Source organism: Streptomyces sp. PKA51 (assembly GCF_057552455.1).
This window is the reverse complement of record NZ_BAAJPZ010000017.1, coordinates 57,672-114,593: the sequence shown is the minus strand read 5'-3', so window position 1 is coordinate 114,593 and position 56,922 is coordinate 57,672. Positions and strand designations below refer to the sequence as shown.

Below are 56,922 nucleotides of genomic sequence, written 5' to 3'. Positions count from 1 at the left end.
GGCCACCGGCGGGGAGATCACGGGCTCGCCCGTGGCCGCCGGGGGAGTGGTGTACGCGTGCAGCAAGGACCGCTGCGTCTACGCGCTGGACGCGGCCAAGGGCACCGGCCAGACCAGACGCTGACGCCGCAGGCCCGCCCCGTAGGGGGCGGGGCTGTGCCGATCTGCGCCGCTATGGGGCGCCCTAGCGGAGCCGGTGGGTGCCGGTGCGGGATGCGAACCTGCGGGCCTGGGCGGCCGGGGGCAGGTTGCCCGGGCCGATCAGGTGGGGCGCCAAGGACAGGGCGTGCGCCCGGGTGGCCTCCTGGGCCGCCCACAGCGCCCGTACGGTGCCCTGCACCGGTTCGGTCGGGTACGAGGCGATGACCGCCGCCGCGCGCAGGGCCGCTGCCGTGGCCCCGCCCGGCGCGGTGACCTCCGTGACCAGCCCGGTCTCGTACGCCCGCCGGGCGGACAGGCGCTCGGCCGTGCCCATCAGTGCCATGCGCGCGGCCTCGCCGAAGGGCATGCGCTGCGCCATGTACACCGACTCGTAGGCGCTGACCATGCCGTAGGTGGTGTGCGGGTCGAAGAAGGAGGCGTTCTGCGAGGCGATGACGAATTCGGACTCGCCCAGCAAATAGAACGCTCCCCCGCAGGCCATCCCGCCGACCGCGGCCACCACCGGTTTCCACAGGTCGCAGGACTTCGGGCCGATCGAGCGCAGGGGATCGTCCACCGAGTAGGGCGAGGCCGGTTGCGGGACGTCGGCCGAGCGGTCGAAGCCGGTGCAGAAGGCCCGGTCGCCGGCGCCGGTGAGGACCACCGCCCGTACGGAGTCGTCGTACCGGAAGCCGTGCCAGGTGGCGGTCAGCTCCTCGGCCGTGGCCGGGTCGATGGCGTTGTGCCGCTCGGGGCGGTCCAGGGTGACGAGGGCGACGCCGTCCTCGCGCCGCTCGATGCGCAGGGTCATGAGTGCTCCAGCTGCCAGCGCGGCAGGTGCACCCCCGGGGCGATCTCCGCGAAGACCACCTTCACCGGTGCGCCGATGCGCAGCCGGGAGCGGTCGACGGAGCCGAGCGGGGCGGTGGGGGAGGCGACGAGGTTGCCGGCCAGCCGGATGCCGGGGGCGTCGCCGAGTTCGACGAGGACGACGTCGTACGGTGCGTGCTCGGCGTAGCCGGGCAGCAGGGGAGGGTGCGGCAGGACGTAGGACCAGATGCGCCCGCGCCCCGACATCCGGCGCCATTCGGCGGCGAAGGAGTGGCAGTGCGGGCAGCAGGGCCGGGGCGGGAAGCGCAGCCGGTGGCAGGCGGCGCAGGACTGGACGCGCAGTTCACCGCGCGCCGCGAACTCCCAGAACGGGCGCCCGTCGTCATCCGGCACGGGCAGCAGCAGGCCGTTGTCAGTGGTGCCCCTCATCATGGAGGACATGAGCTCAACTCCTGAGCAGCAGAGCCGATGTGGGGACGCCCTCGCCCGCCGTGACCAGGCAGGTCGCGGCGCCGGGCACCTGCGCGGTGGAGGTGCCGCGGAGTTGTCTGACGCCTTCGTTGATGAGGTTGAAGCCGTGGACGTACGCCTCGCTCAGGCCGCCCCCGCTGGTGTTCAGGGGCAGCCGGCCGCCGAGTTCGAGCGCACCGCCTTCGCCGAAGGCCGCGCCCTCGCCGCGTCCGCAGAAGCCATAGCCCTCCAGGGAGAGCGGGATCAGCACGGTGAACGCGTCGTAGATCTGGGCGACATGGACGTCCGCCGGGCCGAAGTCGGCGTTCTTCCACAACTGCCGGGCGGCAGTCCAGGACGGGCCGGCCAGGGGGTCGTCGGTCCAGTAGTTGACCATGCCGTGGTGCTGGGCGGGCAGTCCCTGGGCGGCGGCGTGCACGAGGACGGGGCGCCGGCGGCAGTCGCGGGCGCGTTCGGCGGAGACGACGACGCAGGCCAGGGCGCCGTCGGTCTCCAGGCAGTTGTCGAACAGGCAGAGGGGTTCACTGATCCAGCGCGAGGTCATGTACATCTCGCGGGTCAGCGGCCGGTCGTACATCACCGCGGCCGGGTTCTGGTTGGCGCGGTTGCGGCAGGCCAGGGCGACGTTGAAGAGGTGGTCGCGGGTGGCGCCGTACTCGTGGAGATACCGGCGGGCCAGCATGGCGATCTCGTCGACGGGCCGCAGTAGGCCGTAGGGCCGGGTCCACTGGGCCGGGGTCGGCAGCTGGTTGACGGTGTCGCGCCAGGGGCGCGGTCCCGAGCCGCGCTTGCGCGAGCGCCAGGCGACGCCGACGGTCGCCTGCCCGGTGGCGATGGCGGCGGCGAGGTGGGCGACGGTCGCGCACGAGCCGCCCCCTCCGTAGCCGACGCGGGAGAAGAAAGTGACGTCGCCGGCGCCGATGGCCTTGGCGATTTCGACCTCGTCGGTGTTCTCCATGGTGTAGGAGGCGAAGGCGTCGACCTGGGAAGGGGGAATGCCCGCGTCGTCCAGCGCGGCGAGGATGGCGCGGCAGGCCAGTGTTTTCTCGGATTCGGGGAGTTGTCGGGCGAAGGGGGTCTGACCAATGCCGACGATCGCGGTGGTGTCCTTGAGCGTTGCCGTCATCGCCACCTCCGTGCTGTCGATGCTGACAGCGCGGAAGGCTATCGCTAATCTGACGGACAGTCAGCTAGCGGTGAGCGGGGCGTACGGCCCCCGGCCGGCCGGGGAGGGCGTGCGATGCACGATGACCTGGGGACCGACGCGACACCGGACGCGATACCCGACGCGACACCTGAGACGATTCCCCGACTCGTCCGACGTGCAGCCGCGCGGTACGCCGCGCACGAGGCCGTCGTCGACGGCCGCACCCGGATCACCTACCGCGAGCTCGGCGAGCGGGTGCAGGAGGCGGCCGCCGCCTGCGTCGCCGCCGGGATCGGGCCGGGCGACCGGGTCGCCGTGTGGGCGCCGAACAGCCTGCGCTGGATCGTCTGCGCCCTCGGCGCGGTCTCGGCCGGCGCCGTGCTCGTCCCCGTCAACACCCGCTTCAAGGGCGCCGAAGCCGCCCGGGTGCTGGCGCGGACCCGGGCCCGGCTGCTCTTCGTCACCGGCACCTTCCTGGGCACCTCCTATGTGGCCGCCCTGCGCAGCGCGGCCGGCGAGCCGCCCGGCCCGGCCACCGCCGCCGGGCCACAGCGCCGCCATATCACCGAGGGCGGGCACGCGCCGGCGGACGCGCCGCTGCCCGGGCTGCCGCACCTGCGCGACGTGGTCGTCCTGGCCGGCACCGCACCGGCGGACCTGCGCACCTGGCGGGAGTTCCTCGCCGCCGGGCACACTGTGCCCGCCGCCGTCGTACGGGCCCGGGCCGACGCCGTCGGGGCCGGCGCGCCCTCGGACATCCTGTTCACCTCGGGCACCACGGGCGAGCCCAAGGGCGCCGTCATCACGCACGGGCAGACGCTGCGCACGTTCGCCGCCTGGAGCGAGCTGGCCGGGCTGCGGGAAGGAGACCGCTACCTCATCGTCAACCCGTTCTTCCACACCTTCGGCTACAAGGCGGGGGTCATCGCCTGCCTGATGCGCGGCGCGACCATGGTGCCGCATCCGGTCTTCTCCCCGGAGGCGGTGCTGGCCGCCGTCGCGGCCGAGCGCGTCACCGTGCTGCCCGGTCCGCCGACGGTCCTGCAGACGCTGCTGGACCACCCGGCGCGCGGCGCCTACGACCTGTCGTCCCTGCGGGTGGTGGTGACGGGCGCCGCCGTGGTGCCCCGGCGCCTGGTCGAGCGGCTCCACGACGAGCTGGGCGTGGACACCGTGCTCACCGCCTACGGCATGAGCGAGGCCACGGGCGTGGTCACCATGTGCCGGCGCGGCGATCCGGTGGAGGTCGTCGCCGGGACGTCCGGCCGGCCCCTGCCGGGCACCGAGGTCAAGGTGACCGGTGCCGACGGGCGGAGCCTGCCGCACGGCCGGGCGGGGGAGATCCTCGTGCGCGGGCCCCAGGTGATGTCCGGCTACTTCGAGGACCCCGCGGCCACCGCCCGCGCGGTCGACGGCGACGGCTGGCTGCACACCGGTGACGTGGGCGTCCTGGATGCCGGCGGCAACCTCCGGGTCACCGACCGGGTGACGGACATGTTCATCGTCGGCGGCTTCAACGCCTATCCCGCCGAGATCGAGCAGGTGCTGGCCCGGCACCCGGGCATCGCCGACGTCGCCGTCGTCGGCGTGCCGGACGCGCGGCTGGGCGAGGTCGGCAAGGCCTTCGCCGTGCGCCGCCCGGGCGTGCCCGAGCCGGTCACCGCGGAGGCGCTGATCGCCTGGGCGCGGCGGGAGATGGCGAACTACAAGGTGCCGCGCGATGTGGAGTTCGTGCCGGAGCTGCCGCGCAACGCCTCCGGCAAGGTGCTCAAGAGCGCCCTGCGCGAGCGGGCACGATGACGCCCGCCGCCCGTGGCGGGCGGCGGGCTCGTCGTACAGCGGCGGTCGGCTGCCGCGGCGGTTACTGCGGCGGCAGGTTGGCGTGGTCGTCCGCGCCGCCCATCGCGTGGTCGTCGGCGCCACCCATGGCGTGGTCGTCGGGGGCGACGGGCGCTGCGGAGGTGCTCGTCCGCGCCTGCCCTGCGCTGTGGTCGACGGCGGCGGCCGGCACCGTGGCGAGGACCGCCGCGGCAGCGGCGAGGCCGAGCACGGCCAGGCCCTTCCTGCCGTGCGTCAGGGTGCGGATGGTCTTGGGGGTGCGGTGCATCGGCCTCTCCTCTGTCCGGGGGTCGCGCTGTGGTGCGTACACGTGTGGGTCGGTTGTCGGTGCGTCGGTCTGTCTCACGCCACTGTGCGCGGCGCCGCTGTGCCGGGCGCCCGCTGTGCGTGAAGCGGCCGCAGGGGCCGGCGCCGACGGCTCCCCCTCCCTGCCGCCGACGCAGGCCCCTGCGGTGTTCCCCTTACCGTTCACCGGTTGCCGGTTCTTCCTGCCGGCCGGCCCGCGGGTCCCCCGTGTTCCCCCGTGGATCCCCCCGTCGATCCCACCGGCCGGCCTGCAGGAATCCCCTGCTCCCGGGTCGTACAGGCTGCTTCCGGCCCCCCGACCGGAAGCAGCCCCGCTCTGTGCCGCTCTCAGGTCAGAAGGGCTTCTCCGACCCCGCGTGGTCGTCCATGAGCTTGAAGGCCGGCGGGCTGCCCGCGTGGTCGTCCATGAGCTTCAGGGCGGGCGGGCTGCCCGCGTGGTCGTCCGCCATGGTGAACGCGCGGGTGCCGCCCGCGTGGTCGTCCTGCGGCGTCTCCCCCGTGGACGCCGCGGACGCCGTGGCGGCCTGCGCGGCGGTGCTGATCGGTGCGCCCGTTGCCTGGTCGTCCAGCGGCGTTGCCGCTACGGGCGCCTTGCGTACGTTGTCGTCGCTCATCTTCATCTACTCCGTGCAGTGCGAGTCGTTACGGGCTCTGGGGAGGTTGTGCGGACCCGCCCGGCGACTCCCCCGAGAACCGCCGGACGGGCATCTTCAGGGTTGTGACGCCCTGAGGTGAGGCCTCACCCACGACCCGCCTGCCCCCCGACGCGACGGATCGACATCCCTTAGATTGACGCGTCACGATAAACGATCGATGAACGGGCACGTCCAGGGCTTTTCGCAGCCGTCCGCCGGCCCTCGGGCGGTCGTCCGGCAGCCCTCCGCCGGCCCTCCCGCAGCCTTCCCCGCGGGTCTATGCCGCCGCCACGACCGCCAGCAGCCCGCGCACCTCGGCCGCCTCCGGGGCGTCCAGGCGCTCGAAGGCGGCCAGCGCCTCCGTCCAGCACGCGTGGGCGCGGCCGGGCTGTCCCAGCCGGTCCAGGCAGCGTCCCAGCACCGTCAGCACGTTGCCGCGCCGCCAGTCGCCGCCTATGCCGCGCAGCTGGGCCAGGGCCTGTTCGGCCTGGGCCGCCCCCTGGGCGGGCTTGCCGGCGGCCAGGTAGATCTCGGCCGTGCGGAACAGCGTGAGGCCCACCCACAGCCGCTGCCGGTTGTCGCGGAAGACGGTCAGCGCCTCGTTGAGGCGGTCCAGCGCCTCCTGGTGCCGTCCGACGTGGGTGAGGGCCAGCCCGTACGCGTACAGGCCGTTGGCCAGCCGCCAGGAGACGTTGACCTCGCGGTAGATGGCGAGCGCCTGTTCGGCCAGGCGCACCGCGGACTGCACGCGCCCGGTGTCCTGGTGGACGCGGGAGAGGTTGCTCAGGGCGCTGGCCTCGCCGGGCCGGTTGCCGTCGGCGCGGAAGGCGGCGAGCGCCTCGCTGATGTGCGCCTCGGCGTCCTCGTGACGGTGCTGGTAGATGGCGGTGATGCCGCGGTTGTTGGAGGCGTAGCAGCAGGGGATGGGGTCGTTGTTCGAGCGGCCCAGCAGGACGGCGCGCCGGGCCTCCTCCTCGGCCGGGTCGAACTGGCCGGACCAGTTGAGCACGTGGGTGAGGACGGTGCGGGCCCGTCCCTCGGCGCGGCTGTCGCCTGCGGCGCGGGTGGCGGCCAGCAGGGCCCTGGCGGCCTGTTCGTACTGCCGGGAGTCGGCGCCGGACTCGGCCAGGTCCTTGGCGGCCAGCAGCAGGTCGACGGCGCGGCGCAGGGTCTCGCCGCCGCTGTGCGCGTGCTGGCGCGCGCAGGCCAGCAGGCAGCCGGCCTCCGAGAAGAGCCAGTCGGTGGCGGCGCTGCGGTCGCTGAAGGACAGCCCCGGGTGGGTGGTCGGCGTCAGGTGGCTCAGCAGGCGGTCGCCGGGGCGTTCGAGGACGTACACGCCGGCGGCGGTGGCCAGGTAGAAGTCGAGCAGGCGGGAGAGGGCGGCGGCCCGCTCGGCCGGCGGCTGCTCGTCGCGCTCGGCGCAGGAGCGCGCGTAGAGGCGGACGAGGTCGTGGAAGCGGTAGCGGCCGGGGGCGGCGGACTCCAGCAGGGAGGTGTCGACGAGGGACTCCAGGAGCTCCTCGGTCTCCTCGTGGCCGAGGTCGAGCACGGCGGCCGCGGCGGCCAGCGAGATGTCGGGCCCGTCGGCGAGGCCGAGCAGGCGGAAGGCGCGGGCCTGGGCGGGTTCGAGCTGGCCGTAGCCGAGCTCGAAGGTGGCCTTGACGGCGAGGTCGCCGGCGCGCAGCTCGTCCAGGCGGCGGCGTTCGTCGGCGAGCTTGCGGGCGAGGACGGAGACGGTCCAGGTGCGCCGGGCGGCGAGCCGGGAGGCGGCGATGCGGATGGCCAGGGGCAGGAAGCCGCAGGCGGCCACGACGTCCATGGCGGCGTCGCGCTCGGACTCCACGCGCTCGGCGCCGACGATGCGGGTGAAGAGCACGAGCGCCTCGTCGGGGCTCATCACGTCGAGGTCGACCAGGTGGGCGCCGGCGAGGTCGACCATGCGGCTGCGGCTGGTGACGAGGGCGGCGCAGCCCTCGTTGCCGGGCAGCAGCGGGCGTACCTGGGCGGCGTCGCGGGCGTTGTCGAGCAGGGTGAGCACGCGGCGGCCGTCGAGGGTGGAGCGGAAGAGGGCGGCGCGCTCGTCGACGCCCTCCGGGATCGCGGAGTCGGGGATGCCGAGGGCGCGCAGGAAGGAGCCCAGCACCGCCTCGGGCTCGGCCGGCACGGGGCCGGTGCCCTGCAGGTCGACGTACAGCTGGCCGTCGGGGAAGTGGTTGCGGGCCGCGTGGGCGACGTGCACGGCCAGCGTCGTCTTGCCCACGCCGCCGATGCCGGCGACGGCGGAGACGGCCATGATGCTGCCGTCGGCCGTGGCCAGCTGGTCGCTGAGCTCGTCGACGAACGAGGTGCGGCCGGTGAAGTCGGGCACGGTCGCGGGCAGCTGTGCGGGCCGGACGAAGGCGGGCCCGGCGCCGGTGCGGTCGCCGGTCAGTTGCACGTTCAGGGCGCTGTCGGCGGTGAGGATGCGCTGCTGGAGCTCGGAGAGCTCCTGGCAGGGGTCCACGCCCAGCTCGTCGGCCAGCAGGCGGCGGGTGTCGGCGTAGACGGCGAGGGCCTCGGCCTGGCGGCCGCTGCGGTACAGGGCGAGCATCAGCAGCTCGCGCAGCCGCTCGCGCAGCGGGTGGGCGGCGGTCAGGGCGGTGAGCTCGGAGACGGCGTCGGCGTGCCCGCCGACTTCGAGGTCGAGGTCGAGGCGGGTCTCCAGCAGCGTCAGCCGCCACTCCTCCAGGCGGGCGCGCTGGGTCTCGGCGTACGGGCCGGCCAGGCCGGCCAGCGGTTCGCCGTCCCACAGGGCGAGGGCCTGGTTGATCAGGTCGCGGGCGCGGGAGCGCTCGCCGTTGCCGCGGGCCTTGTCGGCCTCGGCGGCCAGCCGTTCGGCCCGGTCGATGTCCAGCCCGCCGGGCCGGACCCGTATCGCGTAGCCGCCGGCCTCGCTGACCAGGGCGTCCGCGTCGGGGCCGAAGGCCTTGCGCAGCCGGGAGGCGTAGGTGCGCAGCGCGGCGAGGGCGGCGTGCGGGGGCTCCTCGCCCCACAGGGCGTCGACGAGCTCGGGCGCGGTGGCGGTGCGGCCGCCGCGCAGCAGCAGCGCGGCCAGCAGCGCGCGCTGCTGGGGTGACCCGGTGTGGAGCGGCTCCTCGCCGCGCCAGGCGCGGACGGGGCCGAGCACGGTGAAGCGCAGCTGCTGCCCGTGCCCTGTGTCGCCGGCCATCGTGACCCCCTGCCTGTCCTGCTCGGTCGCACCGGACAGTCTGCCTTGTTCCGCGGCTCGGCGTCAGAAGGCGTCCGGCCCTCTGCACACGGCCCGCCGTGGACCGGAGCACCGGGTTACTGACGGTTCGTCAGATCAGCGCTAACGTGACGGCCATGGCGAGCTTCCCCAAGATAATCTCGGTGGACGACCATGTGGTCGAGCCCCCCGACGTCTGGCGGGACCGGCTACCGGCGAAATTCCGTGACGCCGGGCCGCGCGTCGTCAGGGCGCCGGTCGAGGGGATGACCTTCCGCGGCGGCCGGTTCACGCCCGTGATGGGCGCGCCGGGCGGCCAGGGGCCGCCGGCGGACTGGTGGGTCTATGAGGATTTGTGCCGTCCTTTGACGCGGCTGGATTCCGCCGTCGGATGCTCCAGGGACGAGGTGAAGCTGGAGGGGATCACCTACGAGGACATGCGGCCGGGCTCGTACGCCGTCGCCGACCGGCTGGCCGACATGGACGCGAATCATGTCCAGTCCTCGCTGTGCTTCCCCACCTTCCCGCGCTTTTGCGGCCAGACCTTCGCCGAGGCCGCCGACCGCGAGCTGGCGCTCGCGTGCGTGCGCGCCTACAACGACTGGATGGTCGAGGAGTGGTGCGGCCCCGCGGCCGCCGGCCGGCTGATCCCGCTGACGCTCGTCCCCCTGTGGGACGCGGAGCTCGCCGCCGAGGAGGTGCGGCGCAACGCCGCCCGCGGCGTGCGGGCCGTGTGCTTCTCCGAGATACCGCCGCACCTGGGCCTGCCGTCCGTCCACGGCGACGGCTGGGACCCCTTCCTGCGCGCCTGCGACGAGACCGGCACGGTCGTCGCCATGCACATCGGCTCCTCCTCGCGCATGCCCTCCACCTCCGCCGACGCCCCGCCGGCCGTCGGCTCGGCGCTCACCTTCGCCAACTGCTGCTTCTCGCTGGTCGACTGGCTGATGTCCGGGAAGTTCGACCGCTTCCCGGCCTTGCGCGTCATGTACGCCGAGGGGCAGATCGGGTGGATCCCCTACATCCTGGAGCGGGCGGACACCGTCTGGGAGGAGAACCGGGGCTGGGGCGGGGTCGCGGGGAAGGTGCTCACCCCGCCGTCCGAGCAGTTCGCCCGGCACGTGTACGGCTGCTTCTTCGACGACGCCTTCGGGCTGCGCAACCTCGCCGCGATCGGCGAGGCCAACGTCCTGTACGAGACCGACTACCCGCACTCCGACTCCACCTGGCCGCGCTCCCGCGCGGTGGCCGAGGAGCAGATGGCGCACCTGCCGCGGGAGACGGCCGAGCGCCTGGTGCGGGGCAACGCGATCGAGCTGCTGGGGCTGACCCCCGAGGGGCTGTGGGCCGGGGGCTGAGGGGCGGCCCCGGTCACCCTTGACGGTCGATGTGACCGGTGCCACAGTCGGGGCGCATCTGACGGCATGTCAGGCGTGTCACATCGGGTGCGTCCGGCACGTCACATACGTAGACAGGGAAACCTGAAGACAGGCGGTGACCTCCGTGGAATTCGGGATCTTCGTGCAGGGCTACGTACCCGCGAGCCGCTCGCGCACCGACCCGCAGGCCGAGCACCACGCGCTGATGGAAGAGACCGAATACGTCGTCCAGGCGGACAGGTCGGGCTTCAAGTACGCCTGGGCGTCCGAGCACCACTTCCTCGACGAGTACTCCCACCTCTCCGCCAACGACGTCTTCCTCGGCTACCTCGCCCACGCCACCGAGCGCATCCACCTCGGCTCCGGCATCTTCAACCCCCTCCCGCAGGTCAACCACCCCGCCAAGGTCGCCGAGAAGGCCGCCATGCTCGACCACCTCTCCGGCGGCCGCTTCGAGTTCGGCACCGGCCGCGGCGCGGGCAGCCACGAGATCCTCGGCTTCCTGCCGGGCGTCACCGACATGGACGTCACCAAGGAGATCTGGGAGGAGACCGTCGCCGAGTTCCCCCGGATGTGGCGCGATGGGGAGTACGAGGGCTTCACGGGCCGGCACTGGTCCCTGCCGCCCCGCAAGGTGCTGCCCAAGCCGTACGGGCCCGCCCACCCGGCCATGTGGTACGCCGCCGGCTCCCCCTCCTCGTACGCCATGGCCGCCCGCAAGGGCCTGGGCGTGCTCGGCTTCAGCGTGCAGAAGGTCGCCGACATGGAGTGGGTCGTCGACTCCTACAAGAACGCCATAGCCGAGGCCCGCCCGGTCGGCGACTTCGTCAACGACAACGTCATGGTCACCACCACGGCCATCTGCGCCGAGACACACGCCAAAGCCGTCGAGATCGCGGTCGGCGGCGGGCTGAACTACCTGCAGTCGCTGCTCTTCCGCTACCACGACACCTTCCCCCGCCCCGAGGGCATCCCCCGCTGGCCCGAGCTGCTGCCCGAGTACAGCGCCGAGATCATCGAACTGCTCATCGCCGAGGAACTGATGATCTGCGGCGACCCCGACGAGGTCTTCCGCCAGTGCAAGCGCTGGGAACAGGCCGGCGCCGACCAGCTCGCCTTCGGGCTGCCCATCGGCATCCCGTACGAGGACACGATGACCACGATCCGGCTCATCGGCGAGCACGTGATCCCAAAGATCGACACCGACCCGGTCCACCGCACCACCCGCTACCGCCGGGCCGCCGCCGGCGCCTGACGCCCGGCGCCGCACACGCCGGGGCGGCGCCTCCCGGGCCGCCGCCCCGGTCCCCACCGGAAGTGCCCTTCACCGCTCGACGCCGAGTGAGAGGACCCGACCGTGCTGGACCACCTCATCCGCCGCGCCACCGTCGTCGACGGCACCGGAACCGGCGCCTACACCGCGGACGTCGGCCTGAAGGACGGGCGCATAGCCCTGGTCCGGCGCGGCCCGGCCGCCGTGATGGCCGGCGGACGGGTGGGCGAACGCGCGCGCACCGAGGAGGACGCGGACGGGCTCGTCCTCGCACCCGGCTTCGTCGACCCGCACACCCACTACGACGCCCAGCTCTTCTGGGACCCCTGCGCGACCCCCTCCATGAGCCACGGCGTCACCACCGTCGTCGGCGGCAACTGCGGCTTCACCCTCGCGCCGCTGCACCCCGGCCGCCCCGCCGACGCCGACTACACGCGGCGGATGATGAGCAAGGTCGAAGGCATGTCGCTGGCCGCCCTGGAGGAAGGCGCGCCCTGGAACTGGTCCTCCTTCGCCGACTACCTCGACGCCCTCGAAGGCCGCATCGCCGTCAACGCCGGCTTCATGGTGGGCCACTGCGCCCTGCGGCGGTACGCCATGGGCCCCGACGCCGTCGGCGGCACACCCGACGACGGCCAGCTGCAGCGGATGCTCACCCTCCTGCACGAGGCGATGGACGCCGGAGCCTGGGGGCTGTCCACCACGCGCTCGCCCACCCACTCCGACGGCGACGGCCGCCCCGTCCCCTCCCGGCACGCCGGCCCCGGCGAACTGCTCGCCCTCGCCCGCGCCGTCGGTGCGCACGAGGGCACCCAGCTGGAGGCCATCGTCGCCGGCTGCCTCGACCGCTTCAGCGAGGAGGAGAGCCGGCTCCTGGTGGCGCTGACGGCCGCCGCCGGCCGCCCCCTGAACTGGAACGTGCTCACCATCGACTCCGCCGAACCCGGACGCGTGCCCCACCAGCTCGCCACCGCCGCCCGCGCCCGCGCCGCCGGCGGCCGCATCGTCGCCCTCACCATGCCCGTCCTCGCCCCCATGAACATGTCGCTGGGCAGCTACTGCGCCCTGAACCTGCTGCCCGGCTGGGGCGACATCCTCGCCCTGCCGGTGCCCGAGCGCATCGACCGGCTGCGCGACCCCGTCGTACGCGCCGCCATGCTGCGCGGCGCCGCAAGCCCGCAGGCCGGCTCCCTGCGCCGGCTCACCGACTTCGCCCGCTACGTCATCGGCGACACCTACACCAAGGAGAACGACGGGCTCACCGGCCGCACGGTCGCCGACATCGCCGCCGAACGCGGCAGCGACCCGTTCGCCACCCTCGTCGAGATCTGCGCCGCCGACGACCTGCGCACCGTCCTGTGGCCGATGCCCACCGACAACGACCCCGCCAGCTGGGAACTGCGCCGCGAGGCGTGGGAGCACGAGGACGTCCTCCTCGGCGGCTCGGACGCCGGCGCCCACCTGGACCGCATGTGCGGCGCCCCCTACCCCACCCGCTTCCTCGGCGACTGCCTGCGCGGGCGGCGGCTCGTGCCGCTGGAGCGGGCGGTACGGATGCTGAGCGAGGAGCCGGCGCGGCTGTTCGGGCTGCGCGAGCGCGGCCGCATCGCCGAGGGCTGGTGGGCCGACCTGGTGCTCTTCGACCCCGAGCGCATCGACGCCGCCCCGGCGGCGCTCGTACGGGACCTGCCCGGCGACGGGGCGCGCCTGGACTCCCGGGCCGTGGGCGTGGTGAGCGTGCGCGTGAACGGCGTCGAGACGGTACGCCACGACGTGGTCACCGGCGCGGTGCCGGGCCGGCTGCTGCGCTCGGGCCGGGACACGGAGACGGTGGGGACGGCGGGCACGGCAGGGTCGACGGGATCGACGGGATCGGCGGGGGCGGCGACGGGAAAATTTTGAACCGGGGCAAAAGGGATGCCGCTGCGATTCCCGTACCGCCCGGGCGGGCCGCTGACCTCCGGCGTTACCGGCCGTAAGGCGGGAATCGGCCCATCCGGTTGCGGAAACAGCAGCACCTAACGTCCTCGCCATGGTTCAGGTGGCTCCGCGGCCGAGGGCCGCCGACGCAGGACACGTGCGCGCCAAAGGGCTCGGCGGCAATTCCGTCGGTCTGCTGGGCAGCGCCGTCATCGGGATCTCCACCGTCGCACCCGTCTACTGCCTGACCTCCACCCTCGGCCCCACCGCCGGGCAGGTCGGGGTGCGCATGCCCGCCGTCTTCCTCGCAGGCTTCCTGCCGATGCTGCTCGTCGCCTTCGCCTACCGGGAGCTCAACCGCTCCCTGCCCGACTGCGGCACCTCCTTCACCTGGACCGTACGGGCCTTCGGGCCGCGCACCGGCTGGCTGTGCGGCTGGGGCCTGGTCGTCGCCACCATCATCGTGCTGTCCAACCTCGCCGGCGTGGCGACCTCCTTCCTCTATCTGCTCCTCGGCGAACTCACCGGCAGCGACGCCGTCGCCGCCCTCGACGACGACCGCCCCGTGCACGTCGCCACCTGCCTCGCCCTCATCGCCGCCGCCACCGCCGTCAGCTACCGCGGCATGACCGCCACAAAGGGCGTGCAGTACGCCCTGGTCGCCCTGCAACTCGCCGTCCTGGCCCTCTTCGTGGTCATGGCCGTCTCCAAGGCCCGCACCGGCGCCCTGCCCGGTGCCATCGGTTTCTCCTGGACCTGGCTGAACCCCTTCGGCGTCGGATCCTTCGGCGCCTTCACGGCCGGACTGTCCCTGTCGATCTTCATGTACTGGGGCTGGGACGCCTGCCTGACCGTGAACGAGGAGACCGAGGGCAGCGCCGCCACCCCCGGCCGGGCCGCCCTGCTCGCCATGGCCACCCTCGTCGGCTCGTACCTGCTCACCGCCGTCGCCACGCAGATGTTCGCCGGCGTGGGCGAACAGGGCACCGGCCTGGGCAACCCCGAGACCGCCGGCAACGTCTTCGCCGCCCTCGCCGGCCCCGTCATGGGCAACGCCACGGGCAGCCTGCTCTACGTCGCCGTCCTGGCCTCGGCCGCAGCGAGCCTGCAGACCACCTTCCTGCCCGTGGCCCGCACCGTCCTGGCGATGAGCACCTACCGCGCCCTGCCGCCGTCCTTCGCCCGCGTCCACCCGCGCTTCAAGTCCCCCGGCCGCGCCACGATCGCGGCCGGCGCGGCCACCGGCGTCTTCTGCGCCGTCATGAGCTGGCTCAGCCGCAACGTACTGATCGACACGGTCTACGCCCTGGGCCTCATGATCTGCTTCTACTACTCGCTCACGGCGTTCGCGTGCGCGTGGTACTTCCGCGCGGAGCTGAGGAATTCGGTGCGGGATGCGTGTTTCAAGGGCGTCTTGCCGCTAATAGGTGGCGCGTTGCTCGTAGCCGTCTTCTGTAAGACCCTTCACGACATGTGGGACCCCGCCTACGGCAGTGGCAGTTCGGTGCTCGGGGTCGGGTCGGTCTTCGTCATCGGTGTCGGGCTGTTGCTGCTGGGCGTGGTGCTGATGCTGGTGATGCAGCGCCGCAGCCCGGAGTTCTTCCGCGGGGAGGTCATCGCGGTCGATCGGAGTCGTCCAGGAGCCACCGGGCCAGTCCGGACAAGAAGCGGCGACGGCGAGGACGGGTCGGGAGCTCGCTCAACGCCTTCTTGACCTTTTGGGTGAAGAAGGCGTCGGGGGAGAGGTCCCGGGTGGCGACGGCCAGGAGGGTGGTCAGCACGGCATGGGTCTGGGGGCGGTCACCTGTCGCTGCAAGGATCTCGGCGTACGTCTTGCGGATTTGGAGACTGATGGGCGCATCGGTGCCGAAGACAGCCGAGGAATCGGCAACAACCTCCGTCAACTGCTGCAAACCCTTGGCCTGATCAACGGTGGCTGTGGCGACGACTGCCTCCAGCGCACGTGAAACCAGCGTAAAGGGAGCATCCTGACCCATCACGCGCAGGAAGTCGGGGGTCAGAAGCCTGAGCCGGTCCAAGGATCCGGAGAGATCACGCTCCACGAGGCAGTAGGCACCCGCGAGTCGGCAGATGAGCGTGGTCGGTGCATCGGGGCCCAGAGCGTCACTGCAGTCGCGAGTCGCTGCATCGGTCAGGGCGACGGCGCGCTCGTGCTCACCGGCTTCGAAGGTCGACATGGCGTGCATGGCCCGGACCTCGAAGGTCAGGACGTGGTGGTCGCCGAGGGCCCGTGCGCAATGGGTCATCAAACCAGCACGCGCGTCGCGGGCCTCCGCCTCGTCACCGCGTGAGGAGATGGCGTTGCTCTGGATGAGCTTCGCATCGAGAGTCTCCAGAGCGTCGGGTCCCAGCACGGACGTGCAGTCGGCGATGAGGGGCGGGCACAGGACCAGGGCCTCGTGCGACCTCAGCGAATCGTCTGTCCGGCGGGCGTGTTCAACCCGTGCCGCCAACGTCAGCCGGTGTTCGTTCCCCAGCGCCGAGCGGCACCGGTGGACGAGCCGCTCGGCCGCGGTGCGTGCCTCGTCGAGATACCCCGCCTCGCCCGTGAAGTACGCCAGGCGCAGCCGCGCAGTGAGCGTGCAGGGGTGATCCGGTCCCAGCGCACGGGTGCAGTCGGAGACGACTCCCCGCAGGAGGGTGCGTGCGCGGCCCGCGCGGCCCGCGTTCCCCACGGTCTCGGCCTCCTGCAGTCGTTGCCGCAGGACGCCTTCCGGGGAGTCGGCCGTGACGAGCAGGGCCGTCCAGCCCGGCTCCCTGATCGTCTTTTCCAGCGCAGCCAGCCGCTCCCGCACCACGGCGGCGTTGTGCGGCCGCTGCGTGGGGTCCTTCGCCAGAAGGTCCAGGACCAGCCGGTCCGCCTCCGGCGGGAGGCCGGGCCGGCAGGCGCTGGGGGCCGGGGGTGGCTGGTGGACGTGGGCGTGGAGCAGCGCGGCAGGGTCGGCGCCCGGTGCGCTGAAGGGCGGGCGGCCGGTCAGGAGCTCGTGCAGGACGCACCCCAGCGAGTACAGGTCCGAGCGTGCATCGACGGGAGCCAGCGTGATGCGCTCGGGCGCCATGTAGCCCACTGATCCCAGTATTTGGCCGGGCAGTGTGAGGTCCAGCTGCAGCTGACTGCTCTTGGCGATGCCGAAGTCGAGCACTTTCAGCCTGTCCGTGTTCTCGTCGACCATGACGTTGGGGGGCTTGATGTCCCGGTGGATCACTCCCGCCCCGTGTGCGGCGTGCAGTGCCTCGCAGATCTGGGACGCCCAGGCGAGGGACCTGGTCACGGACGGCGGCCCCTGGGCGAGGATGTGCGACAGCGACCGTCCCGGCAGGAGTTCCATCACGAGGAAGTCCTGGTGGCTGCCGTTGTGCCGGGTCCTGCCGAAGTCGTACACCGTGACGATGTGGGCATGGGACAGGCCGCCCGCCGTCACGGCCTCCTGCCAGAACCGGGCCGCGGCCCGGCTCGGGTCGGTGCCGCCGCCCTCGTCCGGCGCCAGTACCTTGATCGCCACGTGGCGCAGCATGCGTTCGTCGAAGGCCTTCCACACCTCGCCGAAGCCGCCGCGGCCGAGGGCGCCGACGAGGCGGTAGCGCCCGTCCAGTACGTCCCCCGCTTCCATCGCCCCCATGGCTGGAAAGTACCGGTGACCCCCGGGTAGAGGAACAGGACGGCCGGGGCCGCGCGACTCCCATACTGGGGGCCGAGAAGCGAACTGACGGCTGAGGGGGACAGGGTGAGCGTCGCACTGCTGGCACTGGGAGGCACGATCTCGGTGCCGGACCGGGGACGGGGAGCACGGCTGAGCGGTGCCGAGATCACCGCTGCCGTTCCCGGACTGGCGGAGACGGGCGTGGTGCTGGACGTACGGGACGTGCACGCCGTGCCCAGCGGGAGCCTCACGTTCGCGCAGGTCCTCGACGTCGTCGCCCTCGCCTCGCGGGCCGTGGCCGAGGGTGCGGAGGGTGTCGTCGTCACCCAGGGCACCGACACCCTGGAGGAGACGGCCTTCCTGGCCGACCTGGTGTGGCCGCACGAGGCACCGCTCGTGCTGACCGGTGCGATGCGGCAGCCGGCCATGGCGGGGGCGGACGGGCCGGCCAACGTGCTCGCCGCCGTGCGCGTCGCCGCCTCGCGCGCGGCGTGCGGCGCGGGCGCCCTGGTCGTCCTCAACGACGAGGTGCACGCGGCGCGGTGGGTGCGCAAGACGCACAGCACGAGCACCGCGACCTTCGCCTCGCCGGGCGCCGGGCCGCTCGGGCATGTCGTCGAGGGGCGGGTGCGCATGCTCGTGGCCGCGCCCCGGCACGAGCCGCTGCAGGGCGGGTTCGACCAGGAGCGGCTCGCCGCGGCCCGCGTCGCCGTGCACGTGGTGACCCTGGACGACGACGGCGCCCTGTTGGAGGGGCTGGAGAGGACGTACCGGGGCCTGGTCGTCGCCGGGTTCGGTGTCGGCCACGTACCGGGCCACCTGGCGCCCCGGCTGGGTGAGCTGGCCGGGCGGGTGCCGGTCGTGCTGACCTCGCGCACCGGGAGCGGTCCGGTGCTGCGGCACACGTACGCCGCGCCCGGCTCGGAGACGGACCTGCGGCGGCGCGGGCTGATCGACGGCGGGTTCCTCGACCCGTACAAGGCGCGGGTGCTGCTGCGGCTGCTGCTGGCGGGCGGCGCCGGGCGGGAGGAGATCGCGGAGGCGTTCGCCCGGCGGGGCTGAGTCAGCCCAGCCACACCGGGTTGGTCAGGGCCGCCATCGCGCCTGCCGGGCCGGCGTGGCGCACCTCGGCCCGGACGTACGCCGCGCGGGCGGGGGAGGTGCGCCACTGGACCCGGCCGTCCGCGGGCAGCGGGGTCGTGTGCAGCGGCCCCTGGTCCGTGACGAGGACGGCCGTGCCGTCCGGGACGCCCGACACCTGCAGCAGGAAGGTCACCTCCGCCGCCGGGTCCGCGCGCAGGCGCTCGCCGATGCCGGCGTGGGCGCCGCGGGTGCCGGTGGCGGAGAAGGACAGCTGGACCGCCGAGGACTCCGCGATCCAGCTGCGGCCCGAGCGCAGGGCGGACAGCAGGGCCGGGCGGGAGAGGTCGTCGGCCAGGACGACGGTCTGCGGCAGTCCCACCACCTGGGGTTCGCGGTGGGCGTCGCTGTTGCCCATGGCGGGCAGCCAGGTGCGGCCCTGCCGGGCGGAGGCGACGAGCAGGGCGTCCCAGGCGGCGACGGCCATCTCGTCGTCCGGCGTCCAGGGGCCGTTCCACACCTCCAGCACGTCGGCGTCGCCGTAGCCGTACTTCCAGTTGCAGCCGACGCACTGTCCGAACGGATGGGCGGGAACGACGATGCCGCCTGTTTGCCGGATCCTGCGGGCGAAACGCGGGAAAGCGCCGTCCTTCGCGCGGTAGCGCCAGTCGATGAACACCCCGGGGTCGGTGCCGAGCGCGAGCACGTGGCCGTTGCGGGTGGTGACCTCCTCGCCGGTCAGGACGAGCAGGTCGTCGCCCCACAGGCCCTGCCAGGCGCCGTGCGAGGACGTGGTGTTGTGCTCGGTCGTGGTGATCCAGTCCAGGCCGGCCGCCCGGGCCGCCGCCGCGATCTCGGCGGGGGTGCGCTTGCCGTCGGAGTGGACGCTGTGCAGGTGGTTGTCGCCCCGGTACCAGGCCCGGCCCCGCCCGCGTGCCCGCTGCGGGGGGTGCACCGGCGCCGGCGTGGTGCCCGTGGGGCCGTACGTCAGGGTCACCGTCACCTCGTACGCCAGGCCCTGCGGGGCCACGGTGTACGGGCCGAGGACGACGTGCCAGGTGCCGGGCCGCACGGGGCCGGCGAGGTAGCCGGGGGTGGCGCGCTCGGCACTGATGGCGAACTCCGTACGGGCCCCGCCGGACCAGCCCCGGAAGCCGGCGCCGCCCAGGTCGGTGCCGCGCTCGTCGAAGATGCCGATGTCGCAGGCGTTGCCCTGGGCGCCGGGCGGCACGGCGGGTCTGTCGTAGGTGTAGGAGACGGCGATCTCGCGGACGCCGGGCGGCACTTCCACCGGGAGGTAGACGTAGTCGGGAGCGCCGGCCGGCAGGCGGCCGGTGACCTTGCGGGTCTGCGTCCGTCCGGCCCGTCCCGGTTCGCCGGCGAAGCTCACGCCGTCGAGTGTCAGCACGCCCGCCGCTGCGGCGACGGCAGCCGTCATTGCAAGTACGTCGCGTCGGTGCATCGAAAAGCCCCCTCGCGTATGCCGTGGCCACACTGTTGTACGCCCGGGTGGCCGCCGGAGGAACGCGCGCCGTCGGATTGTCTGTCAGTTGTGTGTCGGCCGTTCGTCCTGGGGCCATTCGCAGCCGCAAGGGCCTACCGTGGGTCACATCCCTGGACGGAGGTGCCCCCGCATGCGGATCGCCACCACGATCTTCCTCACCGACGAGACGATCACGCCGGTCCGGCTGGCCCGTGAGCTGGAGCAGCGCGGGTTCGCCGGGCTCTACCTGCCCCAGCACACGCACATCCCGGTCAGCCGTACGACCCCGGCGCCCGCCGGGGACCCGCTGCCGCGCGAGTACGGCCGGGCCCTGGACCCCCTCGTCGCGCTCGCGCAGGCCGCGGCGGTCACCCACCGGATCGAGCTGGGCACCGGCGTGGCCCTCGTCGCCCAGCAGGACCCCATCGTCCTCGCCAAGCAGGCGGCCTCCCTCGACCACCTCAGCGGCGGCCGCTTCACCCTCGGCGTCGGCTACGGCTGGAACGTGGAGGAGGCCGCCGACCACGGCATCGAGTGGCGGACCCGGCGCGAGCTGGTGCGCGACCGGATGGCCCTGATGCGCGCCCTGTGGGCGGGGGAACCGACGGCGTACCAGGGCGAGTTCGATTCGGTTCAGGCCAGCTGGGCGCACCCCAAGCCGGTGCGCCCGCCGCGCGAGCGCAAGGACGCCGCACCGCTGACGGGCCCGCGCACTCTCATCGGCGGCTCGGCCGGGCCGAAGCTCTTCGCGCATGTCGTCGAGTTCGCGGACGGCTGGCTGCCGCTGGGCGGCAGCGGCCTGCGGGAGACGCTGCCGCAGCTGCGCCGGCTGTGGCAGGAGGCCGGGCGCCCGGGGGAGCCGGAGGTCGTCCCGTACGCGGTGCACCCCTCGGCCGGGAAGCTCGCGCACTACGCGGAGCTGGGGATCGAGGAGGTCGTGGTGGGGCTGCCGGCGGCGTCCGAGACGGAGGTGCTGCGCGCCCTGGACGCGCACGCGGAGTTCCTGTAGACGGCGTGCGGCCGGCGTATCCGGAGCCGTACCGGAGGTATCCTCCGCATAACGTGAGAAGAGGCACATGGAACCGTCTCTTCCAGTACCCGGCACGGTCGTCGTCCGCTCGTATGCTCGGACAATGACTTCGAGCGCACAGCGAACCGGGCAGCAGGCCACCCCGAACGCACCGACCGCCAATGCCATGCGGCGTGCGCTCAAACGGGCCCGGGACGGCGTTGCGCTGGACGTGGCGGAGGCGGCCGTGCTGCTGCAGGCGCGCGGGGCGGACCTGGAGGACCTGTGCGCCTCCGCGGCCCGCGTCCGCGACGCCGGGCTCGAGGCCGCGGGCCGCCCCGGCGTCATCACCTACTCCAAGTCCGTCTTCATCCCCCTCACCCGCCTCTGCCGCGACAAGTGCCACTACTGCACCTTCGCCACCGTGCCCGGCAAGCTCCGCCGCGCGGGCGAGGGGATGTTCATGTCCCCCGACGAGGTCCTGGCCGTCGCCCGGCGCGGCGCCGAACTCGGCTGCAAGGAAGCCCTGATCACCCTCGGCGACAAGCCCGAGGACCGCTGGCCCGAGGCCCGCGAGTGGCTCGACGCCCACGGCTACGACGACACCATCGCCTACGTCCGCGCCGTCTCCATCCGCATCCTGGAGGAGACCGGACTCCTGCCCCACCTCAACCCCGGCGTCATGACCTGGACGGACTTCCAGCGCCTCAAGCCCGTCTCGCCCTCCATGGGCCTGATGCTGGAGACGTCCGCCGAACGGCTGTGGAGCGAGCCGGGCATGCCGCACCACGGCTCGCCCGACAAGGAGCCCGCGGTCCGGCTGCGCCACCTGGAGGACGCCGGCCGCAGCTCCGTGCCGCTGACCAGCGGACTGCTGATCGGCATCGGCGAGACGCCCGAGGAGCGCGCCGAGTCGCTGTTCGCGCTGCGCCGCGTCGCCCGCGCGTACCACGGCATCCAGGAACTGATCATCCAGAACTTCCGGGCCAAGGCGGACACCGCCATGCGCCGCATGCCCGACGCGACCCTCGACGACCTGGTCGCCACCGTCGCCGTCGCCCGGCACATCATGGGCCCCTCCGGCTGCCTGCAGGCCCCGCCCAACCTGGTCGACGACGAGTACGCGCGCCTGATCGGCGCCGGCATCGACGACTGGGGCGGCGTCTCCCCCCTCACCCCCGACCACGTCAACCCCGAGCGGCCCTGGCCGCAGATCGAGGAGCTCGCCGAGCGCTCGGCCGCCGCCGGCTTCCGCCTCAAGGAACGCCTCGCGGTCTACCCCGAGTTCGTCCAGCGGGGCGAGCCGTGGCTGGATCCCCGCATCCTGCCGCACGTGCGCGCCCTGGCCGACCCCGAGACCGGGCTGGCCGACGAGAGCGCCGTGGTCAAGGGCATCCCCTGGCAGGAGCCCGAGGAGGTCTTCACCGCCACCGGCCGCACCGACCTGCACCGCTCCATCGACACCGAGGGCCGCACGTCCGACCGCCGCGACGACTTCGACGACGTCTACGGCGACTGGGAGGCGCTGCGCGAGGCCGCCGCGCCCGGCATGGTGCCCGAGCGCATCGACGCCGACGTGCGCGAGGCGCTGCGGCAGGCCGCCGACGACCCCACCGGCCTGACCGACCCCCAGGCCCTGGCCCTGCTGCACGCCGACGGCCCCGCCCTGGACGCCCTGTGCCGCATCGCCGACGACCTGCGCCGCTCGGTGGTCGGTGACGACGTCACGTACATCGTCACGCGGAACATCAACTTCACCAACGTCTGCTACACCGGCTGCCGTTTCTGCGCCTTCGCGCAGCGGCGCACCGACGCCGACGCCTTCACCCTCTCGCTGGAGCAGGTCGCCGACCGGGCGCAGCAGGCGTGGGACGTGGGCGCGGTCGAGGTGTGCATGCAGGGCGGCATCCACCCCGACCTGCCCGGCACGGCCTACTTCGACATCGCGCGGGCGGTCAAGAGGCGGGTGCCCGGCCTGCACGTGCACGCCTTCTCCCCGATGGAGGTCGTCAACGGCGCAACGCGTACGGGGCTGTCGATCCGGGAGTGGCTGACGGCCGCCAAGGAGGCCGGGCTCGACTCCATCCCGGGCACGGCCGCCGAGATCCTCGACGACGAGGTGCGCTGGGTGCTCACCAAGGGCAAACTGCCCACGGCCACCTGGGTCGAGGTCATCAGGACGGCGCACGAGCTGGGCATCCGCTCGTCCTCGACGATGATGTACGGGCACGTCGACCAGCCCCGGCACTGGCTGGGCCATCTGCGGCTGCTGGCGGACATCCAGCGCGAGACGGGCGGTTTCACCGAATTCGTCACGCTGCCCTTCATCCACACCAACGCCCCCGTCTACCTCGCGGGCATCGCCCGCCCCGGCCCGACCCTGCGCGACAACCGTGCGGTGACCGCCATGGCACGGCTCCTGCTCCACCCGCACATCCCCAACATCCAGACGAGCTGGGTCAAACTCGGCACCGAGGGCGCCGCCGAAATGCTCCGCTCCGGCGCCAACGACCTCGGCGGCACGCTGATGGAGGAGACCATCTCCCGCATGGCCGGCTCCTCCTACGGGTCGTACCGCTCGATCCGTGACCTCGTCGCCATAGCCGAGACCGCCGGGCGCCCGGCCCGGCCGCGCACCACGCTGTACGGCGAGGTGCCCGCCGAGCGGCAGCGGGCCGCACTCGACTCCGACGGGCACCTGCCGGAGCTGCTGCCCGTACTGGACAACGGCTGACGCGAGGCGGGGAAGAGGCGGCGTTCGCGCAAGTGTTGCTGTTTTGTCGCCTGCTGCCGATCGGCGGGCGACACCGGCCCGCGTAGGGTGTCCCGCATGTCTTGGCCCCAGAACCCGCAGCAGCCGCAGCAACCGGAGCAGCCGCAGAGCCCGCCGTCACCGCCCCAGGGCGGCTTCGGCCCGCCGCCCGCGTGGGGCCCCGACGGCGCGGCCCACGCCCAGCCCACCGTCGTCTCCCAGCCGGCGGTGCCGGCCCCGCCCGGCCCGCCCGGCGCGGTGCCCCCGCCGCCGGGTGCCGTACCGCCCCCGCCGGGTGCCGTACCGCCGCCCGGCGGCGCGCCGGCCTACCCCGCGCCCGGTGCGTACGGGGCTCCCGGGCCGGGCGGGCCCGGTGTGCCCCCGGCGCCGTACGGCACGGCCGCGCCCGCACCCGGCGCCCCCGCGCCGTCCGGGAAGAAGAAGACGCTGCTCGCCGTGGTGGGCGGCGTCGTGGCGCTCGCCGTCATCGGCGGCGCCGCCGTGTTCCTGCTGAAGGACGACGGCGACGACAAGCAGGACCGCAGCAAGGGCGGCACCCCCGCCTCCCAGGCCCCGGCCGCCCCCGGAGCGCCCGAGGGCAACGCCTCCCCGAGCCCGTCCGGGGCGCAGCCCATGGTGGCCGGCTGGCAGACGCAGAGCCGGGAGGAGCACTTCTTCCAGTACGACGTGCCGGCCGCGGCCGACAAGTGGAAGGTGTTCCCGACCGACACCGCCGTCTCCTACACCGAGAACGGCAAGCCCGTCGTCGTCATGACCGGCACCGCCAACTACAAGGAGGGCGGCTGCTCCTCGCAGCCCAACCCCGACTCCGTCGGCGAGGCCGGCAAGGGCCAGCTCGCCACCGTCGGCACCACCGGCGGCGGCAAGGACGGCGACCTGAAGGAGAACGCCCGCAACTGGGCGGGCAACTGGGGCTTCATGGCCTACGGCGGCAAGGACCACAAGCCGAAGATCGAGGTCACCGACCAGGCCTGGAACCGCAACGGCATCCAGGGCTGGACGGCGACCGCCAAGGTCACCGTCACCAACCGCCCCAGCCCCTGCGTGCCGCCGACCGCGATCGTGAAGAGCATCGCCCAGAAGATGCCCGACGGCACCTTCCACGGCTGGGTCCTCTACGCCGACCAGGGCGTGCCCGACGCGCTCACCGAGGCGCAGATCGACAAGATCATGAGCACGGTGCGCCCGCTGAAGACGGCCCCGGGCGCCTGACCCGTACGCCCCGCAGGGGGTGTGCGCGCCGGCATGACGGAGCCCTCTCGTCCGGGACGACGGACCGGGACGAGAGGGCTCCGAGAGTGCGGAAATATCGATACGGCAGTGCTGCGCACGATGCCGGGCCGGGGGATCCGCGGTCCCCGAGGGGCGGGTCTCAGCGGGAACGACGTGCGTCGTCGCCGACGACCGCTACGAACGCCGTCCAGGACGCCGGGGAGAAGGCCAGCGCGGGGCCCTGAGGGTCCTTGGAGTCACGGACCGCGATGGACCGCGGAAGCGGGGAGGCCACCTCCACGCAGTCGCCGTGCGCGAGGGAGTAGGAGGACTTCCGCCACGTGGTCTTTCCCTGCCGAATGGCCATGATTGCTCCGATGCATTGAGTGCTGCCGAGGACGATCCGGGATACGGCCGAGAACTGTCTGGTCAGATCAGAACACCGGCGTCCCCAGGTGCCGTCGACGTTACGCGCCAACATCACCGGCTGTCGGGGGCGTTCACTCGACCGGATGGCATATTCCAATCACCCCTTCCTCGCAGGTGGTGAGAGGTGTACCGTTCCGCCTCTCGCTGCGCCGGAGCCGCACAGGGGCCCCTCAGGAGTCCTGCTCCAGCCCCTGTTCCGCCCGGGCCCAGTCCTCCGCCACCCGCAGCATGAAACGGCGCGAGTCCTCGGCGTTGAGGGCCTGCATGCGCAAATGCTCGTACATGACGCTGTAGGCCTGGACGTCGTTCGGCTTCTCCAGGTACAGGTCGCTGGTGATGCCCTCGAGATAGACCGTGCTGGCGTCCTGCGGGTCGTGGAACTCCAGGATGGAGAACTTCCCGTACATCCCCGGATGCGCCCCCACCGAGTACGGCAGCACCTGCACGGTGATGTGCGGCCGCAGACTGAACTCCACCAGGTGCTCCATCTGTTCGCGCATGATGGCGTTGCTGCCGACGATCCTGCGCAACGCGGACTCGTCGATGACGGCCCACAGCCGCAACGGGTTCTCGGGATCGGTGATGCGTTCCTGCCGCCTCATCCGCACCTGTACGCGCCGCTCCACCTCCGCGGCCGTGGCCTCCGGCCAGGAACCCTCGGTGACCGCGCTCGCGTAACTCGGCGTCTGCAGCAGGCCCGGCACGAGCGAGCCTTCGTACACGCGCAACGACGCCGCATCCGTCTCCAGGCCGATGTACACGCTGTAGGGAATGTCGCCGAAAGCGTGCCACCAGCCCTGCTGGCGCGACTCCTTCGCCATCTGCATCAGCGAATCGACGATGCGGTGGTCCTCGACGCCGTACACCCCGCACAGGTCGCGGACGTCGCGCTGGCTGATGCTGCGGCGGCCGTTCTCCAAGCGACTGATCTTCGACTGCGAGACCAGGAGCCGCTCGGCCACCTCCTCGGCCGTCATGCCCTTGAGCTCACGGAGCTTGCGCAGCTCCTGCCCCAATCGGCGCCGCCTTACGGTGGGGTTGACACTGGACGCCACGGGACGCACCTCCGGCTCCGTCATGCTGCTGTCTCCTGCTCGCAGCCTGCCACCACATGCCCTGGCGGCGCTGGAAAATGCTTATTCCAAGTGCGCGCTGTGCGGTCGGCGTGCGCGTGCATGTGACGTAGACGGTTCGGTGCTCGTTCCGGGCACGCCGATGCGCGCGGTGCGTCGGGCCGCACCGCCGGTTCCTGCGCGGTGCGGCCCGACGTCCCGCGCGCTGCGGTGGGTCGGTGTGCCGGTCGGGTCGATGTGCCGGGGGTGTTCCTGATCAGGCCGGTCCGGGGCTGCCGAACCGTTTCACGAGGCCGCTGCGCGGGCCATGTACCCGGTGCGGTGCGCGGCCTGCTGCCCGGCGGCGACCGCCGCCGCGGGCGGAACGGACTGCCGTACGGACGCCCGCCGGCCGGTGCCCCGGCCGCCGCCCGCACCCCCCGCGCCGGCCGCCGCGGCCGGGGCGCGGCGCGGCTGGGCGCCGGCACCGTTCTGCACGTCCATCACGGCGTGCGCCACCAGACCGCCCATGGGGTCGTGCCGGATCAGGTCCCGCAGCCGGGACCGGGACGAACGCCCCTCGTTGCCGGGGTAGAGGTGCTTGCCCAGGCCCACGGCGTGGGCCAGCGCGGCGAGCGCCGCGGTCCGCGGGTCCGGCGGCACGCCGGTGCGGATGGCACTGTCCAACCGGGCCCTGATCTCCCGGCTGATGGCCGTGTCCGTCGCCTGGTAGCGCGTGGTCGGCAGCACCCCGCACATCTGGCCCGCGACGGCATGCACCATGCCGCACCGCTCCAGATGCGTGAGGTACGTCTGACGCAGCCCCAGCCGGGGCCCGCCGATCCAGCTGACCGCCCGCACCGGGCTGCCGCGGCGGCGCAACAGCTCGAGCGCGGTGTCCAGGGTCGGATCACCTGTCGGCCGTGGGTGCACCACGGCGATACGATCCCCGTCAGGGGCTATCCGTCCGGCCAGGGCCAGCTCCACGAGCTGTGCCCCGGCAAGGCCGAGGTCGAGCGACTGCGGCTGCGCCGTGGTCCCCGTCGCCGGGTCCAGGGCGAGCAGCAGAAGCTCCTCCGGAATTGTTCTGCGGCTCCTGCCCATCCATGCCTCCCCGCGTGGATGAGTGACAGGGTGACCCCTCTCACATTGGTCTGTCGAGACCGCGTGGTGACTTCGTGTGGGAACCGGGGGGTATGTCGTCTCGTCTTGCACGTGGGTGAAGGCAGCCGAAGGCGGGCAGCGCCCTCCCGGCCACCGGTCGTGCCCTGGCGCGACGGCGGCAGAGGACACTGGTAGACGTTGAGATGATCCGGGCAGCGGGACGGTACGCCGTCCCGCGTCGGTGTACGGCGCGTGAATTCGAGGAGGCATCGGTGGCGGGCGAGTCCCCCGGCATGTCGGAGCAGCGGAAGTCGTCGGGGGAGACGACTGGCACCACTGGTACGACTGGCACGACCGGCAACGAACGCGACCCGAGACTCGGGCTCGTGAAGAAGCCCGACGCCGAGGCCGGCGCCACGGGCGACGGCCACACCAACGGTGGCGACAAGCACGGCGACAAGAACGCCGACAAGAACGGTGACAAGGGCGGCCGCAAGGACGCCCCGACGGACGGCCACAAGGACGGCGACGCGCGCCTGAAGAAGGCCGTGGAGGCGTGGGTGGCCGGCTCGGACGACGACGAGGCCGCTGCCGCCGCCCCTGCCGCCGACGAGGACGTGCCCGCCGACCGGGCGACCGCCGTGTTCCGCACGGTGCGCCCGAAGGCGGACGAGGCGGTCGCGGACGGAAAGCCGGCTGCGCGCCCGGAGGCGGACGGGCCGGCGAAGGACGCCGCTGCCGATGCCGCTGCAGGGGACAGTGCCGAGGCTGCCGCCGAGTCGGCAGAGGACGACAAGGCCGCTGCCGGGGAGCGGAAGGCTCCCGCCGACCGTGCCACCGCCGTCTTCCGCACCGTGCGCCCCAAGGCGGACGACACGGCGGACGACAAGGCCGTCGACAAGGCCGTCGACAAGGGCGCCGCCGGCAAGGACGAGGCCCCCGTCGACCGGGCGACTGCCGTCTTCCGTGCCGCGCGCCCCAAGGCGGACGAGGCCGCGGAGGCCCAGGGCGGCTTCGACGCGGAGAAGGCGGACAAGAAGCCCTCCGCCGACCAGCCGACGGCCGTCTTCGGCGCCCTGCGCCCGAAGACCGGCGACGCCGACAAGGGCAAGGACCAGGGCAAGAACGGCGACGGCGACGGCGACCAGGGCAAGGGCGCCGAGGCCAAGGCCCAGGCCGAGGGCGAGAAGAAGCCTTCCGCCGACCAGCCCACCGCCGTCTTCCGTGCCGTCAAGCCGAAGGCCGACGCGATCGAGGAGCCGACCGAGCTCCTCAAGGCCCCCGAGCCGCAGGGCGAGGGCGGCGCCGCCAAGAGCCGCTTCGTCCCGCTGAAGAAGGACGACGAGGCCCCCGCCAGGCCCGCCGCCCCCAAGGTGGCCAAGCCGGCCGCCGCGCCCGCCCCGGCGAAGGCGGCCCCGGCGAAGCCCGCCCCGGCCACGCCCGCAGCCGCTGCGCCCGCCGCGCCGGAGCAGGCGCCCAAGGCGCCGATCCCGCCCGCCGCGGGCATGCCCCGCCCGGGCGCCGCGCCGGCGGCCGGCGAGCAGGCGACGCCGCCCGCCGCGCCGCTGGACCTGCTGGCCCAGCTGACGAACACGCCGCCGCCCCCGCAGACCCCGCTGCGCACCGCCGTGCGCCGGGTGAAGATCTGGACGCCGCTCGTCCTGCTGCTCCTGATCGTCTTCTGTGTGGTGCAGGCGTTCCGTCCGCTGCCCGACCCGCGCCTGGCGCTGGGGGCGAAGAAGGCGTACGGCTTCGAGGGCGGCAGCGCCTCCTTCGTCTGGCCGGACGAGGGCCAGTCCGCGGCCAAGGTCGTGGGCGCCGGCGACGTGGGCTCGTACGGCCCGCAGAAGCCCGTGCCGACCGCGAGCGTCGCCAAGGTCATGACGGCCTACGTGGTCCTGAAGGGTCACCCCCTGCAGAAGGGGGACAAGACCAGCAACAAGATCACGATCGACGAGGCGGCGGAGAAGGAGTCCAACGCCGAGGGCGAGTCGACGGCGAAGGTCAGGGCCGGGCAGGAGTTCTCCGAGTACGACATGCTCCGCATGCTGCTCATCCCGTCGGGCAACAACATCGCCCGCCAGCTCGCCCGGTGGGACTCCGGCGGTTCCGAGGAGGCGTTCGTCAAGAAGATGAACGACGCCGCCAAGGAACTCGGCATGACCAACACCACCTACACCGACCCCAGCGGTCTGACGCCGACGACGAAGAGCACGGCCGTGGACCAGGTGAAGCTGGCCGAGGTGATGATCAAGAACCCGGTCGTCCGGGAGATCACCCAGCAGCCCAACGCCGACATCCCCGGCGGCCCGCACATCAACAACAACAACGACTCGCTGCTGGTGAAGGGCACCGGTGTCCTCGGCATCAAGACGGGCTCCAGCACCGCGGCCGGCGGTGCGCTGATGTGGGCGGCGCGGCGGGTGCTCGACGGCAAGGAGTACCTGATCGTCGGCGCCACCATGGACCAGCACTTCAAGGGCCTGGACCCCAACGCCGAGAACAGCCTCACCAAGGTCAAGAACAAGAGCTACGAGCAGCTCACCTCCATCCAGAAGGCGCTGGCCACCGCCACCGTCGTCAAGAAGGGCGACGTCGTCGGCACGGTCGACGACGGCCTCGGCGGCAGCACGCCGGTCGTGGCGACCAAGGACGTCGTGGCCGTCGGCTGGGCCGGCTTCCAGGCGAAGTTCGCGCTGACCGACGGCGGCCGGAAGATCCCGCACCAGGCGAAGGCCGGTACGGAGGTGGGCGAGCTCACGGTCGGCAGCGGCCCCGACGCGGTCAAGGTGCCGGTCGCGCTGAAGACCGCCCTCGCCGAGCCGTCCTTCGGCTCGAAGCTGACCCGTCTGGGCTGACGCACCTCCCCCGCGGCGGCGTGCTCGCGCCGCCGCGGGGCGCCCGCGCCCGTGTTAGCGTCGCGGGGGTTTGCGCACGGCAGCCGGAGCATGCGTGAAGAATGGGGGAAATGGACCGCGGGGGAAGACGGGGAGTGGCGCAGTGACGACCGTGGAGCCCGCGCGGGCCCGACGGCCCGGGCAGGGACAGCCGGGCAGCCAGGACGACGGCGCCCGAGCCGCCTCCGGGACCTCCGAGGACTCCGGGGCGCCCGGGACCTCCGGAGCCGCCCCCGAGACCCCCGCCGCGCCGCGCAGGCGGCTGCGCCGGCCCTCCTGGGCCGTCGTCCCCCACCACCGCAAGGTCCGCCGCAGGCTGCTGACCGGCACCGTGCCGGTGACGCTCGCCGTCGCCGCCGCCCTGCACCTGCTGTGGGTCCTCGTCTTCGCCAACAGCGGCGGTGACCTGGCCGCGCAGGACGCCTGGGCCGAGTTCGCGCTGCAGCACCCCTCCTCGGCGTACAACCTCGCCTGGTACGGCGGCATGCACCCCGTCTCGTACAGCGTCATCTCGCCGTACCTGATGGCGCAGATCGGCGTGCGCAGCACGATGATGCTCGCCGGCACGATCTCCGCGGGCCTGATCGCCCTCCTGCTCGTGCGCAGCCGCGCCGTGCGCCGGCCCCTGTGGCCGGCGATGTACGGCGCGTTCGCGCTGCTGTGCAACGCCATCTCCGGCCGGGTGACCTTCGGGCTCGGCACGATGTTCGCCCTGGCCGCCGTGGCGACGATCTTCGCGTGGCCGGCGCGCTGGCGCGCGACGGGCCGCCACCGCTGGCCGCGGGCGGTGCTGGCGGGCGTGATGGCCGGCCTGGCGACGGCGTCCAGCCCGGTGGCCGGCCTGTTCGTCGGCATCGTCGCGGCGGCGCTGTGGCTGGGCCGGCGGCGGCCGGCCGCGTACGCGCTGGGCGTGCCGCCGGTGCTGGTGGTGGCGCTGTCGGCGTGGTTCTTCCCGTTCTCCGGGCAGCAGCCCATGGCGTTCGCCTCCGCGATCCTGCCGCTGCTGGCGGGCATCTCCGGGATGGCCTTCACCCCCCGCTCCTGGCGCACGCTGCGGACCGTCTCCGCGCTGTACGTACTGGGCGTGCTGCTCGTATGGCTCATCCCCTCCCAGATCGGGACGAACATCTCCCGCCTGGGCATGATCTTCGGCGGCGTCGTGCTCGTCGCCGCCCTCACCGACACGCAGGTGCCCCCGCGCGCCGAACTGCTCAGGCGCGGGCGCGCCTGGCTCGCCACCGTGCTGGCCCTGACCACCATCACCACCTGGCAGCTGGTCAACTCCATCAGCGACATCATCCACACCACCCCGGCCGCCTCCTGGGCCCGCGAGCTGGCGCCCCTCGTGGACCGGCTGCAGCAGGTCGACGCCGCCGGCGGCCGCGTCGAGGTGGTGCCCGCGCGCAGCCACCGCGAGGCCTCCGCGCTCGCCCCCTACGTCAACCTCGCCCGCGGCTGGAACCGCCAGGCCGACCTCAAGCGCAACCCCCTCTTCTACGAGGAGGGCATGCTCACCGCCGACAGCTACCGCACCTGGCTCGGCCGCTGGGCCGTGGCCTACGTCGTGCTGCCCACCGGCGAGCCCGACAACGCCGCCGTCGAGGAGGCCAGGCTCGTGCGCGGCGGGCTGCCGTACCTGCGCGAGGTCTGGTCGGACGCCAACTGGAAGCTGTACCAGGTCAAGGAGCCCACCCCGCTCGCCGATCCGCCCGCGGTCGTCGAGCGCTCCGACGCCGAGGGGATCACCATCGGCGTGCGCACGGCCGGGCCCGTGCTCATCCGCGTCCCGTACTCCCCGTGGCTCGGCCTCGTCGACGCGGCCGGCAAGGACGTCCAGCCCCCCAAGGCCGGGCCGAACGGCGAACCCCCGGTCAACGTCAACGGCTGCCTCACCAAGCAGGTGCAGGAGCCGAAGGCCGGCCAGCCCGAGGACGACTGGACCGTCCTGCGCGCCCCGCATCCCGGCACGTACCGCATCGTCGCCCGCTACAAGCTGCCGCGCGGCACCGGCTGCCCGGACGACCTGGCGCGATGACGCTGCGCGCGGGGACGGCTGCGCGCCGTCACCCGTTCGCAGTCCTGCGCCGCGGTCGGGCGCATCCGTCCGGTTGATCTTTTGGCACCGGCGGTGACCTGCTGCTTCGCTGCGCGCCCGGGGCGTCGTACGGGCCCGTGCGGGGCGCCGGCCGGGGTGCGCGGCGGCCGGGAGGCGGCTTCGCTCGGGGTGAAGGAGCGCGGAGACCCGACTCCTGCTGCGGCACATCGGCGTGCCGCGTCCGCGCTCACGGAGGAAGCATGCGTACTGCACGAGTGCTCGCCGGGACCGCACTGACCATAGCCGCGCTGGGCCTGCCGGCCGTCCCCGCGCTCGCCGACCTGCACTTCGGCAAGCTCGAGGTCACCCCTGCGAGCGTCCGCCCGGGCGCCACCGTCACCGTCAACACCACCGCATGCGGCCCGGACGGCAAGGGCACCGGCGACGCCAGCGCGGTCGGCGGCCCCGCGTCCTTCGCACTGAAACCGGGCACGCACAAGGAGACCGTCGTCGGCGAGTTCAAGGTGCCGGACACGGCCAAGCCGGGCACGTACGGCATCGGCGCCAAGTGCGCCAACGGCAAGGAGGCCACCGGCGACCTCGTGGTCACCGGCAGCGGCGGCGGCTCCGCCAAGCCCAGCAGCCCCGCGCCCAGCATGTCGCCGATGCCCAAGGGCGGCATGAAGACCGGCGTCGGCGGCACCAGCGACGACTCGGGCACGGTCGAGATCGTGGCCGGCGCCTCCGTGCTGGGAGCGGCGCTCGCCACCGGCGTGTGGTTCGTGCGCCGTCGCGGCAGCAGCGGCGACCAGGCCTGACGGCCCGACGCGAGGACGGTCCACGGTGCCGGCCGGACCGCGCCTGGGCCCCCGGGCCCGCCCCCACCGCCCGGGGGCCCCGTCGCCGGGCCCGCACACGGCCTACCTCCGCAGCGACGCGGCGACCTTGCGCACCCAGGGCCGCCGGCCCCCGGACCGCCCGATCGCACCGGCGCCCCCCACGCCGGGGAGCACCGCCCTGCGGGCGGCACCGGGGATCGCGGCCCCACCGCCTTCCGCAGCCCGGAGCAGCACCGCCCTGCGGGCGGCACCGCGCCGGGCGGCGTCGACACGGTCGCCGTCCCGGCGGTGGGCGGCACCGGCCGCCGGGCCGGCCGCCCGGGAGGCGCCGGCGGCATGCGGCCCGGCCGCCCGCCCGGGCGTGTGCTGGGCCTCGGCGCAGGAGCTTGCGGCACTGCACGCCGCCGCCGACCTGGCGCGTGCACACCCGGCGGTACTGCACCGGGCACTGGCCGACCGGGGCGCGGACGCGCCGGACCCGGCGCCGCGGCGCCGGGCGTCCGCGCGGGCCCCGGGACAGGGGGAGCCGGCGAAGCCGTCGGTCGCCTCGGGCGCGGCGCCGGCCGAGGGGGCGGCGGGGGCCCGGGGGAGTGCGCAGGCCCGTGCCTCCGGAAGGGCTCCGGGGCGTCGGGGGCCGGCGAAACCGGCGCTGGTGTTCGCCTCGGCCGAGGAACTGGCCGCGCTGCGCGCCGCCGCCGATCTCGTGCGTGCGCACCCCGCGGTGCTGCAGCACCGGGCACCGGCCGACCCCGGCGCGTCCGCGCCGGACCGGCCGGCCCGACCGGCCGCCGCGCAAGCGGACGAGGCGCACCGCGCACCGGCACCGGCACCGCAGCGGAGCGGGGCGCGGCGGCGGGACGTTCTCGTCGGTGCCGTCGTCGTCCTGGCGCTGTGCGGGGGGAGCTGGCTCGTCGAGCGGGGGGTGCGGGAAGTGGGGCCGCCGCCGCAGCCGTCGCGGGAGCAGGCGTTCTCCACCGCGGGCATGCCGCTCATGGGGCCGCGGCCGGACGAGCGGGTCGTGCCGCCGCTGCCGGCGGCCGCGCCCACCCGGGTGCGCATACCGGCTGTGCAGGTGGACGCCCCTTTGGTGCCGCTCGGCCTGGAGGCGGACCAGACGCTGGCCAGTCCGCCGGAGGACGACCGCAATCTCGCCGGCTGGTACGCGGGCGGCACCGCGCCCGGCGCCGCGGGGACCGCCGTCGTGGCCGGGCACGTGGACACCGGGAGCGGGCCCGCCGTCTTCTACAGCCTCGGTGCCCTCAAGAAGGGCGACACCGTGGAGATCGCGCGCGAGGACGCCCGCACGGCCGTGTTCACGATCGACGCGATCGAGGTCTACGACAAGGCGGCCTTCCCCTCGGAGCGGGTCTACGGCACCACGAACCGCGCCGAACTGCGCCTGATCACCTGTGGCGGCGGCTTCTCGCAGGAGACCGGCACCTACCTCGGCAACGTGGTCGTCTACGCCCATCTCACGGGCGTGCTCCACCTGCCTCAGCTGCTGGGCTGACCGGCGAGCACCTCCAGCAGGGAGTCGCCGTACTTGGCCAGCTTGTTCTCGCCGACACCGCTGACCCCGGAGAGCTCCTCCAGCGACCCCGGCACTGCCGTGGCGATCTCGCGCAGGGTGGCGTCGTGGAAGATGACGTAGGCCGGGACGCCCTGCTCGCGCGCGGTCGCCGCGCGCCAGGCGCGCAGCGCCTCGAAGACGGGCACCGCCTGCTCGGGCAGTTCCGCCACGACGGCGGACCGCTTGCCACCACCGGAGCCTGCGCTTTTCACGGAGCGACCCGGCTTCTCGGGCTCGCGCCGCATCGGCACCTTCCGCCGCTGCCCCAGGACGTCCCCGCTGGCCTCGGTCAGGACGAGCGTGCCGTACTCGCCCTCCACCGCCAGCAGCCCCTGGGCCAGCAACTGCCGCACCACCGCGCGCCATTCGGCGACGCTCAGCTCGGTGCCGATGCCGAAGACGGTCAGCGCGTCGTGGTCGTGCTGGATGACCTTCGCGGTCTTCTTGCCGAGCAGAATGTCGATGATCTGGCCCGCGCCGAACTTCTGCCGCCGCTCGCGCGCCAGCCGGAAGACCGCCGAGAGGAACTTCTGCGCGGCGATCGTGCCGTCCCACGTCTCCGGCGGGGTCAGGCACGTGTCGCAGTTGCCGCAGGTGGCGGCCTGCGGCTGCTGCCCGAAGTACTCCAGCAGCCGCCCGCGGCGGCACTCCACCGTCTCGCACAGCGCGAGCATCGCGTCCAGATGCGCGGCGAGGCGCCGCCGGTGCGCGTCGTCGCCCTCCGAGCCGTCGATCAGCTTGCGCTGCTGGACGACGTCCTGCAGCCCGTACGCCAGCCAGGCCGTCGACGGCAGCCCGTCACGGCCGGCGCGGCCGGTCTCCTGGTAGTAGCCCTCGACGGACTTGGGCAGGTCGAGGTGGGCGACGAAACGCACGTCCGGCTTGTCGATGCCCATGCCGAACGCGATCGTCGCCACCATCACGATCCCGTCCTCGCGCAGGAACCGCGCCTGGTGCTCCGCGCGCGTGGCCGCGTCCAGGCCGGCGTGGTAGGGCAGGGCGTCGATGCCGTGCTTGGCGAGGAAGACGGCGGTGTCCTCGACGCCCTTGCGGGACATGCAGTACACCACGCCCGCGTCCCCGGCGTGCTCCGCGCGCAGCAGCTCCAGCAGCTGCTTCTTGGGCTCGGTCTTGGGCACGATCCGGTACTGGATGTTGGGCCGGTCGAAGCTGGCGACGAAGTGCCGGGCGTCGTCCAGCTTCAGCCGCGTCGCGATCTCCCGGCGCGTGGCGTCGGTGGCGGTGGCCGTCAGGGCGATGCGCGGCACGTCCGGCCAGCGCTCGTGCAGCGCGGACAGCGCGAGGTAGTCGGGCCGGAAGTCGTGGCCCCACTGGGCGACGCAGTGGGCCTCGTCGATGGCGAAGAGGGAGATCTTGCCGCGGTCCAGCAGCCGCAGCGTGGCGTCGACGCGCAGCCGCTCGGGGGCGAGGTAGAGCAGGTCGAGCTCGCCGGCGAGGAACTCCGCCTCGACCATGCGCCGCTCGTCCGCGTCCTGCGTGGAGTTCAGGAAACCGGCGCGCACCCCGAGGGCGCGCAGCGCATCCACCTGGTCCTGCATGAGGGCGATCAGGGGGGAGACGACGACCCCGACGCCCGGGCGCACCAGCGCCGGGATCTGGTAGCACAGCGACTTGCCGCCGCCGGTCGGCATCAGGACGAGCGCGTCGCCGCCGGCGACGACGTGCTCGACGATCGCCTCCTGCTCGCCGCGGAACGCGTCGTACCCGAAGACGCGCCGCAAGCAGCGCAGGGCGTCGCTGTCGCCGTGCTGGATGGGGTCGTCGGACATGGAGGGAAGTCTAGGGGCCGCCACCGACAGCCGGAGGCGGATCAAGGAACCGGCGGGACGCCGGGCAGGTCAGGCCACTTCCATGCCGAAGTCGAGCACCAGCGCCTCCAGCCCCCCGGGGTAGCCCTTGCCACCGACCACGAAGTCCCAGTCGCCGCCCGGCCGCCTGCGGAACGACCCGAGGACGAGCGCGGTCTCGCCGGGCCGCCCGTCGGAGACCTGCAGCTGCCCGAGCTCGGTGCCGGAGGCGTCGGCCAGCCGGATCCGGGCGTCGGTGAAGAGCGCGAGGTCCGCGTCCGGATCGATCTCCGGGTCGATGGCGGCGGCGAGCACGAGCCGGTCGGCGGCCTGCGGCAGCTCCTCGAAGCGGACGTGCAGGGCCGCCCTGTCACCGGCGGACGGCGGGGCGGAGCGGACCGCCCCGTCGGGGGTGCGCGGGTTGTTGAAGAAGACGAAGTGGTCGTCGCTCAGCACGCGCGAGCCGCTGCAGACCAGGGCGCACACGTCGAGGGCCACGCCGCCGGACCACGACAGGCCCAGCACGCTGTGCTCAGGCCCGGCGCCGGGCTCCGGCTCCCGCCGCGGTGCCCCGCCCCCCAGCCGGCCGCGCAGGCCGTGCTGGGCGAGCAGGGCCACGAGCTCCTCGCCGGAGATCAGCGTCAGCGGCTTGCCGGCGGCGAAGGCGTGCGAGCCGGGGCCGAACTTCGACGTCGTCACCAGCACGCCCTTGTTGGCGCCGGCCGCCTGCACGGTGCCGTACAGATCGCGTACGGCGGTCGGGGGCACGGTCTTGCGGTACCGCTTGACCTGCACGATGATCCGCCCGCCGCTGATCGGGTCGGGGTCCAGGGCCTCGACGTCCACGCCGCCGTCGTTCGAGCGGCTCGTCATCACCGCGCGCATCCCGCGGGCCCGGAACAGCTCGGCGACCAGCGCCTCGAACTCGACCGGATCCATCTCGAACAGGTCCGGGTCGTCCCCGCCGCCGTGGGAGACCACCGAGCGCCCCACGTCCGCCGGCAGCCGCCCGGGCCGCACCGCGGCCAACTGGTCGGGCCGGGCCGACACCTGCCCGCCCAGCCCGCCCGTCACGCACTCCACCGCATCGACCTGCTGCAGGTTCAGGGCGGCGAAGACGTCGCGGTCGGCGGTGACCGTCGCCAGGTGGATGTGGGCGGGCCGCCCGGTGGCCGGGTCGTGCTCGTCGACGAAGCCGTTGCACACCACCGACTGCAGCGCCCCGAAGGCGTCCGCCGCGAACAGCTCGCGCACCGCCAGCAACACGCACTGGGCCACCACGTCGCGGTAGACCGCGCGCCGCTGGCCGGCCGGGCGGGCGGTCTCCTTCTCCTCGTCGCTCGCGGCCACGTACCGCACGGCCTTCGCGGCCGGCACGACGTCGAAGCCCGGCAGCTCCCAGTCCAGCACCAGCTGGCGGGCGCCGGGATCGTAGGCGGCGGATATCTGGTGCGGGAACTCCTCCGGCCAGGCGGCCGAGGCGTACAGCGCGGCGGAGAAGTACTCCACGACCGCGTCCGGATCGCCCGCCCGCAGCGCCGCCTCCATCTCGGCGACACCCGCGTTGTGCCGGCGTATCTCCGCCAGCGTGGCGGCCGCCCACTGGTCGTACTGCTGCCTGTAGGCCGCCAGTTGCTCCCGGCGCTGCGTCTCGGCGGCCTGCGCGGCGTACCAGTCGCGCTCGAAGCGCTCCCGCGCGCCGAACCCCCCGTACTGGCCGGCGTCCGGCATCGGCACCGGCTGGGCCAGGTGCCCCGGGCTGAACGGCTCCAGCTGCTCCGGGCGCAGCAGCCCCGCCACCGTGAAGCCCGGCGCGCGGCACCCCGCGGCCAGCAGCCCCTCCAGCTCGGCGACGCGCGCCTCGATCTCCTCCGTCCGGCGCCGCGCCTCGGCCTCCCGGGCCTGCCGGTACGCCTGGCGCTGCTCCCGGTCGTGCCGGGCCGCCGCCCGTGTCGCCTCCCGCTGCGCCTGCACCTCGGCCCGGTGCCGGGCCTCCTGCTGCCGCTGCTGCTGCCGCTGTGCCTCGGCCCAGACCCCGAGCAGCCCACCGCGCCGACTCATCCGGTTCCCTCCCCGCCCCTGACAGGTCAACTTTAGTGGGCGGGGGAGGGCGAAAAGATCACCTGTGTGAGGGATTCGGCGGCGGGCGGCTCCCCCGCGGCGACCGCGGTCGCGGCCCCCGAGCCGCGGTGCCACGCTGGAGGGGGATGGGCCCGCCGGGCACGCACGGCTGGGGAAACATCATGGACAGGGCGATTCTCGACGAGATGCGGACCGCGCTGCGGGGCCCCGTCACCGGGCCCGGCGACGAGGACTACGACCGGGCCCGCGCCGTGTACAACGCGATGATCGACAAGCGGCCCGGCGCGATCGTGCAGTGCCGGGACGCCCGGGACGTGGCCGCCGCGGTGCGCTTCGCCCGCGAGCACGACGTGGAGATCGCCGTGCGCGGGGGCGGGCACAGCGGGCCCGGACTGGGCCTGGTCGACGGCGGGATGACGATCGATCTCGCCCCCCTGCGCGCGGTGCACACCGATCCGGACGCCGGAACCGTTTGCGCCGGCGGCGGGGCGCAGCTCGGCGACCTCGACCGCGCCACGCACGCCGTCGGGGCGGCCACCCCCGCCGGGATCGTCTCCACGACGGGCATCGGCGGCCTGGCGCTGGGCGGCGGCCACGGGTACCTCACCCGCCGGTACGGGCTGACCGTCGACAGCCTGCTGGGCGCGGACGTCGTCCTCGCCGACGGCACCCTGGTCGGCGCCGGGCCCGCCGACCACCCCGACCTGTACTGGGCCCTGCGCGGCGGGGGCGGCAACTTCGGCGTCGTCACCTCCTTCACCCTGCGGCTGCATCCCGTGCACACGGTGGGCGTCGCCCTCACCCTGTGGCCGGTGGAGCGCACGGCCGAAGTGCTCGACTGGTACCGGCGGTTCCTGCCGCAGGCACCGCAGGAGCTGTACGGGTTCTTCGCCGTGCTCGCCGTACCGCCGGCCCCGCCCTTCCCGCAGGAGATCCACGGCAGGAAGATGTGCGGCGTCGTGTGGTGCCACACCGGCGACGACGCGGAAAGCGGCGCCCGGGACCTGCTCGACGCCGCGGAGGGGGCCGGGCGGCCCGCCTTCGCCTTCGCCGCCCCCATGCCGTACCCCGCGCTGCAGGGCATGTTCGACGAACTCCTGCCGCCCGGCCTGCAGTGGTACTGGCGCGGCGACTTCTTCGACACGCTGCCGGACGCCGCCCTGGAGGTGGAGCAGAAGTACGCCGAGACCATCCCCACCGGGCTGTCGACCATGCACCTGTACCCGGTCGACGCGGCGGCGCACCGTGTCCCGCGCGAGGAGACCGCGTGGAGCTACCGCGACGCCGTGTGGTCCGGCGTGTACGCCGGCATCGACCCCGACCCGCTCAACGCCGGTGCCATCAAGCGGTGGTGCGTCGACTTCTGGAACGAGATGCACCCCTACTCGATGGGCGGGGCGTACGTGAACTTCGTGGGCGCCGACGAAGGCACGGACCGCGTCCGCGCCACGTACCGCGACCACTACGACCGGCTGGCCCGCATCAAGCGGACGTACGACCCGGACAACGTCTTCCACGTCAACCAGAACATCGAGCCGTCCTGACCGGCCCTGGTCGCCCCCTGGCCGGCGTGTCCGTGGTCGTGGCCCGCTCGTTCTCGTCGCAGGAGCCCATTTCATCCCTTTGATCCTGGGGAGTCCCCGATGCGACGAGTCCTCGCGGCGGCCGGCCTGGCCGCCTCCGCCCTGACCATGGCGACAGCCGGCCCGGCCGCCGCCCTCCCTCAGGCGCCGGACCTGGCCGGGCTGGGCCTGACGGTCGACACGGCGGCGCAGCGGGCGACGGCCGCCGCCGGCGACGCCGGCGGCAGGGCCGTGCGCCGCACCGTCCCCGCGGCGGGCCGCACGGGTGGCACCGCCGTCCGCACGACGACCGCCGCGGCCCGCCGCCTCACCCGCGAGGCCGCCGGTTCGGCGAGCGACATCCTGGGCGAGACCTCCGCCTCCGCGACCCGTGCCGGCCTCCCGGTCGGCGGCCTCCCGACCAAGGGCCTGCCCCGCGTGGAGCGCCTCCCGGCGGTGGACGTCACGGGCCTGGGCTGAGCAGGTCCACTAATCAAGTTTGATGAGTGGTCGATGCGGGCATACCCTTGCTCCTGCAGGTGCTCATCAAATTTGACTAGTGGGGGAACCGCACGACCGTCCTGCCCGACACCGGATACACGCCCACCGCCGAGGACCGCGCAAGCCTGGACGCCTGGTTCGCGGAGTACGACGCCCGAAGCGCCGAGCGCGACGTCGAACGGATGGCCGACATGGCGGTCTTCCCCCTCAACCTCGTCAGCGACGACTCCGCCGGCAACGGCCGCACCGCCCAGTGGGACCGCGAACAGTTCGTCACCACGATGAAGCACGTAATGGGAGACGGCCCCGAGGACATCGCCTTCGCATCCACCCGCACGCCCGTCTTCCTCTCACCGTCCATGGCCGTGGTCTTCACGGACTGCACGATGACGACGGGCGAGCACACCCAACAGCTGCGCTACGCCGACATCCTGGTCAGGCGCAACGGCACCTGGGCCTTCCAGACGATGCTCCAGAGCGGCTGGGGCGACAACCTCTGACGGCCACAACACCCGAAGGCCCCGGACCGCACACGGTCCGGGGCCTTCGCCAGGTGCCCCCGGGCAGATTCGAACTGCCGACACCCGCTTTAGGAGAGCGGTGCTCTATCCCCTGAGCTACGGAGGCGTGAGCGCCGGGCGCCGGGTGGGCGTCGGGGCTCGACGGACAGGTTAGCGGATCGGGGCGGGGCAGGTCAGGGGGCTGTCAGGCGGGGGAGGGGTGGGGTGGTCGGCGGGTGATGCGGACGTGCCAGGTGCCGGCCCGGTCCTGGGAGAGGATCTCGACCGTGATGCCGGGGGCCGTGAAGCGCTGGCCGGTGCGGAAGGTGGCGTCGGTCAGGGCGGGGCTCACGTTGGGGTCGGTGGTCAGGCAGCCGCGGCTGCCGGGGGTGGCGTCGGCGGCGCGGACGGGGGCGGCGCCGGAGGGGAGGGCGGTGTCGACGGTGGTGATCAGGACGCCGGGGCGGCAGACGGCGTGGTCCAGGCGGCCCGGGGCGCGGGCCTCCAGGGTCAGGGCGCGGGTGGGGGAGAGGGGGACGACGGCGAGTTTGGGGCCGCCCCTGCGGGAGGTGGGGGTCAGGGCGACGGTGCGGCGGCCGGGCCGGGCCAGGCAGTGGACCTGGGCGGGGGCCAGCCAGCCGAGCTTCCACTTGTGCCAGGCGAGGAAGTCGTTGGAGGGGCCCCAGTCCTCCTCCATCGGGTCCCAGTGGCCGACGGGGGTGCGCGGGGCGCGGCGGCCGGTGCCGGCGTACAGGTCGGGCAGGCCGAAGCTGTGGGCGTTCTCGTGGGTCAGGACGCGGTAGGGGCTGTCGCCGGTCTGCCGGCTCCAGATGAAGGAGACGTTGCGGATGGCGGCGCCGTCGTGGGCGGTCAGGCCCGTGGCGGTGCCGGCGAAGGTCACCGAGCGCACGTCCTGGACGGCGGGCGGTCCCGCCTCGGGCACGGCGAGCACGTTGATGAGGTCGTAGCGGCGGAAGTCGACGGTGCCGTCGGCGGCGTCGACGATCTCCTTGGCGAGGGCGTGGTAGCCGTCGTCGCGGTTGGGGTCGAAGGGGGTGCCGCGGGTGATGCCGTACGCGCGGTACGGCCGGGACATGCGGATCCAGCGCAGCACCGGGGTGGAGCGGTAGTCCAGTCGGCCGTAGGAGCTGGTGCGGTAGTGGTCGGCGACCGCCGGGAAGAACTCGGCGTACCGCCGGCGCGGGGAGATGCGGGCGGGAACGTCGGGGAAGTCGATGAGGAAGGTGACGGCCCGCACGGTGCCGCTGGAGGGCGCGAAGCCGTGCGGGGTGCGGGCACCTTCCGAGACGTGCCGGGTGACGGTGCGCAGGGCGCAGGGGCCGGTGGGCGGGCGGCCGCGGGGCAGGGCGGAGGCGGCCGCGGGGAGCGCGGCCGGGGCGGGCAGGGCGGGCGCGGCACGGTGCGCGGGTGGCGGTGCGGGCGCGGTGAGCGCCCCGACCGTCGCCGCCAGGACGACCATCACCAGGGGCTTCATGCGTCCACCCTGAGCACGGCGCGCCGCGGTCCGCCCTTCGGGCTGCGGCAGACGGGGGCGGTCCGATGGTGTGACGTACGCCACCCGGCGCAGCGAAATATCCGGGGAGCTTCTCCCCGTTTACGTGAGTGTTCCTCCCAAACGGGGAGGCACTCCCCGGAAGGAACCCCGCCCATGGACCGGCAGCCGCGCCTGCGCGCCGACGCCCTGCGCAACCGCGAGCGGATCGTCGCCGCGGCCCGGGAGGCGCTGGTCGAACACGGGGCCGAGACCTCCCTCGATGAAATCGCTCGACGGGCCGGGGTCGGCAATGCCACGCTGTACCGGCACTTCGCGGACCGCCGCGAGCTGATCCACCATGTCACCCTCTCCGTCATGGCCCGCATCGCCGACCGGGCCGAGGCGGCGCAAGCGGAGGAGCCCGATGCTTTCCAGGCGCTGAGGCGTTTCGTCCATGCCGCGGCGGACGAGCGGATCGGTGCGCTCTGCCCGTTGCTCGCCGAGGGCATCGACAAGGGCCATCCCGAACAGATCGAGGCGCGCGACCGGTTGGAGAGCGCCGTGGAGGCGCTGCTGTCCGCCGCCCGCGCCACGGGTCAGCTGCGGGGGGACATCGCCATCGGTGACCTGATGGTGGCCATCACCCAGCTCACCAGACCGCTGCCGGACACCGGGTGCCTGGACTTCGACCGGTTCGTCCACCGCCATCTGCAGCTGTTCCTGGACGGTCTGATGGCGCCGGCCCGCTCCGAACTTCCCGGCACTGCCGCCACCTTGGACGACCTGCGCCGCGCGAGCCGGTCCGCCGCCTGCGGCACGCCGGTGTGACGGCGGCCGCGCCCGCCGTACCGACCCGCGCGCAACGCGTGACGCACGCAACGTTTTTGCACGACGCTTCGCACCACCCCACCGGATCACCACCGTCAGATAGGCCCCACCTCATGCCCGACCTCATGAAGCAACCCGACCCGAACCGCTGGAAAGCGCTGATATTCATCGCCCTGGCGCAGCTGATGGTCGTCCTCGACGCGACGATCGTGAACATCGCGCTGCCGTCCGCCCAGGCCGACCTGCACATCTCCGACGGCAACCGGCAGTGGGTCATCACCGCCTACGCCCTCGCGTTCGGCGGACTGTTGCTCTTCGGCGGCCGGATCTCCGACCTGTGGGGCCGCAAGCGCGCGTTCGTCACCGGCCTGATCGGCTTCGCGGCCGCCTCCGCGCTCGGTGGCGCCGCCGTCAACTCCGGCATGCTGCTGGGCGCCCGCGCCCTGCAGGGCGTCTTCGGTGCCATGCTCGCCCCGGCGGCGCTGTCGCTGCTCGCCGTGCTCTTCACCGAGGCGAAGGAGCGCGCCAAGGCGTTCGGCGTCTTCGGTGCCATCGCGGGTGCCGGTGGTGGTGTCGGCCTGATCCTCGGCGGTCTGTTCACCGAATACCTCAACTGGCGCTGGACGTTCTTCGTGAACATCCCCTTCGCCGTCGTCGCCGCCGCCGGCGCGATCAGCGTCGTCCGTGAGCCCGCGGAGGGCCGCAACCCCTCCAAGCTGGACATCCCCGGTGTCATCCTGGCCACGCTCGGCCTGGTCTCGCTGGTCTACGGCTTCACGCGCGCCGAGTCCGACGGCTGGACCGCGGGCATGACCATCGGCCTGTTCGTCGCGGCGGCCGTGCTGCTGGGCGCCTTCCTGGTCGTCGAGCGCACGGTGAAGGCCCCGCTGATGCCGCTGCGCGTGCTGACCGACCGCAACCGCGGCGGTGTCTACATCTCCCTGGGCCTGGCCGCCATCGCGATGTTCGGCCTGTTCCTGTTCCTGACCTACTACCTGCAGGTCGTCCGCGGCTACTCGCCGGTCAAGACCGGTCTGTCGTTCCTGCCGATGATCGCCATGATGATCACCGGTTCCACGCAGATCGGTACGCGCCTGATGACCCGCGTCCCGGCACGCTGGCTGATGGGCCCCGGCTTCCTGCTGGCGGCGGCCGGCATGACCCTGCTGACCCAGATCGACCTGGACACCTCCTACGCGGCGGTGATCCTGCCCGGTCTGATGATGATGGGTCTGGGCATGGGCACGGCCTTCATGCCCGCGATGAGCCTGGCCACCCACGGCGTGCAGCCGCGGGACGCGGGCGTCGCCTCCGCCATGGTCAACACCTCGCAGCAGGTCGGCGGCGCCATCGGCACCGCGCTGCTGAACACCATCGCGGCCAGCGCCACCACGGACTACTTCAAGTCCCACATGGCGGGCGCCACGAACCAGAAGATCCTCACCTTCCAGTCGATGGTCCACGGCTACGCCACGGCCGTGTGGTGGGCGGTCGGCATCCTCACGGTGTCCGCGCTGGTCGCCATGGGCTTCGTCAACGCCCGTCAGGGCGGCGGCCCCGCCGCCTCGTCGGCGGACGGCGAGCCGGTCGAGGACGCGGTCCCGGTGATGGCGCACTGACCCGGCGGCGCGCCGACCCGACGGTGCCGGCCCTGACGGTGCCGACCTGACGGTGCCGGCCTGACGATGGACATCGGCACGGTCCGACGAAGGCCCCCTCCCGCACGGGAGGGGGCCTTCGTCGTGCGCGCGGGGCCTGTCGTCTCAGCGCAGCCAGGGCACGTCACCGCCGGCCGGTTCGAGGCCGGTGGCGATGATGCGGCAGATCTCGCCGAAGTGCGCCGCCTGGTCGGGCGTGAGCCGGTCGAAGATCGCCGCCCGGACGGCGTCGACGTGCCCGGGCGCGGAGGCGCTCAGCATCGCGAAGCCCTCGTCCGTCAGCACCGCCAGCTGCCCGCGCTTGTCGGAGGGGCATTCCTCGCGCCGCACCCAGCCGTTCTTCTCCAGCCGGGCGACGGCATGCGAGAGCCGGGAGCGGGTGATCTTGGCGTGCTGGGCGAGCTCGGTCATGCGCATCCGCCGGCGGGGCGCCTCGGAGAGCTGGACGAGCAGGCCGTAGTAGACGTGCGGCATGCCGGCGTCGCGCTGCAGCTGTCTGTCGAGGTAGTCCTCCAGCAGCGTGGAGGCGTGCTGGTAGGCCCGCCACGTCTCCTGTTCCGCGTCGGTGAGCCAGCGGGGCTCGGCGGCGGCCTCCGGGGCCGCTGGGGGTCGCTTGGTCATGACATCCACTGTTCCACTCGCCGGTGCATGGTCTACGATCGCAGAGGAGAGCTTGAAATTTCAAGCAATCTTGGACTCCGCGCCGCCACCCCTTCCTCGGATGGTCCCCCATGCGTATGCCCGCCCTCTACCTCTCCCATGGCGCGCCGCCCCTCGCCGACGACGCCCTGTGGCCCGGCCAGCTCGCCGCCTGGGCCCGCGACCTGCCCCGGCCGACCGCCGTCCTGATGGTCTCCGCCCACTGGGAGGAGGCCCCGCTCGCGCTCGGCGCGACCACCACCGTGCCGCTGGTCTACGACTTCTGGGGCTTCCCGGAGCACTACTACCGCGTGCAGTACGCCGCGCCCGGCGCCCCGGAGCTCGCCGAGCGGGTGCGCAGGACGCTGCGGCGCGCCGGGACGCCCGTACAGGACCTGCCCGAGCGCGGGCTGGACCACGGCGCGTACGTGCCGCTGGTCGAGATGTACCCCGACGCCGACGTCCCCGTGCTGCAGATGTCGCTGCCCACCCTCGACCCCGAACGGCTGCTGGAGACCGGGCGCCGGCTGGCGCCGCTGCGCGACGAGGGCGTGCTGATCGTCGGCAGCGGCTTCTTCACCCACAACCTGGCCGCCCTGCGGCACGCCGGGCCGCAGCCGCCCGCCTGGTCGGCCGAGTTCGACGCGTGGGGGCGCGAGGCGCTGGCCGCCGGCGACGCCGACGCCCTGCTGGACTTCGCGCACAAGGCCCCCGCCGCCGCCCTCGCCCACCCGCGCACCGAGCACTTCGCCCCGCTCTTCGTCGCCATGGGCGCGGCGGGTGACGACCTGGGGGCCCAGCGCAGCGTCATCGACGGCTTCTGGATGGGGCTGGCCAAGCGCTCCGTGCAGTTCGGCTGAGCGCGCCCCCCGGACGCGTGCCTCAGCCGGCCGGTTCGATCAGCTCGCAGGCTTCGGCCACGGCTGCCAGGGCGGCCGGGCCGCCGGTGTCCAGGGCCGTGTCGGCGAGCTTGATGGCATGGGCGTCGCCGTGCAGCGCGGCCTGCTCGAAGGCTTCGTCGAGCGTGGCCCGGCCGGGCGCCACGGCCGGTGCGGGCCGGGCCGGGGCGTAGGCGGCGGTCACGGCGGCGCTGGCCTCCCACGCGGCGGCCAGGCTCGGCGCCCACAGCTCGTGCGGCAGCGCGGGCAGGGTGCGCAGGACCGCGTTGGGCGCCGTGGCGGCGTGCACCAGCATCACCGGGCCGCCCCGGGCGTAGTGCGGGTAGCGGGCGACGGCGGCCTCCACCAGCGCCGTCAGCGTCGCGTGCGCCTCCTCCGGTCCCTCGGGGCGGCGCAGGGTGCTCGCGGCCGCGGGCCAGCCGGCGGTGGCGGGCAGCCGGGCGAAGCGGGCGCGGATGCCGCCGTGCGGGTCGGGCAGGGACGGTACGGCCGCCAGCGCCTCCTCGGGCTCCGCAGTGCCCGCCAGGGTGGTGGGTGCGGCGAGCGGCTGGTGGCGGGCGGCCCAGTAGCCGAGGGCGTGGCCCAGCTCGGCGGTGCGCGGCGCGCTGTCGCCGTCGGCGAGCAGGGTGCGTACGGCGTGACCGGTGCGGATGACGGGATGGGTGGAGCCGCCGGTGATGCCGGGCAGCAGCCGCGGCCACCACTCGGCGAGCACCTCCCGCCAGGGGCGCTCGGCCACCTCGCGGGTGAAGTGGGCGATCCAGTCGCCGAGATGAGCGGGGTCGCCGAGCAGTTCGGGCCAATTGGCGGCGTCGATCCGGGTGTTCGTGCCGGGGAGTTCCTCGGTGCGGTGGCGGTAGGCGTCCAGCCAGCGGTGCACCAGGCGGGCGTGCCCGTGGCGGACGAGCGCCTCCACCGTCATCGGCGCGTGGTTGGTGAGCCAGCCCTCGAACTCCGGGCCCGTACCGTGGACGCGTTCCAGTGCTTCGTCGAGCGTTCCGCTCGTGTCCGTGTCGGCCATGATCCGCACGCTATGCGGATCAGGGGCGCCCGCGGAACGGTCGCAGGACGTACGTCCCACGGGCGCCGGGCGTACGACTTCCGTGCCGGTGTGCGCCGTTGGGCGCTCGCGCGCACCGCCGTTCAGTGCTCGTGCACGTAGAAGACGTAGTACGCCGTCAGGCCCATGCCGATGCCGAGGGCCAGGCCGATCCCGGCGGAGCGCAGCACCGAGCCCCCGCCGAGGTTGTGCAGGAAGCCCATGCAGATGCCGAACAGCGCGCCGAAGGCCGCCGCCCGCACCTCGGTGATCAGGCGGTCCCGGCCCCGGACCAGCGCGTAGCCCACGGCGAAGGAGACGACCGCGGCCACCAGGCCCAGCAACCAGCCGCCGGCCTCGGAGAAGCCGTTCTCGTGGGAGATGAAGACGACGTACAGGCCGTAGGCGAAGGCGGCGACGGCCGGCACCGCCCACGTGGCCCGGGATCCCGGTTGGGCGCCGCGCGGGACCGGCCCGGGGCCCTCGTGCGCGTGCCGCCCGGGCAGCATCGTATGCGTCGACATGACGGGCTCCTCTCGCTCGCGTCCCCGTCCCACCAGCGCACACCCGGCCCCCGGGGCGGGCAACTCGATCAGCGGGCGGGCCGCGGCGGCGCGCAACCACCGGGCGGGCGGGGGCGTCCTTGGGGGCGAGGAGCGGCCACGGGGGACGCTCCTCGCGGAGCACGAACGGGGCAGGGCCGTGGCACGGACGGGCACGGACGGTCATGAACGGGACGGTCGCCGGCGTCGTACACGGGTGAGGCGGATGTGACGGCCGTCTCACCCGCCGGGGTCGCGGGGGCTCGGGGCAACGCCGAGCCGACCGCGCACACCCACCCTGACCTGCGTTTCCCCAGGGCGCAGGGATGCCGCCCGGGTGGGCGGGCCGACAGGGTACTGCATGATCCACAAAAAAAGACGTCTCTGGGGAATTCTGTCCTGTTTCCGTCCGTTCTTTTACTTCGGACGGGGCACCCGCACCAGGGTCCGGTTCCCCGGTCCCGCCCGCGACCGTCTCATCGCAAGGGAGTACGCATGGCAACCCGTGCCGTCGCCCGTCGTCAGGCCACCGCTCCGGTGCCGGACGAGGCAAGCAGTGTTCGCGCCGCAGGCGGAGAGATCGCCGATCGCGACCTGGTCGGCATGTACCTCGACGAGATCGCGCGGACGCCCCTGCTCGACGCCGCCAAGGAGGTCGAGCTCTCGCAGACCATCGAGGCGGGCGTCTACGCCCAGCAGATACTCGACGGCCTGGAGGAGGGCGGCGCGAAGGCCGCCGGGGCCAGCCGCGAGGAGCTGGAGGCGATCGCCGCCGAGGGCGCCCGCGCCAAGGACGTCTTCATCAAGTCCAACCTGCGCCTGGTCGTCGCCGTCGCCCGCCGCTACCCGCGCAGCGGTCTGCCCCTGCTCGACCTGATCCAGGAGGGCAACGCCGGCCTGGTGCGGGCAGTGGAGAAGTTCGACTACACCAAGGGCTTCAAGTTCTCGACGTACGCCACGTGGTGGATCCGGCAGGCCATCACCCGGTCGATCGCCGACCAGTCCCGCACGATCCGGCTGCCCGTGCACCTCGTCGAGGAGCTCGGCCGGATCCGCCGGGTCCAGCGCGAGTTCAACCGGGAGCACGGCCGCGAGCCCGAGCACGCCGAGATCGCCGTCGAGCTCGACACCACGCCCGAGCGCGTCGGTGACGTGCTGGACTGGGCCCGCGACCCGGTGAGCCTGAACATGTCCGTCGACGACGAGGGCGAGACGCAGTTCGGCGACCTGCTGGAGGACACCTCCGCCATCTCGCCGGAGCAGTCCGTGATCGCGCTGCTGCGCAGCGAGGAGCTGGAGGGTCTCATAGGCCGCCTCGACGAGCGCACCGCCTCGATCATCAAGGCGCGCTACGGCATCGAGGACGGGCGGGAGCGCACCCTGACCGAGGTCGGCAAGCAGCACGGCCTGACCCGCGAGCGCATCCGCCAGATCGAGAAGCACGCCCTGCTGGAGCTGAAGAAGATGGCCCACGACACCGGCTTCGACGCCGCGGCCTGATTCACCACTGCCCGTCGCGCCGCCGCCGCGCAACAATGGACGTGAAGGCACCGCCGCACAACGACACACCTGCACAGACCGGGTCCCGGCGCTTCCCTCCCCCCTTGCGCCGGGGCCCTTGCCGTCACCGGCGGCCGGTCCTGCGGCGCCGTTACCCGCGGCCGGTCCTGCGGCGGGCGGGTTTCCGGCGGCCGGACCTCCGGAGCGGTCGCGCGGCGACGATCATCAGCCGGTGGTAGGAGCCCACCGCAGGCGGCTCGCCCACCGGCCGGCCGGCCACCTCCACCCACGCATGCGCCCGGAACGGGCTCGTCCGCACCCCCGTGCACCAGTCCGGCCACACCCCCCGCAACCGGCACAGCAGCACCGTGGCCACCGACCGCTGCAGACAGCCCTCGCCCGCGCAGCGCGCGCTCACCCCGACGACCGCCTGCCGCGCCGCCAGCGCCTGCTCCGCCGTCGCCGGCGCCGCCCCGCGCCGTACGAACGACAGCACCCGGCGGATGCCCCGCGGGCGCAGCAGCACCAGCAGCCGGGCGGCGCCCGTCGCCGCCAGCGCCGCCGGCCGGGCGCGCAGCGGCACGGGGGAGCGGGCGGCCGGGGCCATCGACTGGCTCACTTCGTCACCACCAGCCGCGCCGCGTGCAGCGAGGCGATCAGGGCCGCCACATCGGTGGCCGCCCGCTCCGCGCCGAGCCCCGGATGGCGCTCGCCCAGCCCGCGGGCCGCCTCCCGCGGGCCGCTCCCGGCCAGCAGGGCCCGCAGGACGAACGCCCCGGTGCTGTTGAGCTGCCAGTACCGGCCGGTGGCCTCGTCCAGCAGGACCATGCCGTCGTCGGTGTCCGTCACGGACACGTCGGGGCTCAGGGAAAAGGACACGGTGCACCTCCAGAAGTGGCCGGCCCGCCGCCGGCGCGGTCGCGCAGCCACGTCTCGCAGCCGAGCGTCGGATCCAGGCCGCGCAGGACGTCGGGGCCGGGCGCGTGCAGGGACGTCAGCCGGGAGCGCAGCGCGTCGGCGTCCACCAGCCCGGCACCGGCCAGACGCGAATCCTCGAACAACGCCAGCAGCGCCGACCTGTTGCGACGCAGCCCCGTCAGCAGATCGGCGCTGTACTCGCCCTTGGTGTCCCGGCGCAGGAGCGAACCGGGCACGATGCCGGCCATCGCCTCCTTGAGCACCGGCTTGTAGCGGCCGTCGCCGCCGCGCTCGCCCGGCCGCACGGCCAGCGCCGCCTCCAGCACGCCGTCGTCGAGGTAGGGCGCCGAGCACTCCAGCCCCAGGGGGGCCAGCACCTGCTGCAGCTGCCGCACGCGCAGGCCGCTCGCCCGGGCGTGGGCCAGGGCGGTGTGCTGCCCGCGCCCGGCCGCCAGCGGCAGCGGGCGCGCGTCGGCGGCCTCCCGCAGCAGGCCCACCACCGCCCGTACGGCCTCGGGCGTGGCCCACACCGGCAGGCGCAGCTCCTCGCCCCAGGCCACACAGGGGCGGGGCCGGCCGCGGGGCGGGGGAGAGGGGCGCCGGGCCAGGCCCCCGGCCCAGTCGGCCAGCCACCGGTCGAAGTCGCGCCGGTCGGTCAGGCCGCGCAGCACCGGCCACAGGGGCCAGGGCTGGTGGGTGTACTGGCGGTACAGGCGGGCCAGCGTGGCCAGGGGCCGCACCCGCACGTCGTCGTGGAGATGGGCGGGAAACGCGGTGAAGAGCTCGTCCGCCCCGGCGCCGGTCAGGTGCAGCCGCGAGCCGCGGCGGGTCATCAGGCGGGCGGTCGCGGCAAGGGCGGCCCGGTCGCGCACCCACGGACCCGGCTCGTCCGTGGGCACCTCCATGCCCGCAAGGCCCGCGTACCAGACGGGCTGCTGGGCACGGCGGGGCACCACGTGCTCGGCGTGCGGCAGGTGGGCGGCGGCGCGCCCCGCCCAGGCCGCGTCGTCATTGGCCGGATCGCGGCCCTCCCACGTCAGGGCGACCAGGCGGGGACGGGGCGGGTGGGCGCCCCGCGCCGGGGCGCCGGCAGCCGGGAAGAGCGCGGCCGCGGCCAGGAAGCACATGCTGGTCGAGTCCAGCCCGCCGGACAGGTCGCAGCTGAGCGCCTGCACCCCGGCGGTGCGCGCCCCGACCGCCGCGATCAGCGCACTCCGCAGCGCCGGCGCCCCCTCGGCGGCCGTCAGCCACGGCTCCGGCGGATCCCACCAGCGCCGCGCGCGGGCCTGCCCGTCCCCCTCGATCAGCAGGCAGTCCTGCGGCGGCAGCGCGCTGACGCCCTGCCAGACGCAGTGGGCGTCCAGCGGATACGGCGGCGGGGAACTCAGCAGGTGCAGCGCCAGCACCCGCTCGTCGACCCCGGCACCGGTCAGCGCCCCCAGGGTGTCCGCCCGGTCGGCGGCCACCGTCACCCCGGCCACCTCGGCGTGGAAGAGGCGACGCACCCCGGAAGCACTGCCGCGCACCCGGACCCGCCCGCCGACGGAGGCGGCGAGGTGGAAGCTGCCCGTGAGCCCGGCCGCGGCCGCCTCGACGTCCTCCGGCCCCCGCACGCGCGCCAGCCGCTCCGCCAATGCCCCGGCGGTGACCGGGCACAGCCCGATCACCGCCAGCCGTGCCGCCCCTGCCGCGGCGACCGTCACCCGCCCGTCCGGCCAGTTGCCGAGCAACCAGGGCCGGCCGGAGGCGTGCTCGATCGTGCGGGCCGCGAGGGGGCGCAGCGCCTGCGCCGCCGCTCGGCTGCGTTCGCCGTCCGCGAGGACGGCGAACCACGCCTCGCCGGTCACGGGATACGACCCTCAGCCCCAGTAGGCGTACCAGCCCATGGGCTCCAGGAAGTTGCCCACGGGCGAGCCGAGGGTCAGCTCGGAGAAGCCGCCGGCCTCGACGAGCGCCGGGGATTCGTAGATCTCCTGCGGTTCCATGACGGGTCCTCTTTCCGCCGCACGGATCGGTGGATCCGTGGATTCCCAGTGCGGGAATCGCACTGTGATCCGGACATGCCCGGCACCTTCCCCGCTACTCCCGACGGCGGAACTTTCCACTCGAAAGGGTGAGAAAGGATGAGAAAGAGGTATTTATCGCTTGGCTGAAAAGTGCGTCCCGTTCGCCGCACGGCCGATGCGCGCCCCCAACGTCCGCAGATGCTCCACCAGCACCGCAGGCTCCCGCACCGTGAACTCGCAGTCCACCAGGGCCAGCCGGAACGCCACCCATTCGATCGAGTCGGACGTCAGCACGTCGAGCCGGCAGGAGTCCTCCCCGACCGGCTCCGGCGCCCCCAGCCAGCTCGGCAGCCGCGAGGCGACCAGCGCGACCGGCGCCTGAAACTCGGCCACCAGCCGGTACGTCGGCTGGAGCCGGGCCAGCGACCGCTTGAGGAACTCCGCCGCGTCCGCCGCCGGCAACTCCCGGGGCGTGAAACGCGCCCCGGTGGCGAACGGCTCGCTGACCCGGTCCACCCGGAACGTACGCCAGTCCCCCCGGTCCACGTCGAACGCCACCAGGTACCAGCGGCGGCCCGTGCTGATCAGCCGGTGCGGCTCCACCAGGCGCTTGGTCTGCGTACCGTCCCCCTTGCGGTAGGCGAAGCGCAGCCGCTCCCGGCCCGTGGCCGCCGAGGCCATGGCCGTCAGCGTATGCGGGTCGACGGTCGCCCCGTCGCCGCCGGTCAGCGGCACCGTCGCCGCCTGCAGCGCCGAGACGCGGTGCCGCAGCCGGGACGGCAGGACCTGCTCCAGCTTCGTCAGCGCCCGCACCGACGCCTCCTCGATGCCCTCCACCGCGTGCCCGGCGCCCGCGCGCAGGCCGACCGCGATGGCGACCGCCTCCTCGTCGTCGAGCACCAGCGGCGGCAGCGCCGCGCCCGCGGCCAGCCGGTAGCCGCCGTCCGAGCCCATCGTGGCCTGGACGGGATAGCCGAGGTCGCGCAGGCGCTCGACGTCCCGCCGGATCGTGCGCGCACTGACGCCGAGCCGCTCGGCCAGCTCGCGGCCGGGCCACTCACGAGGGGTCTGCAGGAGCGACAGCAGGGTCAGCAGCCGTGCCGGGGTGTCCGTCATGCCCTCCAGGGTTCCAGGAAAGTAGGACACGACCTGACCTACAGGCGGGTTAGTTTTCGGACCTCGGCCACCGCCGCCCGGAGGCGGCCGATCCGGGCGGACCCGCGTGGGTATGCACCGGATCGGCATCGGTGCCCCGAAGAAGTACGACAATGCACGTCGAAGCACGCGCAGACGCCACGAAGCACGAAGAAAGGCAGTATTTCTGTGACCACCACAGCGACCACCGACCCGCCCGCCGACGCAGCGGCCGACCGCCGCCGCTGGCTGGCGCTCGCCGTGGTGATGACCGCGTCCTTCATGGACTTGGTCGACGTCACCATCGTCAACATCGCCATGCCCAGCATCCGCAAGGACATCGGCGCCTCCTTCAGCACCCTGCAGTGGATCACCGAGGGCTACGCCCTCGCCTTCGCCGCGGGCCTGATCACCGGCGGGCGCCTCGGCGACATCTACGGACGCCGGCGCGTCTTCCTGCTCGGCATGTCCGGCTTCACCCTCGCCTCCATGCTCTGCGGCATCGCCGGCGACCCGCAGCTGCTCGTCGCCGCCCGCGTCCTGCAGGGCGCCACGGCCGCGCTGATGGTGCCGCAGGTGCTGGCCATCGTCCACGCCACCTTCCCCGCGCACGAGCGCGGCAAGGTCTTCGGCATGTTCGGGGCGATCGTGGGCCTCGGGGCGGTCTCCGGGCCGATCCTGGGCGCGCTGCTGACCCAGTGGAACCTCTTCGGCCTCGAATGGCGCCCGATCTTCCTGGTCAACCTGCCCGTGGGCCTCGCCGGGCTCGTCCTGGGCCGCCGCTACATCCAGGAATCCAGGGCCCCGCAGGCCCTCAAGCTCGACCTCGTCGGCGTCGCCCTGGCCACCTGCGGCCTGCTGATGCTGCTCTACCCGCTGACGCAGGGCCGCGAGCTGGGCTGGCCGCTGTGGGGCTTCGCGTCGATGGGCGGCAGCGCCCTCGTCTTCGCGGCCTTCGTGGCCTACGAGCGGTACAAGACCCGCAAGGACGGCTCGCCGCTGGTCGAACTGTCGCTGTTCAAGGTCAAGAGCTTCGCCGCCGGCATCGGCATCGAGGTCGCCTTCGGCATCGCCTGCGGCGTCTTCTTCCTGATCTGGACCCTCTACATGCAGATCGGCCTGGGCTGGAGCGCCCTGCGGGCCGGCCTGACCGGCATCCCCTTCTCCCTCGCGGTCTCCGCCGCGGCCGGCCTGTCGGTGCAGAAGCTGGTGCCCCGCTTCGGCCGCAAGGTCCTGCAGGCGGGCGCGCTGTCCATGGCGGCCGGCGTCCTGCTCTACATCTGGGAGTCCGGCCACTACGGCACGGAGATCGCCTCCTGGCAGATGGCGCTGCCGCTGGTCGTCATGGGCCTGGGCATGGGCCTGATCGTCGCGCCGCTGACCGAGACGGTCCTCGCCGAGGTGCCCAAGGAGCACTCCGGCTCCGCCTCCGGCCTGATCAACACCACGCAGCAGCTCGGCAACGCGGTGGGCCTGGGCCTGGTCTCCGTCGTCTTCTTCGACGCCGTCGACGAGGGCGCGGTGGCGCGCGGCCGGGCGGGCGAAGCCTTCGGCGACGCCTTCCGGCACGGCATGTGGTGGGTCGCGGGCGTGCTGGGCCTCGTCCTCGCGCTGATGTTCGCACTGCCGCGCAAGACGGCTGCGGTGCAGGGCGGCCCGGGCGCGCCTGAGGGCGCCGGCGACACCGTACCGGCGCAGCAGCAGGCGAAGGAGCCCGCCTCGGTGGCCTGACCCGGCGCCTACCGGCCGGGGCCCCTCCGCTTCCTGCGGAGGGGCCCCGGCCGTTCTGCCCGCGCGATGTGACCACGCTCGGAGGCGCGTCACATCATTGCGGTCCCTCTCAGGCGGGTTCGCCGTACAGATCGCGGTACGAAGGGAACAGGCCGCCGGCCCCGTCGACACCCTCCGCGGCCAGCACGGCCCGGACCACGCAGCGGGTCAGGACGTCCGCCCCGGCGGCCAGGATCTCGTTCACTGCGCCCGCCGCGAAGTCGGCGCTGCCCGGCAGCCCCTCCTCCGCAGGCAGCGGCCGCTCGCCCGTGGCCAGCGCGAAGACGGTGTCGCCGTCGGTCAGCAGATGCACCGGGCGCACGGCACGCGCCAGGCCGTCGTGGGCGGTGCCCGCGAGCTTCTGGGCCTGCGCACGGGTCAGCGCGGCGTCGGTGGCGACGACGGCCAGGGTGGTGTTCAGCGGGGGACTCACCGATGCGGACCAGCGCTCGGCCGACTCCCGGCGCGCCTCCTGCAGAGCCTCCTGCGCCGCCCGGTGCCGCTCCGGCGCCGGGTACGCGGGCCGACCGCCCTCGTACAACTGCCCGTACAGCACCCCCGTGGCCGGGTCCACCACCGAACCCGCCGCGTTCACCGCCGCCAGCGCGGCCACCGTCACCCCGGAGGGCAGGACGACGCTGGCAGTACCGATGCCGCCCTTGATGCCCCCGGCCACCGCGCCCGCACCGGCACCCACATTGCCCTGCACCACCGGCGCCCCCGGCGGCGTACGGGCCGCCGCCTCGGCCGCCCGCCTGCCCAGCCGGGCGTCGGGCCGGGCCCGCCAGTCACCCCCGCGCCCCAGGTCGAACAGGGCCGCCGCCGGCACGACCGGCACCACCTGCCCCGGCTCCGGACCCACCCGGAAGCCCTGGCCCTGCTCCTCCAGCCAGGCCACCACCCCCGAGGCGGCGTCCAGCCCGAACGCGCTGCCCCCGGTCAGCACGATCGCCTCGACGCGCTGCACGAGGTTCCGTGGATCCAGCGCATCCGTCTCCCGCGTCCCCGGCCCGCCCCCGCGCACATCCACGGCGGCGACCGCGCCGCCCTCGCCGGTGAGCACCACGGTCGTCCCCGACAGCGCCCCCAGCTCCACCAACTCGGCATGCCCCACCCGCAACCCGCCCACATCCGTGAGCGCATCCCGCGGCCCGGGCGTCCCCCCGGCGCCATGGCCGGCCGACCGGATGTCAGGCGTACGAGCGTCGTCCGCAGCAGTCATGCGCCATGCCTACCACGACTGTCTGACGAGACGTCAGTAGGCGGTGTTCGCAGGGGCGCCCTGGGGGCCCTCCCCCCTCCCTCCCCCTCCCTCCCCTTCCTCCCGTTCCCCCTGGTGGGCCATGAGGGTGACGCCCACCGCCACCGCTGCCGCGCCGACCAGGCCCGCGGCCAGGACCGCCCAGGTGCCGGCGAAGGTGCAGGCGAGCGTGGCCAGGGCGGAGACGGGCAGGACCAGTTGCTGGGCCGGGCCGCGCTTGTGGTGGCGGGAATGGATGAGCCAGACCGTGAACATGAACAGGGCCGCCGGCACCGTCACCGCCGCGGAAGCGGCCACGGTGGGGATGTGGGCCTTGCCCACGCTCTCCTCGACCGCCACCTCGATGCCCGCGCCGATGGCCGCGGCCGAGCAGAAGACGAAGTAGTGGCCGTACCCCCAGACGAACGCCTGACGGTTGGAGGCCAGGTGCAGATGGATCGGCGTGGCGAAGTAGATCCAGAAGGCGG

Annotated in this window: 46 protein-coding genes and 1 tRNA gene (2 of these 47 running past the window's edge); 22 read left to right on the top strand and 25 right to left on the bottom strand. The window is 73.7% G+C overall.

Annotated features, from left to right (window positions below):
* A protein-coding gene (gene afsK / locus AC27L3_RS23085) for a protein serine/threonine kinase AfsK (RefSeq protein ID WP_487235965.1) crosses the window boundary here: on the top strand, positions 1-124 show its 3' end. The gene continues 2,402 nt to the left of window position 1, outside the view; 124 of the gene's 2,526 nt are visible here — the last part of the coding sequence; its start codon lies off the left edge, out of view; the stop codon is at positions 122-124.
* Between the two features lie 60 nt (positions 125-184).
* On the opposite strand, the gene AC27L3_RS23080 is transcribed toward afsK, so the two are convergent.
* The 3 genes from AC27L3_RS23080 to AC27L3_RS23070 are packed head-to-tail and all read right to left on the bottom strand — an operon-like array spanning position 185 to position 2,569.
* Positions 185-952, bottom strand: coding sequence for an enoyl-CoA hydratase/isomerase family protein (locus tag AC27L3_RS23080; protein WP_487235956.1), 768 nt, complete (start codon positions 950-952; stop codon positions 185-187).
* On the bottom strand, positions 949-1,413 hold the full coding sequence (locus tag AC27L3_RS23075; protein ID WP_487235955.1) for a Zn-ribbon domain-containing OB-fold protein: 465 nt from the start codon (positions 1,411-1,413) through the stop codon (positions 949-951). Before AC27L3_RS23075 ends, AC27L3_RS23080 begins: the two co-directional genes overlap by 4 nt.
* Positions 1,414-1,417: 4 nt before the next feature.
* Positions 1,418-2,569, bottom strand: coding sequence for a lipid-transfer protein (locus AC27L3_RS23070; protein ID WP_344435080.1), 1,152 nt, complete (start codon positions 2,567-2,569; stop codon positions 1,418-1,420).
* 114 nt (positions 2,570-2,683) lie between these two features.
* On the opposite strand from AC27L3_RS23070, the gene AC27L3_RS23065 reads away from it, so the two are divergent.
* Positions 2,684-4,390 carry an AMP-binding protein gene (locus AC27L3_RS23065; RefSeq protein ID WP_487235954.1) on the top strand — a complete coding sequence of 569 codons (1,707 nt, stop codon included), beginning with the start codon at positions 2,684-2,686 and terminating at the stop codon, positions 4,388-4,390.
* A gap of 61 nt (positions 4,391-4,451) precedes the next feature.
* On the opposite strand, the gene AC27L3_RS23060 is transcribed toward AC27L3_RS23065, so the two are convergent.
* The 3 genes from AC27L3_RS23060 to afsR form a co-directional block, all read right to left on the bottom strand.
* Complete coding sequence (locus AC27L3_RS23060) at positions 4,452-4,697, bottom strand: hypothetical protein (RefSeq protein WP_487235953.1); 246 nt, start codon at positions 4,695-4,697, stop codon at positions 4,452-4,454.
* 370 nt (positions 4,698-5,067) lie between these two features.
* The gene (locus AC27L3_RS23055) at positions 5,068-5,349 is read right to left on the bottom strand and encodes a hypothetical protein (protein ID WP_487235952.1); all 282 of its coding nucleotides are present in this window, start codon (positions 5,347-5,349) and stop codon (positions 5,068-5,070) included.
* Positions 5,350-5,647: 298 nt separating this feature from the next.
* Positions 5,648-8,578, bottom strand: coding sequence for an SARP-family global regulator AfsR (afsR, locus tag AC27L3_RS23050; protein WP_487235951.1), 2,931 nt, complete (start codon positions 8,576-8,578; stop codon positions 5,648-5,650).
* A gap of 155 nt (positions 8,579-8,733) precedes the next feature.
* On the opposite strand from afsR, the gene AC27L3_RS23045 reads away from it, so the two are divergent.
* The 4 genes from AC27L3_RS23045 (at position 8,734) to AC27L3_RS23030 (ending at position 14,882) form a co-directional block, all read left to right on the top strand.
* The gene (locus AC27L3_RS23045) at positions 8,734-9,954 is read left to right on the top strand and encodes an amidohydrolase family protein (protein ID WP_487235950.1); all 1,221 of its coding nucleotides are present in this window, start codon (positions 8,734-8,736) and stop codon (positions 9,952-9,954) included.
* Between the two features lie 145 nt (positions 9,955-10,099).
* The gene (locus tag AC27L3_RS23040) at positions 10,100-11,230 is read left to right on the top strand and encodes an LLM class flavin-dependent oxidoreductase (protein WP_487235949.1); all 1,131 of its coding nucleotides are present in this window, start codon (positions 10,100-10,102) and stop codon (positions 11,228-11,230) included.
* 102 nt (positions 11,231-11,332) lie between these two features.
* Positions 11,333-13,150, top strand: a complete 1,818-nt coding sequence (locus AC27L3_RS23035; protein ID WP_487235948.1) for an N-acyl-D-amino-acid deacylase family protein — start codon at positions 11,333-11,335, stop codon at positions 13,148-13,150.
* Positions 13,151-13,280: 130 nt separating this feature from the next.
* Positions 13,281-14,882 carry an APC family permease gene (locus tag AC27L3_RS23030; protein ID WP_487235947.1) on the top strand — a complete coding sequence of 534 codons (1,602 nt, stop codon included), beginning with the start codon at positions 13,281-13,283 and terminating at the stop codon, positions 14,880-14,882.
* Here the strand turns inward: AC27L3_RS23030 and AC27L3_RS23025 are convergent.
* Positions 14,782-16,809: a serine/threonine-protein kinase gene (locus AC27L3_RS23025; RefSeq protein ID WP_487235946.1), complete on the bottom strand. Its 2,028-nt coding sequence runs from the start codon at positions 16,807-16,809 to the stop codon at positions 14,782-14,784. The two genes, AC27L3_RS23030 and AC27L3_RS23025, sit on opposite strands and share 101 nt — an antisense overlap.
* 105 nt (positions 16,810-16,914) lie before the next feature.
* Here AC27L3_RS23025 and AC27L3_RS23020 point away from each other — a divergent pair, with 105 nt between their 5' ends.
* Entirely contained in the window at positions 16,915-17,892 is a 978-nt protein-coding gene (locus AC27L3_RS23020) for an asparaginase (RefSeq protein ID WP_487235945.1), read from the top strand.
* Position 17,893: 1 nt separating this feature from the next.
* On the opposite strand, the gene AC27L3_RS23015 is transcribed toward AC27L3_RS23020, so the two are convergent.
* Positions 17,894-19,372 (bottom strand): CehA/McbA family metallohydrolase, encoded by a 1,479-nt coding sequence (locus AC27L3_RS23015; RefSeq protein ID WP_487235944.1) that lies wholly within the window; start codon positions 19,370-19,372, stop codon positions 17,894-17,896.
* Positions 19,373-19,544: 172 nt separating this feature from the next.
* Here AC27L3_RS23015 and AC27L3_RS23010 point away from each other — a divergent pair, with 172 nt between their 5' ends.
* The 3 genes from AC27L3_RS23010 (at position 19,545) to AC27L3_RS23000 (ending at position 24,387) form a co-directional block, all read left to right on the top strand.
* Entirely contained in the window at positions 19,545-20,402 is an 858-nt protein-coding gene (locus AC27L3_RS23010; RefSeq protein WP_487235943.1) for a TIGR03619 family F420-dependent LLM class oxidoreductase, read from the top strand.
* A 124-nt stretch (positions 20,403-20,526) separates the two neighbouring features.
* Positions 20,527-23,136 carry a bifunctional FO biosynthesis protein CofGH gene (locus tag AC27L3_RS23005; protein WP_487235942.1) on the top strand — a complete coding sequence of 870 codons (2,610 nt, stop codon included), beginning with the start codon at positions 20,527-20,529 and terminating at the stop codon, positions 23,134-23,136.
* A 96-nt stretch (positions 23,137-23,232) separates the two neighbouring features.
* The gene (locus AC27L3_RS23000) at positions 23,233-24,387 is read left to right on the top strand and encodes a DUF8017 domain-containing protein (protein ID WP_487235941.1); all 1,155 of its coding nucleotides are present in this window, start codon (positions 23,233-23,235) and stop codon (positions 24,385-24,387) included.
* 160 nt (positions 24,388-24,547) lie between these two features.
* On the opposite strand, the gene AC27L3_RS22995 is transcribed toward AC27L3_RS23000, so the two are convergent.
* The 3 genes from AC27L3_RS22995 to AC27L3_RS22985 all read right to left on the bottom strand — a co-directional run bounded on the left by AC27L3_RS22995 (position 24,548) and on the right by AC27L3_RS22985 (position 26,972).
* On the bottom strand, positions 24,548-24,754 hold the full coding sequence (locus tag AC27L3_RS22995) for a DUF397 domain-containing protein (protein WP_487235940.1): 207 nt from the start codon (positions 24,752-24,754) through the stop codon (positions 24,548-24,550).
* Positions 24,755-24,986: 232 nt separating this feature from the next.
* Positions 24,987-25,871 (bottom strand): helix-turn-helix domain-containing protein, encoded by an 885-nt coding sequence (locus tag AC27L3_RS22990; RefSeq protein ID WP_487235964.1) that lies wholly within the window; start codon positions 25,869-25,871, stop codon positions 24,987-24,989.
* 303 nt (positions 25,872-26,174) lie between these two features.
* A complete protein-coding gene (locus AC27L3_RS22985; RefSeq protein ID WP_487235939.1) occupies positions 26,175-26,972 on the bottom strand; it encodes a GOLPH3/VPS74 family protein in 798 nt (265 codons plus the stop codon).
* 386 nt (positions 26,973-27,358) lie between these two features.
* On the opposite strand from AC27L3_RS22985, the gene AC27L3_RS22980 reads away from it, so the two are divergent.
* The 4 genes from AC27L3_RS22980 (at position 27,359) to AC27L3_RS22965 (ending at position 34,253) form a co-directional block, all read left to right on the top strand.
* Entirely contained in the window at positions 27,359-29,830 is a 2,472-nt protein-coding gene (locus AC27L3_RS22980; protein WP_487235938.1) for a D-alanyl-D-alanine carboxypeptidase family protein, read from the top strand.
* A gap of 142 nt (positions 29,831-29,972) precedes the next feature.
* Positions 29,973-31,904, top strand: a complete 1,932-nt coding sequence (locus tag AC27L3_RS22975; protein ID WP_487235937.1) for an MFS transporter — start codon at positions 29,973-29,975, stop codon at positions 31,902-31,904.
* 260 nt (positions 31,905-32,164) lie between these two features.
* The gene (locus tag AC27L3_RS22970) at positions 32,165-32,722 is read left to right on the top strand and encodes a hypothetical protein (protein ID WP_487235936.1); all 558 of its coding nucleotides are present in this window, start codon (positions 32,165-32,167) and stop codon (positions 32,720-32,722) included.
* A gap of 904 nt (positions 32,723-33,626) precedes the next feature.
* The gene (locus AC27L3_RS22965) at positions 33,627-34,253 is read left to right on the top strand and encodes a class F sortase (RefSeq protein WP_487235963.1); all 627 of its coding nucleotides are present in this window, start codon (positions 33,627-33,629) and stop codon (positions 34,251-34,253) included.
* Here AC27L3_RS22965 and recQ read toward each other — a convergent pair.
* Positions 34,238-36,103 (bottom strand): DNA helicase RecQ, encoded by a 1,866-nt coding sequence (recQ, locus tag AC27L3_RS22960; protein WP_487235935.1) that lies wholly within the window; start codon positions 36,101-36,103, stop codon positions 34,238-34,240. The two genes, AC27L3_RS22965 and recQ, sit on opposite strands and share 16 nt — an antisense overlap.
* Positions 36,104-36,172: 69 nt before the next feature.
* The gene (locus AC27L3_RS22955) at positions 36,173-38,182 is read right to left on the bottom strand and encodes a restriction endonuclease (RefSeq protein ID WP_487235934.1); all 2,010 of its coding nucleotides are present in this window, start codon (positions 38,180-38,182) and stop codon (positions 36,173-36,175) included.
* Between the two features lie 182 nt (positions 38,183-38,364).
* On the opposite strand from AC27L3_RS22955, the gene AC27L3_RS22950 reads away from it, so the two are divergent.
* The 3 genes from AC27L3_RS22950 (at position 38,365) to AC27L3_RS22940 (ending at position 40,766) form a co-directional block, all read left to right on the top strand.
* Complete coding sequence (locus tag AC27L3_RS22950; protein WP_487235933.1) at positions 38,365-39,747, top strand: FAD-binding oxidoreductase; 1,383 nt, start codon at positions 38,365-38,367, stop codon at positions 39,745-39,747.
* Between the two features lie 99 nt (positions 39,748-39,846).
* Positions 39,847-40,245 (top strand): ATP-binding protein, encoded by a 399-nt coding sequence (locus AC27L3_RS22945; RefSeq protein WP_487235932.1) that lies wholly within the window; start codon positions 39,847-39,849, stop codon positions 40,243-40,245.
* Positions 40,246-40,346: 101 nt separating this feature from the next.
* Positions 40,347-40,766 carry a nuclear transport factor 2 family protein gene (locus AC27L3_RS22940; protein WP_487235962.1) on the top strand — a complete coding sequence of 140 codons (420 nt, stop codon included), beginning with the start codon at positions 40,347-40,349 and terminating at the stop codon, positions 40,764-40,766.
* Positions 40,767-40,820: 54 nt separating this feature from the next.
* Here the strand turns inward: AC27L3_RS22940 and AC27L3_RS22935 are convergent.
* Both AC27L3_RS22935 and AC27L3_RS22930 read right to left on the bottom strand, forming a co-directional pair.
* A tRNA-Arg gene (locus AC27L3_RS22935) sits at positions 40,821-40,893 on the bottom strand.
* Positions 40,894-40,971: 78 nt separating this feature from the next.
* Positions 40,972-42,261, bottom strand: coding sequence for a M6 family metalloprotease domain-containing protein (locus AC27L3_RS22930; protein ID WP_487235931.1), 1,290 nt, complete (start codon positions 42,259-42,261; stop codon positions 40,972-40,974).
* 174 nt (positions 42,262-42,435) lie between these two features.
* Between AC27L3_RS22930 and AC27L3_RS22925 the strand changes: the two genes are divergently transcribed.
* Entirely contained in the window at positions 42,436-43,089 is a 654-nt protein-coding gene (locus tag AC27L3_RS22925; RefSeq protein WP_487235930.1) for a TetR/AcrR family transcriptional regulator, read from the top strand.
* 113 nt (positions 43,090-43,202) lie between these two features.
* Complete coding sequence (locus AC27L3_RS22920; protein ID WP_487235929.1) at positions 43,203-44,708, top strand: MFS transporter; 1,506 nt, start codon at positions 43,203-43,205, stop codon at positions 44,706-44,708.
* 144 nt (positions 44,709-44,852) lie between these two features.
* Here the strand turns inward: AC27L3_RS22920 and AC27L3_RS22915 are convergent, their stop codons facing one another.
* A complete protein-coding gene (locus tag AC27L3_RS22915) occupies positions 44,853-45,368 on the bottom strand; it encodes a MarR family winged helix-turn-helix transcriptional regulator (protein ID WP_365965597.1) in 516 nt (171 codons plus the stop codon).
* Positions 45,369-45,478: 110 nt separating this feature from the next.
* Between AC27L3_RS22915 and AC27L3_RS22910 the strand changes: the two genes are divergently transcribed.
* Positions 45,479-46,246, top strand: a complete 768-nt coding sequence (locus tag AC27L3_RS22910) for a dioxygenase family protein (RefSeq protein ID WP_487235928.1) — start codon at positions 45,479-45,481, stop codon at positions 46,244-46,246.
* Between the two features lie 22 nt (positions 46,247-46,268).
* Here the strand turns inward: AC27L3_RS22910 and AC27L3_RS22905 are convergent, their stop codons facing one another.
* Together AC27L3_RS22905 and AC27L3_RS22900 are read right to left on the bottom strand one after the other, a co-directional pair.
* Positions 46,269-47,306: a questin oxidase family protein gene (locus tag AC27L3_RS22905; RefSeq protein ID WP_487235927.1), complete on the bottom strand. Its 1,038-nt coding sequence runs from the start codon at positions 47,304-47,306 to the stop codon at positions 46,269-46,271.
* Positions 47,307-47,428: 122 nt separating this feature from the next.
* Positions 47,429-47,848: a hypothetical protein gene (locus tag AC27L3_RS22900; RefSeq protein WP_487235926.1), complete on the bottom strand. Its 420-nt coding sequence runs from the start codon at positions 47,846-47,848 to the stop codon at positions 47,429-47,431.
* A 513-nt stretch (positions 47,849-48,361) separates the two neighbouring features.
* On the opposite strand from AC27L3_RS22900, the gene AC27L3_RS22895 reads away from it, so the two are divergent.
* Positions 48,362-49,366, top strand: coding sequence for a sigma-70 family RNA polymerase sigma factor (locus AC27L3_RS22895; protein ID WP_487235925.1), 1,005 nt, complete (start codon positions 48,362-48,364; stop codon positions 49,364-49,366).
* 151 nt (positions 49,367-49,517) lie between these two features.
* Here the strand turns inward: AC27L3_RS22895 and AC27L3_RS22890 are convergent, their stop codons facing one another.
* The 5 genes from AC27L3_RS22890 to AC27L3_RS22870 all read right to left on the bottom strand — a co-directional run bounded on the left by AC27L3_RS22890 (position 49,518) and on the right by AC27L3_RS22870 (position 53,406).
* Positions 49,518-49,985, bottom strand: coding sequence for a lasso peptide biosynthesis B2 protein (locus AC27L3_RS22890; protein ID WP_487235924.1), 468 nt, complete (start codon positions 49,983-49,985; stop codon positions 49,518-49,520).
* On the bottom strand, positions 49,982-50,245 hold the full coding sequence (locus AC27L3_RS22885) for a lasso peptide biosynthesis PqqD family chaperone (protein WP_487235923.1): 264 nt from the start codon (positions 50,243-50,245) through the stop codon (positions 49,982-49,984). The genes AC27L3_RS22890 and AC27L3_RS22885 overlap by 4 nt, the downstream gene beginning before the upstream one ends.
* Positions 50,230-52,131, bottom strand: a complete 1,902-nt coding sequence (locus tag AC27L3_RS22880; RefSeq protein WP_487235922.1) for an asparagine synthase-related protein — start codon at positions 52,129-52,131, stop codon at positions 50,230-50,232. Before AC27L3_RS22880 ends, AC27L3_RS22885 begins: the two co-directional genes overlap by 16 nt.
* 12 nt (positions 52,132-52,143) lie before the next feature.
* Positions 52,144-52,269, bottom strand: coding sequence for a lasso RiPP family leader peptide-containing protein (locus tag AC27L3_RS22875; protein ID WP_487235921.1), 126 nt, complete (start codon positions 52,267-52,269; stop codon positions 52,144-52,146).
* Between the two features lie 153 nt (positions 52,270-52,422).
* On the bottom strand, positions 52,423-53,406 hold the full coding sequence (locus tag AC27L3_RS22870) for a helix-turn-helix transcriptional regulator (RefSeq protein WP_487235920.1): 984 nt from the start codon (positions 53,404-53,406) through the stop codon (positions 52,423-52,425).
* Between the two features lie 207 nt (positions 53,407-53,613).
* Between AC27L3_RS22870 and AC27L3_RS22865 the strand changes: the two genes are divergently transcribed.
* Positions 53,614-55,155, top strand: a complete 1,542-nt coding sequence (locus tag AC27L3_RS22865; protein WP_487235919.1) for an MFS transporter — start codon at positions 53,614-53,616, stop codon at positions 55,153-55,155.
* Positions 55,156-55,264: 109 nt separating this feature from the next.
* Here AC27L3_RS22865 and AC27L3_RS22860 read toward each other — a convergent pair whose 3' ends face one another.
* On the bottom strand, positions 55,265-56,416 hold the full coding sequence (locus AC27L3_RS22860) for a P1 family peptidase (RefSeq protein ID WP_487235918.1): 1,152 nt from the start codon (positions 56,414-56,416) through the stop codon (positions 55,265-55,267).
* 33 nt (positions 56,417-56,449) lie between these two features.
* On the bottom strand, positions 56,450-56,922 hold the 3' portion of the coding sequence (locus AC27L3_RS22855) for a low temperature requirement protein A (RefSeq protein WP_487235917.1). Its footprint extends 763 nt past the window's final position; only the last 473 of its 1,236 coding nucleotides appear in the window; its start codon lies off the right edge, out of view; the stop codon is at positions 56,450-56,452.

Excerpts from the sequence above, each read along its gene's own strand:
- AC27L3_RS22930 (WP_487235931.1), bottom strand. The coding sequence starts at position 42,261 with ATGAAGCCCCTGGTGATGGTCGTCCTGGCGGCGACGGTCGGGGCGCTC.
- AC27L3_RS23045 (WP_487235950.1), top strand. The coding sequence starts at position 8,734 with ATGGCGAGCTTCCCCAAGATAATCTCGGTGGACGACCATGTGGTCGAG.
- afsR (WP_487235951.1), bottom strand. The coding sequence starts at position 8,578 with ATGGCCGGCGACACAGGGCACGGGCAGCAGCTGCGCTTCACCGTGCTC.
- AC27L3_RS23075 (WP_487235955.1), bottom strand. The coding sequence starts at position 1,413 with ATGTCCTCCATGATGAGGGGCACCACTGACAACGGCCTGCTGCTGCCC.
- AC27L3_RS22905 (WP_487235927.1), bottom strand. The coding sequence starts at position 47,306 with ATGGCCGACACGGACACGAGCGGAACGCTCGACGAAGCACTGGAACGC.
- AC27L3_RS22860 (WP_487235918.1), bottom strand. The coding sequence starts at position 56,416 with ATGACTGCTGCGGACGACGCTCGTACGCCTGACATCCGGTCGGCCGGC.
- AC27L3_RS22875 (WP_487235921.1), bottom strand. The coding sequence starts at position 52,269 with ATGGAACCGCAGGAGATCTACGAATCCCCGGCGCTCGTCGAGGCCGGC.
- AC27L3_RS23000 (WP_487235941.1), top strand. The coding sequence starts at position 23,233 with ATGTCTTGGCCCCAGAACCCGCAGCAGCCGCAGCAACCGGAGCAGCCG.
- AC27L3_RS22955 (WP_487235934.1), bottom strand. The coding sequence starts at position 38,182 with ATGAGTCGGCGCGGTGGGCTGCTCGGGGTCTGGGCCGAGGCACAGCGG.
- AC27L3_RS23065 (WP_487235954.1), top strand. The coding sequence starts at position 2,684 with ATGCACGATGACCTGGGGACCGACGCGACACCGGACGCGATACCCGAC.
- AC27L3_RS22950 (WP_487235933.1), top strand. The coding sequence starts at position 38,365 with ATGGACAGGGCGATTCTCGACGAGATGCGGACCGCGCTGCGGGGCCCC.
- AC27L3_RS23080 (WP_487235956.1), bottom strand. The coding sequence starts at position 952 with ATGACCCTGCGCATCGAGCGGCGCGAGGACGGCGTCGCCCTCGTCACC.
- AC27L3_RS22910 (WP_487235928.1), top strand. The coding sequence starts at position 45,479 with ATGCGTATGCCCGCCCTCTACCTCTCCCATGGCGCGCCGCCCCTCGCC.
- AC27L3_RS22925 (WP_487235930.1), top strand. The coding sequence starts at position 42,436 with ATGGACCGGCAGCCGCGCCTGCGCGCCGACGCCCTGCGCAACCGCGAG.
- AC27L3_RS23010 (WP_487235943.1), top strand. The coding sequence starts at position 19,545 with ATGCGGATCGCCACCACGATCTTCCTCACCGACGAGACGATCACGCCG.
- AC27L3_RS22970 (WP_487235936.1), top strand. The coding sequence starts at position 32,165 with ATGCGTACTGCACGAGTGCTCGCCGGGACCGCACTGACCATAGCCGCG.
- AC27L3_RS23030 (WP_487235947.1), top strand. The coding sequence starts at position 13,281 with ATGGTTCAGGTGGCTCCGCGGCCGAGGGCCGCCGACGCAGGACACGTG.
- AC27L3_RS22895 (WP_487235925.1), top strand. The coding sequence starts at position 48,362 with ATGGCAACCCGTGCCGTCGCCCGTCGTCAGGCCACCGCTCCGGTGCCG.
- AC27L3_RS23055 (WP_487235952.1), bottom strand. The coding sequence starts at position 5,349 with ATGAGCGACGACAACGTACGCAAGGCGCCCGTAGCGGCAACGCCGCTG.
- AC27L3_RS22915 (WP_365965597.1), bottom strand. The coding sequence starts at position 45,368 with ATGACCAAGCGACCCCCAGCGGCCCCGGAGGCCGCCGCCGAGCCCCGC.
- AC27L3_RS23070 (WP_344435080.1), bottom strand. The coding sequence starts at position 2,569 with ATGACGGCAACGCTCAAGGACACCACCGCGATCGTCGGCATTGGTCAG.
- AC27L3_RS22945 (WP_487235932.1), top strand. The coding sequence starts at position 39,847 with ATGCGACGAGTCCTCGCGGCGGCCGGCCTGGCCGCCTCCGCCCTGACC.
- AC27L3_RS23060 (WP_487235953.1), bottom strand. The coding sequence starts at position 4,697 with ATGCACCGCACCCCCAAGACCATCCGCACCCTGACGCACGGCAGGAAG.
- AC27L3_RS23005 (WP_487235942.1), top strand. The coding sequence starts at position 20,527 with ATGACTTCGAGCGCACAGCGAACCGGGCAGCAGGCCACCCCGAACGCA.
- recQ (WP_487235935.1), bottom strand. The coding sequence starts at position 36,103 with ATGTCCGACGACCCCATCCAGCACGGCGACAGCGACGCCCTGCGCTGC.
- AC27L3_RS23025 (WP_487235946.1), bottom strand. The coding sequence starts at position 16,809 with ATGGGGGCGATGGAAGCGGGGGACGTACTGGACGGGCGCTACCGCCTC.
- AC27L3_RS22870 (WP_487235920.1), bottom strand. The coding sequence starts at position 53,406 with ATGACGGACACCCCGGCACGGCTGCTGACCCTGCTGTCGCTCCTGCAG.
- AC27L3_RS23015 (WP_487235944.1), bottom strand. The coding sequence starts at position 19,372 with ATGCACCGACGCGACGTACTTGCAATGACGGCTGCCGTCGCCGCAGCG.
- AC27L3_RS22985 (WP_487235939.1), bottom strand. The coding sequence starts at position 26,972 with ATGGGCAGGAGCCGCAGAACAATTCCGGAGGAGCTTCTGCTGCTCGCC.
- AC27L3_RS22920 (WP_487235929.1), top strand. The coding sequence starts at position 43,203 with ATGCCCGACCTCATGAAGCAACCCGACCCGAACCGCTGGAAAGCGCTG.
- AC27L3_RS22995 (WP_487235940.1), bottom strand. The coding sequence starts at position 24,754 with ATGGCCATTCGGCAGGGAAAGACCACGTGGCGGAAGTCCTCCTACTCC.
- AC27L3_RS22900 (WP_487235926.1), bottom strand. The coding sequence starts at position 47,848 with ATGTCGACGCATACGATGCTGCCCGGGCGGCACGCGCACGAGGGCCCC.